At 60.0% G+C, this 57,671-nt stretch carries 46 protein-coding genes; 19 read left to right on the top strand and 27 right to left on the bottom strand.

Translation table 11 applies throughout. The annotated features are described in order from the left end of the window. Positions 1-210: 210 nt before the first annotated feature. The 8 genes from fhuB to hrpB form a co-directional block, all read right to left on the bottom strand. Positions 211-2,187, bottom strand: coding sequence for a Fe(3+)-hydroxamate ABC transporter permease FhuB (gene fhuB / locus ASF13_RS11320; protein ID WP_156365582.1), 1,977 nt, complete (start codon positions 2,185-2,187; stop codon positions 211-213). After that, positions 2,187-3,071 carry a Fe(3+)-hydroxamate ABC transporter substrate-binding protein FhuD gene (fhuD, locus tag ASF13_RS11315; RefSeq protein ID WP_255354439.1) on the bottom strand — a complete coding sequence of 295 codons (885 nt, stop codon included), beginning with the start codon at positions 3,069-3,071 and terminating at the stop codon, positions 2,187-2,189. The genes fhuB and fhuD overlap by 1 nt, the downstream gene beginning before the upstream one ends. Before the next feature lie 11 nt (positions 3,072-3,082). After that, on the bottom strand, positions 3,083-3,877 hold the full coding sequence (gene fhuC, locus ASF13_RS11310; RefSeq protein ID WP_056236253.1) for a Fe3+-hydroxamate ABC transporter ATP-binding protein FhuC: 795 nt from the start codon (positions 3,875-3,877) through the stop codon (positions 3,083-3,085). Between the two features lie 51 nt (positions 3,878-3,928). After that, positions 3,929-6,151 carry a ferrichrome porin FhuA gene (gene fhuA, locus ASF13_RS11305; RefSeq protein WP_056236251.1) on the bottom strand — a complete coding sequence of 741 codons (2,223 nt, stop codon included), beginning with the start codon at positions 6,149-6,151 and terminating at the stop codon, positions 3,929-3,931. A 186-nt stretch (positions 6,152-6,337) separates the two neighbouring features. Continuing rightward, positions 6,338-8,575 (bottom strand): ferrichrome porin FhuA, encoded by a 2,238-nt coding sequence (fhuA, locus tag ASF13_RS11300; RefSeq protein WP_200929783.1) that lies wholly within the window; start codon positions 8,573-8,575, stop codon positions 6,338-6,340. A 146-nt stretch (positions 8,576-8,721) separates the two neighbouring features. After that, positions 8,722-9,483: a phosphatase PAP2 family protein gene (locus tag ASF13_RS11295; protein WP_072166362.1), complete on the bottom strand. Its 762-nt coding sequence runs from the start codon at positions 9,481-9,483 to the stop codon at positions 8,722-8,724. 238 nt (positions 9,484-9,721) lie between these two features. Beyond that, the gene (gene mrcB, locus ASF13_RS11290) at positions 9,722-12,268 is read right to left on the bottom strand and encodes a bifunctional glycosyl transferase/transpeptidase (protein ID WP_056236248.1); all 2,547 of its coding nucleotides are present in this window, start codon (positions 12,266-12,268) and stop codon (positions 9,722-9,724) included. Between the two features lie 94 nt (positions 12,269-12,362). Beyond that, complete coding sequence (gene hrpB / locus ASF13_RS11285) at positions 12,363-14,804, bottom strand: ATP-dependent helicase HrpB (protein ID WP_056236246.1); 2,442 nt, start codon at positions 14,802-14,804, stop codon at positions 12,363-12,365. 76 nt (positions 14,805-14,880) lie between these two features. Here hrpB and thpR point away from each other — a divergent pair, with 76 nt between their 5' ends. The 9 genes from thpR (at position 14,881) to panD (ending at position 21,993) form a co-directional block, all read left to right on the top strand. After that, entirely contained in the window at positions 14,881-15,408 is a 528-nt protein-coding gene (gene thpR, locus ASF13_RS11280; protein ID WP_056236243.1) for an RNA 2',3'-cyclic phosphodiesterase, read from the top strand. Between the two features lie 9 nt (positions 15,409-15,417). Continuing rightward, the gene (sfsA, locus tag ASF13_RS11275; RefSeq protein WP_056236240.1) at positions 15,418-16,122 is read left to right on the top strand and encodes a DNA/RNA nuclease SfsA; all 705 of its coding nucleotides are present in this window, start codon (positions 15,418-15,420) and stop codon (positions 16,120-16,122) included. A gap of 217 nt (positions 16,123-16,339) precedes the next feature. Then, a complete protein-coding gene (gene dksA, locus ASF13_RS11270) occupies positions 16,340-16,795 on the top strand; it encodes an RNA polymerase-binding protein DksA (RefSeq protein ID WP_056236238.1) in 456 nt (151 codons plus the stop codon). A 68-nt stretch (positions 16,796-16,863) separates the two neighbouring features. After that, positions 16,864-17,772 (top strand): tRNA glutamyl-Q(34) synthetase GluQRS, encoded by a 909-nt coding sequence (gluQRS, locus tag ASF13_RS11265; RefSeq protein ID WP_056236235.1) that lies wholly within the window; start codon positions 16,864-16,866, stop codon positions 17,770-17,772. Between the two features lie 58 nt (positions 17,773-17,830). After that, positions 17,831-19,246, top strand: coding sequence for a polynucleotide adenylyltransferase PcnB (gene pcnB / locus ASF13_RS11260; protein WP_212411898.1), 1,416 nt, complete (start codon positions 17,831-17,833; stop codon positions 19,244-19,246). Beyond that, entirely contained in the window at positions 19,243-19,722 is a 480-nt protein-coding gene (gene folK, locus ASF13_RS11255) for a 2-amino-4-hydroxy-6-hydroxymethyldihydropteridine diphosphokinase (RefSeq protein ID WP_056236229.1), read from the top strand. Before pcnB ends, folK begins: the two co-directional genes overlap by 4 nt. 120 nt (positions 19,723-19,842) lie before the next feature. Continuing rightward, positions 19,843-20,637: a 3-methyl-2-oxobutanoate hydroxymethyltransferase gene (gene panB / locus ASF13_RS11250; RefSeq protein WP_056236226.1), complete on the top strand. Its 795-nt coding sequence runs from the start codon at positions 19,843-19,845 to the stop codon at positions 20,635-20,637. A gap of 14 nt (positions 20,638-20,651) precedes the next feature. Further along, entirely contained in the window at positions 20,652-21,506 is an 855-nt protein-coding gene (gene panC / locus ASF13_RS11245; protein WP_056236219.1) for a pantoate--beta-alanine ligase, read from the top strand. A gap of 106 nt (positions 21,507-21,612) precedes the next feature. Beyond that, the gene (gene panD, locus ASF13_RS11240) at positions 21,613-21,993 is read left to right on the top strand and encodes an aspartate 1-decarboxylase (RefSeq protein ID WP_056236215.1); all 381 of its coding nucleotides are present in this window, start codon (positions 21,613-21,615) and stop codon (positions 21,991-21,993) included. A 570-nt stretch (positions 21,994-22,563) separates the two neighbouring features. Here the strand turns inward: panD and ASF13_RS11235 are convergent. Together ASF13_RS11235 and ASF13_RS11230 are read right to left on the bottom strand one after the other, a co-directional pair. Beyond that, positions 22,564-23,334 carry an ABC transporter permease gene (locus tag ASF13_RS11235; protein WP_056236212.1) on the bottom strand — a complete coding sequence of 257 codons (771 nt, stop codon included), beginning with the start codon at positions 23,332-23,334 and terminating at the stop codon, positions 22,564-22,566. After that, positions 23,331-24,257 (bottom strand): ABC transporter ATP-binding protein, encoded by a 927-nt coding sequence (locus tag ASF13_RS11230; RefSeq protein WP_056236208.1) that lies wholly within the window; start codon positions 24,255-24,257, stop codon positions 23,331-23,333. The genes ASF13_RS11235 and ASF13_RS11230 overlap by 4 nt, the downstream gene beginning before the upstream one ends. A gap of 107 nt (positions 24,258-24,364) precedes the next feature. Between ASF13_RS11230 and can the strand changes: the two genes are divergently transcribed. Next, entirely contained in the window at positions 24,365-25,027 is a 663-nt protein-coding gene (gene can, locus ASF13_RS11225; RefSeq protein ID WP_056236206.1) for a carbonate dehydratase, read from the top strand. 95 nt (positions 25,028-25,122) lie between these two features. Here the strand turns inward: can and hpt are convergent, their stop codons facing one another. Then, positions 25,123-25,659 (bottom strand): hypoxanthine phosphoribosyltransferase, encoded by a 537-nt coding sequence (hpt, locus tag ASF13_RS11220; protein WP_056236204.1) that lies wholly within the window; start codon positions 25,657-25,659, stop codon positions 25,123-25,125. 249 nt (positions 25,660-25,908) lie between these two features. Between hpt and ASF13_RS11215 the strand changes: the two genes are divergently transcribed. Continuing rightward, positions 25,909-27,192, top strand: coding sequence for a cystathionine gamma-synthase family protein (locus tag ASF13_RS11215; protein WP_056236201.1), 1,284 nt, complete (start codon positions 25,909-25,911; stop codon positions 27,190-27,192). A 147-nt stretch (positions 27,193-27,339) separates the two neighbouring features. Here ASF13_RS11215 and cueO read toward each other — a convergent pair whose 3' ends face one another. Further along, a complete protein-coding gene (cueO, locus tag ASF13_RS11210; RefSeq protein WP_056236199.1) occupies positions 27,340-28,950 on the bottom strand; it encodes a multicopper oxidase CueO in 1,611 nt (536 codons plus the stop codon). Positions 28,951-29,130: 180 nt separating this feature from the next. Here cueO and ASF13_RS11205 point away from each other — a divergent pair, with 180 nt between their 5' ends. The 4 genes from ASF13_RS11205 to ASF13_RS11190 all read left to right on the top strand — a co-directional run bounded on the left by ASF13_RS11205 (position 29,131) and on the right by ASF13_RS11190 (position 31,881). After that, positions 29,131-29,478, top strand: a complete 348-nt coding sequence (locus tag ASF13_RS11205; protein ID WP_056236195.1) for a YacC family pilotin-like protein — start codon at positions 29,131-29,133, stop codon at positions 29,476-29,478. 101 nt (positions 29,479-29,579) lie between these two features. Next, positions 29,580-30,449, top strand: a complete 870-nt coding sequence (speE, locus tag ASF13_RS11200) for a polyamine aminopropyltransferase (RefSeq protein ID WP_056236193.1) — start codon at positions 29,580-29,582, stop codon at positions 30,447-30,449. Further along, positions 30,450-31,259 (top strand): adenosylmethionine decarboxylase, encoded by an 810-nt coding sequence (gene speD, locus ASF13_RS11195; RefSeq protein ID WP_056236190.1) that lies wholly within the window; start codon positions 30,450-30,452, stop codon positions 31,257-31,259. Between the two features lie 175 nt (positions 31,260-31,434). Beyond that, the gene (locus tag ASF13_RS11190; RefSeq protein WP_146005527.1) at positions 31,435-31,881 is read left to right on the top strand and encodes a hypothetical protein; all 447 of its coding nucleotides are present in this window, start codon (positions 31,435-31,437) and stop codon (positions 31,879-31,881) included. A 279-nt stretch (positions 31,882-32,160) separates the two neighbouring features. Here ASF13_RS11190 and yacL read toward each other — a convergent pair whose 3' ends face one another. From yacL to ASF13_RS11170, 4 genes are all read right to left on the bottom strand, one after another. Next, positions 32,161-32,523, bottom strand: coding sequence for a protein YacL (yacL, locus tag ASF13_RS11185; RefSeq protein WP_056236184.1), 363 nt, complete (start codon positions 32,521-32,523; stop codon positions 32,161-32,163). A gap of 181 nt (positions 32,524-32,704) precedes the next feature. Continuing rightward, complete coding sequence (locus ASF13_RS11180) at positions 32,705-34,624, bottom strand: serine protease (protein WP_162237191.1); 1,920 nt, start codon at positions 34,622-34,624, stop codon at positions 32,705-32,707. A gap of 611 nt (positions 34,625-35,235) precedes the next feature. Next, positions 35,236-37,833 carry a bifunctional aconitate hydratase 2/2-methylisocitrate dehydratase gene (gene acnB, locus ASF13_RS11175; RefSeq protein ID WP_072166361.1) on the bottom strand — a complete coding sequence of 866 codons (2,598 nt, stop codon included), beginning with the start codon at positions 37,831-37,833 and terminating at the stop codon, positions 35,236-35,238. A gap of 303 nt (positions 37,834-38,136) precedes the next feature. Further along, positions 38,137-38,499: a YbaN family protein gene (locus tag ASF13_RS11170; protein WP_056236176.1), complete on the bottom strand. Its 363-nt coding sequence runs from the start codon at positions 38,497-38,499 to the stop codon at positions 38,137-38,139. Between the two features lie 256 nt (positions 38,500-38,755). Between ASF13_RS11170 and ASF13_RS11165 the strand changes: the two genes are divergently transcribed. Then, entirely contained in the window at positions 38,756-39,535 is a 780-nt protein-coding gene (locus tag ASF13_RS11165) for an enoyl-CoA hydratase/isomerase family protein (RefSeq protein WP_056236172.1), read from the top strand. Here the strand turns inward: ASF13_RS11165 and ASF13_RS11160 are convergent. From ASF13_RS11160 to ASF13_RS11150, 3 genes are read right to left on the bottom strand one after another with little or no spacing between them, the layout of a single operon-like run. Further along, positions 39,532-40,746, bottom strand: a complete 1,215-nt coding sequence (locus tag ASF13_RS11160) for a thiolase family protein (protein WP_056236169.1) — start codon at positions 40,744-40,746, stop codon at positions 39,532-39,534. The genes ASF13_RS11165 and ASF13_RS11160 overlap by 4 nt on opposite strands. Then, positions 40,703-42,259 (bottom strand): class I adenylate-forming enzyme family protein, encoded by a 1,557-nt coding sequence (locus ASF13_RS11155; protein ID WP_056236165.1) that lies wholly within the window; start codon positions 42,257-42,259, stop codon positions 40,703-40,705. The genes ASF13_RS11160 and ASF13_RS11155 overlap by 44 nt, the downstream gene beginning before the upstream one ends. Next, positions 42,259-42,696, bottom strand: a complete 438-nt coding sequence (locus tag ASF13_RS11150) for a thioesterase family protein (protein ID WP_056236163.1) — start codon at positions 42,694-42,696, stop codon at positions 42,259-42,261. Before ASF13_RS11150 ends, ASF13_RS11155 begins: the two co-directional genes overlap by 1 nt. 102 nt (positions 42,697-42,798) lie before the next feature. On the opposite strand from ASF13_RS11150, the gene ASF13_RS11145 reads away from it, so the two are divergent. Beyond that, positions 42,799-43,785: a zinc-dependent alcohol dehydrogenase family protein gene (locus ASF13_RS11145; protein WP_056236161.1), complete on the top strand. Its 987-nt coding sequence runs from the start codon at positions 42,799-42,801 to the stop codon at positions 43,783-43,785. 228 nt (positions 43,786-44,013) lie between these two features. On the opposite strand, the gene ASF13_RS11140 is transcribed toward ASF13_RS11145, so the two are convergent. The 4 genes from ASF13_RS11140 to ASF13_RS11125 are packed head-to-tail and all read right to left on the bottom strand — an operon-like array spanning position 44,014 to position 46,579. After that, the gene (locus ASF13_RS11140; protein WP_056236157.1) at positions 44,014-44,553 is read right to left on the bottom strand and encodes a biotin transporter BioY; all 540 of its coding nucleotides are present in this window, start codon (positions 44,551-44,553) and stop codon (positions 44,014-44,016) included. Beyond that, positions 44,550-45,197 (bottom strand): energy-coupling factor transporter transmembrane protein EcfT, encoded by a 648-nt coding sequence (locus tag ASF13_RS11135; RefSeq protein ID WP_056236156.1) that lies wholly within the window; start codon positions 45,195-45,197, stop codon positions 44,550-44,552. Before ASF13_RS11135 ends, ASF13_RS11140 begins: the two co-directional genes overlap by 4 nt. After that, the gene (locus ASF13_RS11130) at positions 45,194-45,868 is read right to left on the bottom strand and encodes an energy-coupling factor ABC transporter ATP-binding protein (protein ID WP_056236153.1); all 675 of its coding nucleotides are present in this window, start codon (positions 45,866-45,868) and stop codon (positions 45,194-45,196) included. The genes ASF13_RS11135 and ASF13_RS11130 overlap by 4 nt, the downstream gene beginning before the upstream one ends. A gap of 9 nt (positions 45,869-45,877) precedes the next feature. After that, the gene (locus ASF13_RS11125; RefSeq protein ID WP_056236150.1) at positions 45,878-46,579 is read right to left on the bottom strand and encodes an SDR family oxidoreductase; all 702 of its coding nucleotides are present in this window, start codon (positions 46,577-46,579) and stop codon (positions 45,878-45,880) included. A 481-nt stretch (positions 46,580-47,060) separates the two neighbouring features. On the opposite strand from ASF13_RS11125, the gene ASF13_RS11120 reads away from it, so the two are divergent. After that, a complete protein-coding gene (locus tag ASF13_RS11120; protein ID WP_056236148.1) occupies positions 47,061-48,551 on the top strand; it encodes a UbiD family decarboxylase in 1,491 nt (496 codons plus the stop codon). Between the two features lie 71 nt (positions 48,552-48,622). On the opposite strand, the gene lpdA is transcribed toward ASF13_RS11120, so the two are convergent. The 4 genes from lpdA to pdhR form a co-directional block, all read right to left on the bottom strand. Then, positions 48,623-50,047: a dihydrolipoyl dehydrogenase gene (gene lpdA, locus ASF13_RS11115; RefSeq protein ID WP_056236394.1), complete on the bottom strand. Its 1,425-nt coding sequence runs from the start codon at positions 50,045-50,047 to the stop codon at positions 48,623-48,625. Positions 50,048-50,215: 168 nt separating this feature from the next. Beyond that, positions 50,216-51,817: a pyruvate dehydrogenase complex dihydrolipoyllysine-residue acetyltransferase gene (gene aceF, locus ASF13_RS11110; RefSeq protein ID WP_056236145.1), complete on the bottom strand. Its 1,602-nt coding sequence runs from the start codon at positions 51,815-51,817 to the stop codon at positions 50,216-50,218. Positions 51,818-51,830: 13 nt separating this feature from the next. Beyond that, positions 51,831-54,494 carry a pyruvate dehydrogenase (acetyl-transferring), homodimeric type gene (gene aceE, locus ASF13_RS11105; protein WP_056236142.1) on the bottom strand — a complete coding sequence of 888 codons (2,664 nt, stop codon included), beginning with the start codon at positions 54,492-54,494 and terminating at the stop codon, positions 51,831-51,833. A 140-nt stretch (positions 54,495-54,634) separates the two neighbouring features. After that, positions 54,635-55,399 carry a pyruvate dehydrogenase complex transcriptional repressor PdhR gene (gene pdhR, locus ASF13_RS11100; RefSeq protein WP_056236138.1) on the bottom strand — a complete coding sequence of 255 codons (765 nt, stop codon included), beginning with the start codon at positions 55,397-55,399 and terminating at the stop codon, positions 54,635-54,637. A 502-nt stretch (positions 55,400-55,901) separates the two neighbouring features. Between pdhR and aroP the strand changes: the two genes are divergently transcribed. Further along, positions 55,902-57,257 carry an aromatic amino acid transporter AroP gene (gene aroP, locus ASF13_RS11095; RefSeq protein WP_056236136.1) on the top strand — a complete coding sequence of 452 codons (1,356 nt, stop codon included), beginning with the start codon at positions 55,902-55,904 and terminating at the stop codon, positions 57,255-57,257. The last annotated feature ends 414 nt before the right edge of the window (positions 57,258-57,671 follow it).

Raw genomic sequence — 57,671 nt, 5'->3', positions numbered from 1 at the left:
ATAACGATAAGCGACGGGAGCCGGGCGCGGTGTTCTTCCTGCAGGCGACTCAGAACGTGAAGCGATGGGAGCCTGTACACGGAGCAAAGCATCACGGGCCACGGATGGCCCGTGCTGAGCTGTCATGGATGACGCTTTTTGCGTCTTTGCGGAATGTACAGGCTCCCTGAGCCGGCCCCCCAAGCCAACAGGCGACCTGCAGATGACACCTCAGCTTCTTCGCAGCAGATAAACAAAGTACGGCGCACCGATAAAGGTCGCCAGCAGACCGGCCGGGATCTGATCCGGGAAGGCCAGCATCCGTCCGCACCAGTCCGCCGCCAGCATCAACCCGCCGCCCAACAGCCCCGCCATCACCTGCTGCGGCAGCGTCCTGCGGAAGCCAAGCATGCGCGCAATATGCGGTGCCATCAGGCCGACAAAGCTCAGCGGGCCGATGGTCAGCGTCGCGGCGGCGGTCAGCGTCGCCGCCAGCAGCAGCAGCGCCAGCCGCGTGGGCGTCAGCGCCATGCCCACCGCCCGCGAGGTGGCCCCGCCCAGCGGCAGAATGGTCAGCCAGCGGCGGCACAGCGGCACCAGCGCCAGCAGTACCAGCGCAATAACCAGCGTACGTCTGGCCTGCAGGGCATCCACGTTGTAGGTCGAACCGGACATCCAGCTCAGCAGGCTGCCCATACGCGGATCGCCGCTGGCCAGCAGCAGCATAGTCACCGTGGCAAAAGCGGTACTCAGCCCCACCCCGGCCAGCAGCATCCGCTCCGGCGAAAACCCGCCCCGCCCGGCCGCAAACATAATAATCAGCAGCGTTAACAGCGCACCGAGGCTGGCCGCAGGCAGCAGCCAGCCGTAAGCGTCACCGGGCACGATAAACAGCATAATCACCACGCCGAACGCCGCACCGGAGCTGATGCCCAGCACTTCCGGGCTGGCCATCGGGTTGCCGGTCAGGCGCTGCATCACGCAGCCCGCCACCCCGAGCATCATCCCGGTAGCCAGCGCGGCCACGGTGCGCGGCATGCGCCACGGCTGCAGCTGCTGCCACAGTTCGCCGCTGGCCCACACCCAGCCCCCGGCGTTGCGCCCAAAGCTCAGCGCCACCGCAATCATCAGCAGCAGCACGCCGCCGCCGAGCAGCGCCCACAGCCAGATGCGCTGGCGTTCTGCCGGCACCACGTCACCGGCGTTCAGGGCCGGCGGCACCGGGCCGGTGCGCAGGCGCGGCAGCAGCCACAGCAGCAGCGGCGCGCCAATCACCGCCGTCACCGTGCCGGTGGAGATCTCACCGAGCAGGCTGGCCAGCCACAGCACGCCCTGGTCGGCCAGCCACAGCAGCAGCGCGCCGAGCAGCGGTGCCACCAGCAGACGGCTGCCGAGGCGGCGCACGCCAATCATCTTCGCCAGCAGCGGTGCAAACAGGCCGATAAAGCCGATAATCCCGGCGGCGTTAACCAGCGAGGCGCTGAGCAGGATCGCCAGCGTCAGCACGCCGATCCTGGCAAGCGAGATCGCCAGCCCGAGGTTTTTCGCCACGCCGTCATCCAGCCCCATCAGCGTCATCGGCCGCAGCAACAGCAGCACCAGCAGCGCGCCCGCCAGCAGGCGCGGCCAGATAAACTCAACGTTGCTCCAGTCCATCTGGTTCAGCGAACCGGTGCTCCACAGGAACATATTCTGCAGCTGGTCATGGTTGAAGATGGCGAAGATCTGGTTGGCGGCACCGCAGTACAGCGACACCACCAGCCCGGCAAGGATCAGCGTCACCGGCGACATGCGTTTACCCCACGCCACGCCAAACACCACCATCCCCACCACCACCGCGCCGATCAGCGCCGCCAGCTGCTGGGTCAGCAGGCCGCCCGGCAGGCTCCACAGCGTGACGATGGTGATGCCCAGCTGTGCGCCGCTGGCCACCCCCAGCGTGGCCGGTTCGGCCAGCGGGTTACGCAGCACCTGCTGGAACAGCAGGCCGACCAGGCCCAGCCCGGCCCCGACCAGCAGCGACAGCGACAGCCGCGGCAGCAGGCTGTAGTGAAACACCATCTGCGCAATGCTGCCGCTGTCCGGCGCGGCCAGCGCGGTCAGCCACTGCGCGGCGGGCAGCTGATGACCGAGGTTGACCCACGTCAGCGTCAGCGCCATCAGCAACAGCGCCACCGGTAGCAGCACCGCTAAACGACTCCGTTCGATCATGCTGCCTCCAGCGCGTGTTCAAGGCTGTACACCAGCTGCATGGCCGACAGCGTCGCGCCGTAGAACCAGACGCGCGGCATCGTTTTGAACCGCCCTTCGCGGACAAACGCGAACGACTGCCACAGCGGCGTGGCAAACACCTGCTGCTCGATGGTGGTATTGCCGTGGCCGTAGCAGATCACGTCAACGTCGCGGAACGCCGCCAGCCGTTCAATGCCAATCACCGCGCTGCCCCAGAAGGAGCTCTCGCCCTGCCAGGCGTTCTGCAGCCCCAGCTCGTCCAGCACCTCCTGGAACAGGCCGTTGGCGGTAAACACGATAGCGTGACGGGTATCGAGGATCGACATCAGCAGCAATGGCCGGCGCGCGCGCGCGTGCAGCCGCACCTTCGCGGCCGCCAGCAGCGCCGCCAGCTCGCTGAGATGAGCCTGCGCCTGCGCCTCGCGGCCGATGCGTTGCGCCAGCGTCACCAGCGAGCGGCGGGCGTTGCTGAGCGGTTTGCCCTTTCCGTCGTTAAAGCTGAAGCCCATCCACGGCGCGATGCGCTGGAAACCGGTCGGTGCCGGGCCGTAGCCTTCCGAATAGATAATCAGCGAAGGTTTCATTTGGGTGATCAGTTCAAGGTTGGGTTCGGTACGCAGGCCCACGTCCACCACGTCCGGCGGCAGTTTGGGTTCACCGACCCAGTCCCGGTAACCGTGCAGCTCGGCGGCACCGATCGGCATCACGCCCAGCGCAAGCAACAGCTCCAGCGGCAGCCACTCAATGGCAATCACGCGGTGAGCATCCACCTGAGGTTCCGCCGCAAGTGCAAATTTCATCAGCAGCGGCGAACAGGCCAGTGCCGCCAGCAGGCGGCGTCGGGTTAATTGCGGGTTCACAGCACTCATCCTCAGTAGACAAAACTCACCGGGGCACCGCCCTGCGGGTGCGGTAAAATCCCCATCGGAATGCCGTAAATTTTCTCCAGCACGTCGCCGTGCATAATGGCTTCCGGCGCGCCCTGGGCAATCATCTCACCGCCGCGCAGCGCTACCAGATGATCGCAGTAGCGTGCCGCCATATTGATATCGTGCAGCACCGCAATTACCGTCAGGCCGCGCTGGTGGCTGAGCCGCTGGATCAGCGCCAGCACGTCCACCTGGTGGGCGATATCCAGCGCCGAGGTCGGCTCATCCAGCAGCAGGCAGCGGCTGTTCTGCGCCACCAGCATCGCGATCCAGGCGCGCTGCCGCTCGCCGCCGGAGAGGCTGTCCACCAGCCGCTGGGCAAAGGGTTTCAGGCCCACCAGCGCAATCGCCTCGTCCACCCGCTCGCGGTCTTCCACGCCGTAACGCCCCAGCGCGCCGTGCCACGGGTAGCGGCCGATCGCCACCAGCTCGCGTACCGTCATCCCCTCGGCGGCCGGCAGCTGCTGCGGCAGATAGGCCACCTGGCGGGCAAACGCCTTGCTCTGCCAGCCGTCAACCGGCTGGTCATTGAGCAGCACCCGCCCTGCGCTGGCCGCATGGTGGCGACCGAGCATTTTCAGCAGGGTGGATTTGCCCGAGCCGTTATGACCGATCAGGCCACACACCTTGCCCGCCGGAAAGGTCAGCGACAGCGGATGCAGCAGCGTTCTGCCAGGGACGGTAAAAGAGACGTTATCAAGCGTGAAGGTACTGTCTGTAGCAGGCTGAGATGACATAGCGTTCTTCTGATTTGGCGGGCGCGGCCTGATGCCGCGCCCGGTTAACGATTAAAAACGGAAGGTGGCGGTACCGGTGATGCTGCGCTCCGCGCCCCAGTAGCAGGCATAGTCCTGGTAGCAGCTGGCAACGTATTCGCGGTCAAGCAGATTGCTGACGTTAACACCGACAGACGAGCCTGGCAGGCCAAAGCGAGCCAGATCGTATTTCACCGTTGCATCTACCGTGGTGTACGGTGCAACGGTGAACTCACGGTTGTACTGGCTACCCGTGGTGTAACGACCAACACTTTCCCCAACATACCGGGCACCTGCACCCACGGTGAGGCCACTGAGTGCCGTTTCAGTGAAGGTATAGTCAGCCCACAACGAAGCCATCTGACGCGGTACCTGCACCGGATGTTGCCCCTGCAGGTTGGTATCATCGGTATATTTCGCATCGGTATAGGTGTAAGACGCCATCAGATTGATGTTCAGATTAACCGCTGCTTTGGCTTCCAGCTCCACGCCGCGCGAGCGAATCTCACCGGTCTGAATACTGGCGAAAATATTGTTCGGATCGGTAGTCAGGTTCTTACTTTTGGTCAGTTCATACACCGCCGCCGTCAGCACAACCGGGCGGTCTTTAGGCACAAACTTAATCCCACCCTCATACTGTTTCGCGCGTGAAGGTGCAAACGCCTTGCCGTCACCGGATTTACCCGCCGTCGGGATAAAGGATTCGCTGTAGCTGAAGTAAGGTGCGATACCGTTATCAAAGACGTAGTTAATACCACCGCGCCAGGTGAATGCCTGATCGTTACGTTTATCCAGCGGATCAACCCCGCTGGCGGCGATGCGATTATAGACTGAGGTCATCGCGTAGTCGTAACGGCCGCCCAGCGTCAGCACCCAGCGGTTCCACTCCAGCTGATCCTGCGCGTACAAACCGGTCTGCTGCTGTTTATTCACCGCATTATTGGGGTAGTTGGTGGTGTAGCTTTCATTGCCATACTGCGGGTTCAGCAGATCCAGCGGCGCGGCCAGGCCGTAACCGAATTTAGCGTTTACATCATTGCGGTTACGCTGGAAATCCACACCGAGCAGCAACGTATGGTCAACATCGCCAGTGGCGAATTTTGCCTGTGCCTGCGTATCCACTGCAAAATTGGTCATCTCTTCCTGAGACAGCGCAATCGAGCGGTTAAGTGTTGTGGTGCCCGCTATCAGCCCTACACCATAGATACTACGGTAATCAGTGTTGACCTTCGCCAGGCGCAGGTTCTGATGGAACGACCAGGTCTCATCAAACTTATGATCGAGGCTGTAGCCGACCATCTGCTGCTTGCGGGCGATACCGTTATAGTTGGCTTCACCATCATCAAAGTTAGTTGGCAACTTATGCTGACTGCCTGCTGCGTCTGTCAGCGGAACGACCGTTCCTTCACGCGGCAGCCAGCCGTAATAGCCGGTTTCCGGTTCGTTCTGGAAGTAGCTCAGGAAGGTGAAGTGAGTATCGGCATTGGGCTGCCAGCTGAACGATGGTGCGATGGTGTAGCGCTTCTCTTTACTTTTGACCTGCTGCGTATCGGCACTGCGCGCCAGCCCGGTCAGGCGATAAGAAAATTCGTTGCTGTCATCCAGCGCACCGCCAAAGTCAAATCCGGTGGAGTAGAGATTGTGCGTGCCCATCTGGAACTGCACTTCACGCAGCGTTTCGGTGGTCGGACGCTTGCTGACCATCGCCACCACGCCGCCCGGGCTGCTTTTGCCGTACAGCACAGAGGCCGGGCCACGCAGAAGCTCCACACGCTCGAGGAAGTAAGGATCTATGGCGAATTCTGAATAGTAGTCGGATGACAAACGTAAGCCGTCAAGATACTGATTCGTATTCGTCTCACTAAAGCCACGGATCGCCAGCGCGTCAATCACGTTGGATGAACCGCGGTTGCCGACCATCACGCCTGGCGTATAGCCCAGCGCCTCTTTCACCGACTGCGGCTGGCGCAGTTCGATCTCCTGGCGGGTGACGATCGACACCGACTGCGGGGTCTTTTCAATCGCGGTATCGGTTTTGGTACCGGTGGCGCTCTGTCTGGCAGCGATGGTCGCGGCCGGGCCCCATGCGCTTTCCTGCGCTTCGCCGTTCGCCTGTGCGCTAACGGTCAGAGTCTGTTCTTCTGCCGCCACGCTGCTGCCGATTCCGCTCAGGGAAAGGGCAACAAAGACCGCCAGCTGACGCTTGCGGGTGTTAACGGTTCGGGTACTGGAAAGTTTGCTGCGCATAGTCGCCATCTGATGTTCTCTGACAAGGATAAAGTCAACCGGGTGAATGTAAAACGAAACGATAATAATTATTATAACGATTGGATAATATGCGAAAGGGGTTCATTTCTGCAAGAAAAAACCCCTTACCAACACGGCGCTAAGCCTTGTCAGATAAGGGGTTCCCGGGGGTCTGGCGCTAACTAAATGATTCGATTAGAACTGGAAGGTGGCAGTAGCAATAATACGGCGATCGTTACCCCAGAAGCACATGTTGTCTGAGCCGCAGCTGGCAACATAGTGGCGGTCAAACAGGTTCTGCACGTTCAGCGCCAGCGATGAACCGGGCAGGTTAAACCGCGCAAGATCGTAGCTCATCAGAGCATCCACCACCGTGAAGCCGGTGGTTTTAAAATCGTTGCGGCTGTTGCCCCAGGCGCTGCCGACGTAACGCACCCCGCTGCCCAGCTTCAGGCCGCTCAGTGCCGTTTCATGGAATGTGTAATCCAGCCACGCTGATGCCATATTTTTGGGCACCTGCGTCGGCCGCTTATCGGCATTGCTGCCGAGGTCGCGGGAATAGCGCATATCCGTATAGGTATAGGCAGCCGTGGCATTGATACTGGCACTGAGCGCGCCCTTCGCTTCCAGCTCAACGCCGCGTGAGCGCAGTTTGCCGGTCTGGATTTGGTACCTGAAATGGTTCGGATCTGACATCAGATTGTGGCTGCGCGTCAGCTGAAACAGCGCCGCGGTCACCGACACCGGTCGATCGGACGGCAGATATTTCACCCCGACCTCATACTGCCTGCCGCGCGTGGGCACAAAGGCACGCTTGTCGAAATCGGTACCGCTGGTCGGCTCAAAGGATTCACTGTAGCCAAAATAAGGCGTGATGCCGTTATCAAACAGATAGTTTAACCCGCCGCGCCAGGTAAACTGCGCATCGTTTTTGCGGGTGGTTTTTCTGGCGTCCTTGTCATAAGAGGAGGTCATCGCCCAGTCGTAACGCCCGCCCAGCGTTAACAGCCACCGTTTCCACTGCGCCTGATCCTGAGTGTAGAGGCCGGTCTGCTGCTGCTTTATCAGCTGATTCTGCCAGCCGTAAAGCGCGGCGGTGACCTTGTCATTACCGTAATGCGGATCCAGCATATCAATCGGCTCTGCCCCACCGTACCACCCGCTCATATCATCGCGCATATGCACATAGTCAACGCCAAACAGCAGGCGGTGACCCACCGGGCCGGATGACAGGCTGCCTTCCAGCTGGGTGTCCACATCCATATTCGACAGCCGTTCGTCATCCTTCGCCGAAGCACGCATCAGCGTCTGCGGAGCCTGGTACCCGTTGCCGTTAATGCCAAAGTAATGGGAGTCCAGGTGCATATAGCGCAGGTTCTGCCGTACCTGCCAGTTATCGTTCAGATCGTGGCTGAAGCGGTAGCCGACCAGATTCTGGCTGCGTTTCAGGCGGGTACTCTTTTCCCCGTCCATAAAATCGGTCGGCAGCTTGTGCTGTTTGCCGTCCCTGCCGGTAAAGGGCACCACCGTACCCTGACGCGGCAGCCAGCCCCAGAAACCGACGTCGGGATCGTGCTGGAAGCTGGTCAGCAGCGTCAGCGAGGTATGTTCATCCGGCTGCCAGCGGAACGATGGCGCGATGCTATAGCGCTTCTCTTTCGGCCCCTGCGCCTGGGTGTCGCCGCTTCGCGCCACGCCGGTCAGCCGCCAGCTGTAGCGGGCATCGTCATTCAGCACATCGCCGAAATCAAAGCCGGTCTGCCACAGGTTGCGCGTTCCCGCCTTAAACTGGATTTCACGCAGGCGCTTCCCCGTCGGCTGCTTGCTGAACAGTGACACCACCCCGCCCGGGTTGCTTCTGCCGTACAGCACCGATGAGGGGCCGCGCAGCACTTCAATGCGCTCCAGCAGATAAGGGTCAACGGAGGGCTGCGCATAGTTGTTGCCCTGCAGCCGCAGGCCATCCATATACTCGTCAAGGTTCCACTCGCCGAATCCGCGCACCTTAAGATTGTCGTAAAAGGCGGAAGGCCCGGTGGAATCCACCATCACCCCCGCCGTATAGCCCAGCGCCTCCTTCACCGACTGAGGCTGGCGGGTATCCAGCTCCTGGCGGGTCACCACCGACAGCGACTGGGGGATTTTTTTGATCTCAGTTGCGGTTTTACTGCCGGACACGCTGCGCTTCGCGGCGATGGTGGCCGCTGAACCCCAGGCATCCTCTTTTACCGGCTCAGGTGCGGTAACGGTCATCGTGGCATCGTCTGCCCGTACAGCACCGCCCGCCAGCAGCAGTGACAGCGGGATCAGCCCCTGCAGCAGAGCCTGCAGACAACGCGGCAGCGATCGCGTTCGGGGCGGACAGCATGATACGGCGGCGGGATGAGGGGGGGCTGTTCGGTAATCTACGGGTGCTTCTCTGGTCATCGACATAGCAGTTTGTCCCTTAATAAATGCCCTTCTGTTTCGGGTTAGCAAAGTAGCAATGTGATTGCAGCGGCAAGGGGATCAAAAGAGCGCTGGCGCGGAATTCAGCACAGCGGGTACAGGGGAGCAGGCGCTCCCCTGTTAAGGATTTGTTACTGTGTGGCCGTCGGTTTCAGTTCAGCACTCGCCTGCTTCAGCGCCTGCTGAAAGGCCGGTAGGGTTTGCAGACGGGCAAATTCCACCGCGCCCACGTAACGGCCGGCGTTAACGTCACTCTGCCAGTGCGCACCGCAGATCACCCGGCTCTGGCCATAATCCCAGGCGCGCTTTGCCAGCTCCTGGGCACGATCGGGGCGAACCTGTGCCAGCACCAGCGCGGTCAGCGTACCAAAGGTGGTGTGCCCGGAGGGATAGGAGCCGTTTTTACGCAGCCCTTCTTCATCGCTCACCGGCTGACAGGTGTGATGACCAAACACCACAAAGGGCCGAACGCGCATATAGTGCTCCTTGGCCGCGGCCGGGGCATCCACCGCGCCCGCGACCAGCAGATCGCCCAGCAGCGTCCAGGTCGCCGGGGTCTTTTTCTGGTCAATCGGCGTGCCCAGCACCTGCGAGAAGATCTGCGCGACGTTAGCAATGTGCAGATCGGCATCGGAGGTGGCCTGTTGCCAGCGCGGCGAACCTTTCATGGCATAGCCCTTCAGGTAGGCAGCCTCATCCTCTTTATAATCCGCGCTTCCTTTATCCGGCGGTGACGGCAGATAGTACTCGCTGTTCACCGATCCTTCCGGGGCATGCAACGGCACGTCGGGCGGCTGCCCCAACAGTTCGGTCATTTGATCGGCCTGAGCGGCCAGCGGGGAAAGCAGAATACTGCTCAGTAATAACGCACTCATCCTGTACTGAAGTTTCATAAAAAGATCCATGTGTGATTGTTTGCGTGCCCATCCTTACCCAGATGACGTGGATAAAATGCGAGCCGGATCAATTTACAGGATCTTTCAGGAAAGAACTCCAGTAAAAAAGCATTTGAAATCAAAGACAGTTAAAGGCCTTAATAACAAAAAGCTCTAATAAACCCCTGTTAAAACCATAAAAAAAGCCTGCGCAAGGCAGGCTTTCGGGTACCGCAGATAACAGGGTCGCACCGGATTACTGGCCGAACATATCCTTAATCCAGCCCGCTACGCCGTCGCTGTCTTTCTGTTCATTTGGCTGCTGATTCTGCTGCGGCTGGCCCTGCTGCGTCTGCTGCTGCGTCTGCTGCTGATTTTGCTGCTGCAGCATCTGCTGCTGCTGAACCTGCTGCTGCTGCTGGCACAGCGCCTGGGCATCCGTGGTCCACACCGGCAGCCTGCGCCAGCTGCTGCTGGCGCTGTCGCAGACGAAGCTGCCGGCCGAGTCAACGCTCATCGGCGCGATATCCTCCGGCGGCGTCAGCTGCAGCGGCAGCGGCGCCTGGTTCTCCAGATAGCGACGGTAGAGCTGCATCGCACCGCTGGCCCCGTACAGCTTGGTCGGCTGGTTGTTATCACGGCCGATCCAGGTGATCGCCACCTCTTTACCGTCAATACCGGCGAACCAGCTGTCAATCAGGTCATTGGTGGTACCGGTCTTACCGGCAAGCGTGGCTTTCGGGAATTTTGCCCCCAGCGCCCGCGCGGTACCGTGATCGGCCACCTGCTGCAGCGTGTACAGCGTCAGGTAGGCGGCCTGCGCCGGCACCGCACGTTCCGCCTGCGGGAAGCTCTGGAACAGCACGCTACCATCTTCGGCAATCACCGAACGCACCGCCGACAGCGGCGCACGGCTGCCGCCGCTGGCGATGGTCTGGAACGCCTGCGCCACTTCAATCGGCGTCAGGTTCAGCGCACCGAGCAGCATCGCCGGTACCGGCTTCAGCTGATCGGCAGGCACGCCGAGTTTGGTCCAGGTGTCCACCACCTGCGGCAGCCCCAGCGTCATACCGAGGTTTACGGTCGGCACGTTCATTGAGTTGGTCAGCGCATCCACCAGCATCACCTGGCCGCTAAAGCGGCGGTCATCGTTCTGCGGTTTCCACACCTGGCCATTCGGCTGCTTCAGGGCGATCGGGTTATCGGCAATCCAGCTGTTCAGGCGATAGGCATCAGGCTGGCTGAGCGCGGTCAGATAGGTGGCCGGTTTCGCCAGCGAGCCGATTGAACGGCGCGCCTGCAGCGCACGGTTGTAGCCGGCAAACTGCGGATCGGCCCCGCCGACCATTGCCCGCACCTCGCCGCTAAAGCGATCGACCACCACCATCGCGGTTTCCAGATCGTTCAGGCCGCGCTGCTTACGCAGGGCTGGGATCCCCTCTTCCACCGCTTTTTCCGCCGCATCCTGCGACACGGAATCCAGCGTGGTGAAGATTTTCACCCCGGAGAGATCTTTCACCTTATCGCCCAGCTTCGCCTGCAGTTCGTTACGCACCATCTGCATAAAGGCCGGCTGCGGCGTGATCACGCCGCCTTTCGGCTGCACGCCCAGCGGACGCGCGCTGAGCATGTCGTACAGCTCCTGGTCGATCACCTTCTGCTGCTGCAGCAGGCGCAGCACCAGGTTACGGCGTTCCAGCGCCAGTTTCGGATTACGCCACGGGTTATACAGCGACGCACCTTTCACCATGCCGACCAGCAGCGCCTGCTGATCGAGGCTCAGCTCATCCACCGGGCGGCCAAAGTAGTAGAGGCTGGCCAGCGGGAAGCCACGGATCTGATCGTTACCGGCCTGGCCGAGATACACCTCGTTCAGGTAGAGCTCCAGAATACGGTCTTTGCTGTAGCGCGCGTCCATAATCAGCGCCATATAGGCTTCATTGGCCTTACGCCACAGCGAACGCTCGTTGGTCAGGAACAGGTTCTTCACCAGCTGCTGAGTCAGCGTACTGCCGCCCTGCACCGCACGACCGGCGGTGATATTGGCAAGGAATGCACGGCCAATCGAGTAGAAGCTGATACCGTCATGCTGGTAGAAGTGGCGATCTTCGGTGGCCACTAGGGTATCGACCAGCAGGTCCGGGAAACCGGCACGCGGCACAAACAGGCGCTGCTCGCCGTTCGGCGACTGCAGCATGGTGATCAGCCGCGGGTCAAGGCGGAAGAAGCCGAAGCTGCGGCCGCTGTCGAGGTTCTTGATATCGCTGAGCTGGTCACCGCTGAAGGTCAGCCGCGCGCGGATCTGCCCCTCTTTGCTGTCGGGGAAATCAAACGGGCGGCGGATCATCTCAATGCTGTTGCCCTGCACGGTGAACTCCCCGGGCCGGGTCATGCGCGTCACTTCGCGATACTGCGTGCCTTCCAGCAGCGCAATCATCTCTTTCTTGTTGTACGACATGCCCGGCTCAAGGCTGACCATGCGGCCATACACCGTCGCCGGCAGCTGCCAGACTTTGCCGTCAATACGGCTGCGGATCTGCGAATCCAGGTAAACGCCGTAGATCGCCATCAGCACCGCAAAAATCACCAGCAGCTTGACTAACAGCCAGAACCAGCCGCGCCGTTTGCGCGGCGTCGATCCCTTGCCTTTTCCTTTGCGTGGCACCGGTGTTACCTCCTCTTCCTGTTCATCATCCCGATCGTAGTCATCCTCATCCTCCCTGCGGCGGCCCCGTCCCGCCGTACTTCGCGGGGGTTTTGGCTGCTTTCCTTTACGTCCGATAGGTTCGCGATCGTCAGACATGCGTTTTCTTTCTCCGGAAACGGGCGTCGGCCAGGCCGACTACTCTGTTCTTACTCAGACCATTGCGGAAGGGGAACCTTCTGAAATGGAGGGATTAATTCGGTGTACTAAATTTTTTGACCCGCCGGGTCGGCTGCGCGTTTGCCGGGTCGTCAGGCCACAGATGTTTCGGGTAGCGACCTTTCATCTCTTTCTGCACCTCACGCCAGGCACCGGCCCAGAACGCCGCCAGATCGCGGGTGATCTGCAGCGGGCGTTGCGCGGGGGAGAGCAGTTCCAGCACCAGCGGCACGCGACCGGCGGCAACGGTGGGGTTTTGCGCCTCGCCGTACATCTCCTGCAGGCGCACCGCCAGCACCGGCGGCTTATCTTCATGATAGCCGATGGGCAGGCGGCTTCCGGTGGGCACAGTGTAATGAGTTGGCAGAGCACTATCCAGCTGCTGACGTTGTGACCATGTGAGCAATTGTAAGAGCGCGGCGTAAATATCCACCTGCTTCAGCGCCCTGCCATCGCCGACCCCACTCATGGCCGGCAGCAGCCACTGTTCCAGCGTCGCCAGCAGCGCCGCGTCATCCACCGCCGGCCAGTCGTGCTCCGGCAGCCAGCGTGCGGCGCAGATCAGCCGCAGGCGCAGCTGCTGCGCCTGTACGCTCCAGTTCAGCACCGCCAGCCCCTTCTGCCGTACCCAGCGCAGCATGGCGGCGTGCAGATCGGGCGCGTCCGGTTTCGCCAGCGGCTGTGATTTTAGCACCAGCTGGCCAATTTGCTCGCGGCGCCAGGCGCGCAGCGTCGCCTTCTCGTCGTCCCACTCCACTTCCGTCTGCTTTTGCACCAGCGCGGGCAGCTCGCGCAGCAGCGGCTCCAGCGAAATCGGCAGCGCCTGCAGGATGCGCGCTTCGCTCTGGCTGCCGCTCTGCAGCAGCTGTGGCGCGATCAGCCATTCATAATGGGTCAGCGCGTCATCATGGCCCAGCGACGCCCCGCTGCCGTTAGCCAGCTGATAGCGACCATCGTCGCCGCGCCGTCGGGCAATGCGGTCCGGGAAGGCTGCCGCCAGCAGCCGCGGCAGCCGCGCCGGGTCGGCCTGCCCCCCGCTGACGCCCAGCCGCTGCTGCAGCTGGCGCGCGCGGCGCTGCCACTGCGGCAGGCGGCGAGAGAAGCTGTCACGCAGATCGCTGCTGCCGCGCTGTGGCTCCTCAAGGATTGCCACCAGCTGACAGGCGCTGGCCACCGCATCCGGCTCGCCGTCCGCGGCCAGCAGCAGCGCCGCCAGCCGGGGTTCGCTGCCCAGCACCGCCATGCGGCGGCCTTTCGCCGTCAACGGGCCCGCGGCCTCACAGGCTCCGAGCTGCAGTAACAGCTGACGCGCCGCGTGAATGCCGGCCTGCGGTGGCGTATCCAGCCAGCGCAGCTGCCCCACGTCGTGGCACCCCCACTGCAGCACGTCGAGCCACAGCGGCGCCAGATCGCTGTTGAGGATCTCCGGTTCAGAATACGCCGCCGCGCGCTCCGCCTGTTCGGCGGGCAGCAGGTGCAGGCAGATCCCCGGCTCCAGACGCCCGGCACGGCCGGCGCGCTGGATCATTGAGGCCTGGCTGACGCGCTGGGTCAGCAGGCGGCTGATGCCGCTGCGCGGATCGAACTGCGCGCTGCGCTCCAGCGCGCTGTCCACCACCAGGCGGATCCCTTCGATGGTCAGGCTGGTCTCGGCAATATTGGTCGCCAGCACCACCTTGCGCCGACCGGCGGCGGCGGGCAGGATCGCCCGACGCTGTTCGGCCAGCGACAGCGCGCCGTACAGCGGGCAGAGGTCGACGTCTGCGGCCACCGTCTCCGCCAGCTCGCGCTGCACCCGCTGGATCTCCGCTACGCCGGGCAGGAACAGCAGCAGCGAGCCGTGCTCCTCGCGCAGCAACTGGCTGACCTGGCGGGCCACCGCCTGTTCAAAGCGCAGGTTTGCCGCCAGCGGCTGATAGCGACGTTCGACCGGAAACGAGCGCCCTTCGGAGACAATCAGCGGTGCCTGCGGTAAATACTCGCGCAGGCGGCTGTTATCCAGCGTGGCCGACATAATCAGCACGCTCAGGTCGTCACGCAGCCCCTGCTGCACGTCCAGCAGCAGCGCCAGCGCCAGATCCGCCTGCAGGCTGCGCTCGTGAAACTCATCGAGGATCACCAGCGACACGCCTTCCAGCATTGGATCCTGCTGCAGCATGCGGGTGAGGATCCCTTCGGTCACCACCTCCAGGCGGGTCTGCTGGCCGCTGCAGCTTTCACCGCGCATGCGGTAGCCCACGGTGCCGCCCGGCTGCTCACCCAGCTGTTCGGCCAGCCGCTGCGCCACGTTACGCGCCGCCAGCCGCCGCGGCTCCAGCAGCAAAATTTTGCCTGCAAAATCGGCCTGCTTAAGGATCTGCAGCGGCAGCCAGGTGGATTTACCCGCGCCGGTCGGGGCGGCCAGCAGCACCTGCGGGGAGGTCTGCAGCGCCGTTAACAATTCAGGCAACACGGCACTGACGGGTAATAAACTCACGATCTGCTCCAGAACGTCATGGTCTTAATCTGCCCGCCATTGTAGCATTCCCGGCACAGATTTACCGGAGGGCGCGATGCGTGAACAAAAACGGTTGTTTTTCGGCCTTGAACTGCCGCAGCAGTGCCGGCAGGAGCTGATCGCCTGGCGGGCCGCTACCTTCCCGGCGGAAGCCGGCCAGCCGATGGCCGCCGACAGCCTGCACCTGACGCTGGCGTTTTTAGGCGAGGTGAGCGAGGAGAAAACCCGCGCGCTGATGCAGCAGGCCGGGCGTATCGCGCAGCCGGGTTTTACTCTGACGCTGGATGATGCCGGCCACTGGCCGCGCTCCGGCGTTGTCTGGCTGGGGCCGCGCCAGGCACCGCGTGGACTGCTGCAGCTGGCAGCGCTGCTGCGTTCCCAGGCGGCGCGCAGCGGCTGTTATCAAACGCCGCTGCCCTTTCATCCGCATGTCACATTACTCAGGCAGGCTCTGCAGCCGGTGTCACTGCCGCCGCGGAATTTTTGCTGGTCATTTCCGGTTGAGCGCTTCGTGCTGTTTCAGTCGCAATTTTCCCGCGGCCGAACCCGCTATCAGGCGCTGGCAGAGTGGGCACTACGATAAGGATTTCCTATGGAATTTTACCCGGCACTGCGGCCCGCGCGGCTGGTCCAGCGCTATAAACGCTTCCTGGCCGATGTGGTAACCCCACAGGGCGAGGCGTTAACGATTCACTGCGCCAATACCGGCGCGATGACCGGCTGCGCCACCCCGGGGGATACGGTGTGGTATTCGACGTCAGACAGCCTGACGCGCAAATACCCGCACAGCTGGGAGCTGACCGAAACCGCTCAGGGGCACTGGATCTGCGTCAACACCCTGCGCGCCAATACCCTGGTGCGTGAAGCGCTGGAAGCGGAACGCATCCCCGAGCTGGCCGGTTACCCGCTCCGGCAGCCGGAAGTAAAATATGGCAGCGAAAACAGCCGTATTGACTTCAGGTTACAGGCAGAGGGTCGCCGGGACTGCTATATTGAAGTGAAATCCGTGACGCTGTTACAGCAGGGTAAAGGGTATTTTCCGGACGCGGTGACCACCAGGGGCCAGAAGCATCTGCGCGAGCTGACTCAGATTGCGCAATCCGGCCAGCGGGCGGTTCTGTTTTTTGCGGTTCTGCACTCGGGGATTGAGGACGTAGCCCCCGCACGTCATATTGACGCGCGTTACGCAGAACTACTGGCTCAGGCACGGCAGAGCGGGGTGGAAGTCCTGTGCTATAAGGCGCGGTTATCACCCGAGGGGATCGCCCTTGATAATGCGATTAAGGCAGAGTTGTAAAAGCGCTCACAGTTTGCTGTGATACGCCCGATTACGCTTTTCCTCACAGGCTTGTCAAGATGCGATCAGGAATAATTGCCAACCCGAATCGCTTCTGTTATTTATAGCGGCCTGTTTTTTCCCCGCAAGGGGAGCGATATCCCCGAAGTTTCTCGCCCGGGCCGTTCAGGCCGGCAGAAAAGTGACGGGTATGTGCGTGTTATCCAGGAGAAACAACATGCAAGAAGGGCAAAACCGTAAAACCTCGTCTCTGAGTATTCTCGCCATCGCTGGAGTAGAGCCTTACCAGGTGAAAGCGGGCGAAGAGTATATGAACGAAGCCCAGCTGGAGCACTTCAGGAAGATCCTTGAAGCCTGGCGTAACCAGCTTCGGGATGAAGTGGACCGCACTGTTTCGCATATGCAGGACGAAGCGGCCAACTTCCCCGATCCGGCTGACCGCGCCACGCAGGAAGAGGAGTTCAGCCTTGAACTGCGTAACCGCGACCGTGAGCGTAAGCTGATCAAAAAGATCGAGAAGACGCTGAAGAAAGTGCTGGATGACGATTTTGGCTACTGCGAGTCCTGTGGCGTTGAAATCGGTATCCGTCGCCTTGAAGCACGTCCGACCGCCGATCTGTGCATCGACTGCAAAACGCTGGCAGAAATCCGCGAAAAGCAGATGGCCGGCTAAGGTAGATGGAAGGCGCAATGAAGCCGGGAATGCTGTCTCCCGCTTCATTGCCCTGCTCCCCCCGTATTATGTCATCACGCTATATCGGGCGTTTTGCCCCCTCACCCTCCGGCGATCTGCATTTTGGCTCTCTGATAGCCGCCCTTGGCAGTTATCTGCAGGCGCGTGCGCAACAGGGAACCTGGCGGGTGCGAATTGAAGATATCGATCCGCCGCGTGAAGTGCCGGGTGCCGCCAGCCGCATTCTTCAGCAGCTTGAGCATTACGGCCTGCACTGGGACGGAGAGGTGCTGTGGCAGTCGCAGCGCCATGAGGCTTACCGCGCGGTGCTGGCGCAGCTGCACCAGCAGGGGCAGAGCTATTTCTGCACCTGCACCCGCAGCCGTATTCAGCAGGCCGGTGGGCTATACGACGGCCACTGCCGCACGCGTCAGCACGGCCCGCAAAACGCCGCCGTGCGTCTGCACGTCAGCCAGCCGGTGGGCCAGTTCAGCGACCGTCTGCGCGGCACGGTGCAGGCCGATGCGCGGCTGGCGGCTGAGGACTTTATCATCCACCGTCGCGATGGCCTGTTTGCCTATAATCTGGCGGTGGTGGTTGATGACCACTTCCAGGGCATTACCGAAGTGGTGCGCGGCGCGGATCTGATTGAGCCGACGGTGCGCCAGATAACGCTTTATCAGCAGCTGGGCTGGCCCGTGCCTGCACATCTGCACCTGCCGCTGGTGCTCAATCACGACGGTAACAAGCTGTCGAAGCAGAACCACGCCCCGCCGCTGCCGCCCGGTGACCCGCGCCCGGCGCTGGTACAGGCGCTGGCGTTTCTCGGCCAGCCGCTGGCTGCCGGCTGGCAGGATTTGAAGCTACAGGGGCTGTTACAGCAGGCGATCGCTGACTGGAATCCCTTACAGATTCCCGTAAAGGATGCGCCACTACAGGATAAGGCGACTTCATCATTCTCAAATGGATTACTCTGAGCTATGATTAGCCGCTGTTTTTACCGACCAGATTTATTTGTCACTATCGAGGTGTCCCATTTTTACCCGAGTTGCTAATTTTTGCCGAAAGGTTCTCAGTCGCGATAGCGTGTTGCCGGTAGCCGAGGTAGAGGAAGTGCGTCAGATGACCGTTATCCCTCGCGATCGCCATACTATCTCGCGCAAGGACATCAGCGAAAACGCCCTCAAGGTGCTGTACCGCCTGAACAAAGCCGGTTTTGAGGCCTATCTGGTCGGCGGCGGCGTGCGCGATCTGCTGCTGGGTAAGAAACCGAAAGATTTCGATGTGACCACCAACGCCACCCCGGAGCAGATGCGTAAGCTGTTCCGCAACTGCCGGCTGGTCGGCCGCCGTTTCCGCCTGGCCCACGTCATGTTCGGCCCGGAAATCATTGAGGTCGCGACCTTCCGTGGCCATCACGAAGCCGAAGCACAGCCAGAAGATGACCGCAACAGCTCGCAGCGCGGCCAGAACGGCATGCTGCTGCGCGACAATATTTTCGGTTCGATCGAAGATGACGCCCAGCGCCGCGATCTGACCATCAACAGCCTGTACTACAGCGTCGCCGACTTTAGCGTGCGCGACTACGTTGGCGGGCTGAACGACCTGCAGCAGGGCATTATCCGCATGATCGGCGATCCGGAGACGCGCTACCGCGAAGATCCGGTACGCATGCTGCGCGTGGTACGCTTTGCCGCCAAACTGGATATGCGCGTGGCGGCGGAAACCGCTGAGCCGATTCCGCGCCTGGCGACGCTGCTGCGTGATATCCCTGCGGCACGTCTGTTTGAAGAAGCGCTGAAGCTGCTGCAGGCCGGCCACGGCTACCAGACCTATCTGCGCCTGCGCGAGTATCAGCTGTTCCAGCCGCTGTTCCCGATGATCACCCGTAACTTCACCGAACAGGGTGACAGTAATATGGAGCGGATGATCCTGCAGGTGCTGAAAAATACCGATACCCGCATCAGTAACCAGATGCGTGTCAATCCGGCGTTCCTGTTTGCCGCCATGTTCTGGTATCCGCAGCTGGAAGCGGCGCAGAAAATTGCCCAGGAGAGCGGGCTGGCTTATTACGACGCCTTTGCGCTGGCGATGAACGACGTGCTGGATGAAGCCTGCCGTTCTCTGGCGATCCCGAAACGCATTACCACCCTGGTGCGCGATATCTGGCAGCTACAGCTGCGCCTGTCGCGCCGCCACGGCAAGCGCGCGTGGAAGCTGATGGAGCATCCTAAGTTCCGCGCCGCCTATGACCTGCTGGCGCTGCGCGCCGAAGTGGAGAACAATTCAGAGCTGCACCGCCTGACCACCTGGTGGGGCGAGTTCCAGGTCTCCGCGCCGCCGCAGCAGAAAACCATGCTCAACACCCTCGGTGACGATCCGGATCCGCGCCGCCGTACCCGCCGCCCGCGCAAGCGCGCGCCGCGCCGTGACTACAGCAGCAACGAATGACCCGCGTTTATCTGGCGCTGGGCAGCAACCTGGCCGACCCGCTGCATCAGGTGCAGTCCGCGCTGGACGCGCTGGCGGCCATTCCCGCCACCACGCGGGTTGCCACCTCGTCGCTGTACCGCACCCCGCCTTACGGCCCGCCGAACCAGCCTGACTATCTCAACGCCGCTGTGGCGCTGGAGACGACGTTAAGCCCGGAAGCGCTGCTCGATCATACCCAGCGTATTGAGCTGGAGCAGGGGCGGGTGCGTAAGGATCACCGCTGGGGCCCGCGCACGCTGGATCTCGATATTATGCTGTTCGGCTCGCTGACCCTGGCCAGCGAGCGGCTGACCGTGCCGCATTACGACATGCACAACCGCGCCTTTATGCTGCTGCCGTTGCTGGAGATCGCACCGGACCTGCGCCTGCCCGATGGCACCGCGCTGGCCGCTTTACTGGCAACACTCGACAGCAGCAGCATCCGCCGCTGGTAATTGGCCAGACGGCTGCCTCCGCGATGGATGCCGCTTTGCACGCCCTGCCCCTTCCATTAAGATACGCCCATCGTTTTCCAGTGACCGGATGCAGCACAACCCCGGTATTTTGAGGACACCATGAAACCAACAACCGTCGCCACGCTTCGCCAGTGGAAGCAGCAGGGGCGCAAATTTGCCTCACTCACCGCCTATGACTTCAGTTTCGCCCGCCTGTTTGCCGACGAAGGCATTCCGGTACTGCTGGTGGGAGACTCGCTGGGCATGGTGGTGCAGGGGCACGACTCCACGCTGCCGGTCTCCGTCAGCGACATCGCCTACCACACCGCCGCGGTGCGCCGTGGCGCACCGGCCGCGCTGCTGCTCGCCGACCTGCCGTTTATGAGCTATGCCACTCCTCAGCAGACTTTTGACAGCGCCGCCGTACTGATGCGCGCCGGGGCTAATATGGTCAAGCTGGAGGGCGGTAAATGGCTGGCGGAAACGGTGCAACAGCTGACCGAGCGCGCGGTCCCGGTCTGTGGTCACCTTGGCCTGACGCCGCAGTCGGTAAACGTATTCGGCGGCTACAAGGTGCAGGGGCGCGAGCAGGCCGACGCCGACCGCCTGCTGGAAGACGCGCTGGCGCTGGAAGCGGCCGGCATGCAGCTGCTGGTGCTGGAGTGCGTGCCGGTGGCGCTGGCGCAGCGCGTGACCGAGGCGCTGGCAATTCCGGTGATCGGCATCGGTGCCGGTAACACCACCGACGGCCAGATCCTGGTGATGCATGACGCCTTCGGCGTCACCGGCGGCCATATTCCGAAATTTTCGAAAAACTTCCTCGCCGAAGCCGGGGAGATCCGTGCCGCCGTTCGTCAGTATGCGGCAGAAGTGGAGGCCGGGACCTACCCGGCGGCCCAACACAGTTTCCAGTAACAAGGGAGAATACCGTGCTGATTATTGAAACTCTGCCGCTGCTGCGTCGCGAAATCCGTCGCTGGCGGCAGGACGGGCAGCGCATTGCGCTGGTGCCGACCATGGGCAACCTGCACGACGGCCATATGACGCTGGTCGATGAAGCCCGCGCCCGCGCGGATATCGTCGTGGCCTCGATTTTCGTCAATCCGATGCAGTTCGAACGTGCCGACGACCTGGCCCGCTACCCGCGCACGCTGCAGCAGGACTGCGAAAAGCTCAACCAGCGCGGCGCAGACCTGGTGTTTGCCCCGGCCCCCGCCGATATCTACCCGCAGGGGCTGGGCGAGCAGACCTTTGTCGAGGTGCCCGGACTTTCCACGCTGCTGGAGGGTGCCAGCCGTCCGGGGCACTTCCGCGGCGTCTCCACCATCGTCAGCAAGCTGTTTAATCTGGTGCAGCCGGACGTGGCCTGCTTCGGCGAGAAGGATTACCAGCAGCTGGCGCTGATCCGCAAAATGGTAGCGGATATGGGCTTTGACATTGAGATTGTTGGCGTGCCGACCGTGCGCGCGAAAGATGGCCTGGCGCTCAGCTCGCGCAACGGCTACCTGACCGCAGAGGAGCGCAAGATCGCTCCCCTGCTGAGCCAGGTGATGAATCAGGTGGCAGAACAGCTGGCCAGCGGCGAACGCCACGTGGACGAGCTGATTTCCGGGGCAGAAACCCGCCTTGCTGAGCAGGGCCTGCAGGCCGACGGCCTGGCGATTGTCGATGCCGACACGCTGCTGCCACTGACCGTCGACAGCCGCCGGGGGGTGATCCTGATGGCCGCCTGGCTCGGCAAGGCGCGGCTGATCGACAACCAGCAGGTTGATCTGACGCAGTAAATCATTTGCGCGGCTCCGGCACACCGTGAGCCGTTTTTTAGCACGCTCCGCGCCAGGCCAGACCGCAGGTCTGCCTGCTGACCGGAGGAATAACCAGGGTGAGTTTATGGTACGCACTATGCTGCAGGGCAAGCTGCACCGGGTGAAGGTGACCCAGGCAGATCTGAATTACGAAGGTTCCTGCGCCATCGATCAGGATTTTCTCGACGCTTCCGGCATTCTGCAATACGAAGCCATCGACATTTATAACGTTAACAACGGCCAGCGTTTTTCCACCTACGCAATCGCGGCGGAACGCGGATCGAAGATTATCTCGGTCAACGGCGCGGCGGCACGCTGTGCCTGCGCCGGCGACCTGCTGATTATCTGTTCATACGTGCAGATGAGCGACGCCGAGGCGCGCGAGTGGCAGCCGAAAGTGGCCTACTTTGAGGGTGACAACCAGATGAAACGGCTGGCGAAAGCCGTGCCGGTGCAGGTTGCCTGACCGGTGAAAGCATGAGCATTGCTGCCCCTGCGCAAAGGCTTTTTGTGGTTAGACGGAGCCTGGTTCAGGTCGCCTGCTAGCACGGTGTCTTGCTCAGGGAGCCTGTACACTCCGCAAAGACGCAAAAAACGTCATCCCTGACAGCTCAGCACGGGACATCCTTGTCCCGTGATGCTCTGCTCCGTGTACAGGCTCCCATCGCTTTGCGTTCTGCGTTGCCTGTGGGAGAAAACCGTTAACTCCGTGCCCGACTTCCATCCCTGCGTTTGCATTGTTTGCAGGTGACATCATCTGTGGGTTCGGCGATCGATGGACTGTGGCAGCAATATCAGAACGTTCGGGCAATCGGGTATATCCGGGTTAGCGGACCGTCGACGGCCAGGGATGGCCGGCGCCGAGCCTCCATGGACGGACTCGTGGCGTGTCCGCGTTCCGGATATACCCGATACGCCGGGCACCGGAACCCGCAGCGACTTCTGCTTTGTGCGGGCCATCCATGGCCCGTGATGCTCTGCTCCGTGTACAGGCTGCCATCGCTTTAATGGCGGAGCCGTCTGGCGAGAGTCCTTGTCAGGTGCGCAGTCCGCGCCCGCGCTGAATCAGCGTCCACACCAGCGCGTAAAACACCAGGATAAACGCCACCAGCACGCCTAAGGTGAACACCAGCGGCACGTCGTTGATGCCGAGGAAGCCGTAGCGGAAGCCGCTGATCATATAGACGATCGGGTTCAGCTTCGACACCATCTGCCAGAACGGTGGCAACAGGGTCAGCGAGTAGAATACCCCGCCGAGGTAGGTCAGCGGCGTCAGCACAAAGGTCGGGATCAGGCTGATATCGTCAAAGGTACGGGCAAACACCGCATTCAGCAGCCCGGCCAGCGAGAACAGCACCGCCGTCAGCACCAGCGTCACCGCCACCATCAGCCAGGAATGCACGTGGAACGGCACGAAGAACAGTGAAATCGCGGTCACCAGCACGCCCACGCAGATGCCACGCGCCACGCCACCGCCGACGTATCCGGCAATAATCACGTGCGTCGGCACCGGTGCCACCAGCAGCTCTTCAATATTGCGCTGGAACTTGGCGCTGAAAAATGATGACGCCACGTTGGCATAGGCGTTGGTGATCACCGCCATCATAATCAGCCCCGGCACGATAAACTGCATATAGCTGAAGCCGTGCATCTCACCGATGCGCGAACCGATCAGGTTGCCGAAGATGATGAAATAGAGCGTCATGGTGATCACCGGCGGCACCAGGGTCTGGATCCAGATGCGCGCAAAACGGTTAACCTCTTTCGCCCAGATACTCTTCAGGGCCACCCAGTAAAGATGTGTCATGCTTTTTCTCCTCTGCGCCCGTTCACCAGGTCGACAAACAGCTCCTCCAGACGGTTGGCCTTATTACGCATACTCAGTACCTGCACGCCCTGGCTGGAGAGCTGGCTGAACACGCTGTTCAGCCCCTGCTCACGCAGCACCTCAACTTCCAGCGTCGAGGTATCCACCAGTCGGTACTGGAACCCCTGCAGCTGCGGCAGCGGGCTTTTCGGCGCGAGATCGAGGATAAAGGTTTCCGACTTCAGCTTGGACAGCAGCCCCTTCATCGAGGTGTTTTCCACCAGCTCACCGCGCTGGATAATGCCGATATTGCGGCACAGCATCTCCGCCTCTTCCAGATAGTGGGTGGTGAGGATAATGGTGGTACCACGGGCGTTGAGATCCTGCAGGAAGGTCCACATCGAGCGGCGCAGCTCGATATCCACCCCGGCGGTAGGCTCGTCGAGGATCAGCAGCTTCGGCTCGTGCATCAGCGCGCGGGCGATCATCAGACGGCGTTTCATACCGCCGGAGAGCATCCGCGCCCGATCGTTACGCTTCTCCCACAGGTCGAGCTGTTTTAAATATTTTTCCGCGCGCTGCAGCGCCTCGGCCTTCACCACGCCGTACAGGCCGGCCTGGCTGACCACGATCTGCAGCACGGTTTCAAACTGGTTGAAGTTAAACTCCTGCGGCACCAGCCCGAGCTGGCGCTTGGCGTTGACCACGTCCTGCTGCAGGTCGTAGCCAAACACCCGCACCTTACCGCTGGTTTTGTTGACCAGCGAGCTGATAATGCCGATGGTGGTGGATTTGCCGGCCCCGTTCGGCCCGAGCAGCGCATAGAAGTCGCCGGCTTCAACCGCCAGGTCGATGCCCTTTAGTGCCTGAACGCCGCCCGCATAGGTTTTGGTCAGCTTTTCAAGTTCCAGTGCATAAGTCATAGGTAAAAAAGCACCCTGTTTTGTTGAGGTATCTCGTTTGTGATGTTCAAGCCGGTAGCCTTGCCCTATATTACCGCCACGCAATTACGCCACTGGCCGAGCCCATTATGAAAGATATTGAAACCCTTATCAGCAATAACCGTGAATGGTCAAAGCTGATGAAAGAGGAAGATCCCGGTTTTTTTGAACACCTTGCTCAGTCACAAAAGCCCCGTTTTCTGTGGATCGGCTGCTCTGACAGCCGGGTACCGGCCGAACGGCTGACCGGGCTGGAACCGGGCGAACTGTTTGTGCACCGTAACGTCGCCAACCAGGTGATCCACACCGATTTAAACTGCCTGTCGGTGGTACAGTACGCGGTGGATGTGCTGGAAGTGGAGCACGTGATTATCTGCGGTCACTACGGATGCGGCGGCGTACAGGCGGCGGTAGAGAACCCGGAGCTGGGCTTAATCAACAACTGGCTGCTGCACATCCGCGATCTGTGGTACAAGCATAGTTCGTTTCTCGGCCACCTGGCACCGGAAAAACGCTTTGATAAACTTTGCGAAATCAACGTTGTTGAACAGGTTTATAACCTCGGCCACTCCACCATCATGCAGTCAGCGTGGAAGCGCGGACAAAAAGTCTCGCTGCACGGCTGGGTCTACGGGATTCAGGATGGCTATCTGCGCGATCTGGAAGTCACCGCCACCAGCCGCGCCATTCTGGAGCAGCGCTACCGCCACTGCATCGCTAACCTGCTGAACGGCCCCGACCTGAACCCGTAAGTTCAGGGGGCGCATTTTATAACAGGCCGGAAAATCCGGCCTTGGTCGATTGTGCGGTGGCCTGCAGATTGTGCGGTGGCAGGCCGCAGGCGGGGTTACTCGTCCAGCATCACCACATGGCCGACGTACGGCAGGTGGCGGTAGCGCTGGGCGTAGTCAATACCGTAACCGACCACAAACTTGTCGGCGATGCTGAAACCAACGTACTCCACCGGCACCTCAACCTCGCGGCGTTCCGGCTTATCCAGCAGGGTACAGATCGCCAGCGACTTCGGCCCGCGCAGGCTGAAGATCTCACGCACCTTGCTCAGGGTATTGCCTGAATCAATGATGTCTTCCACGATCAGCACGTCTTTGCCGCGAATATCTTCGTCGAGATCTTTCAGGATCTTCACGTCGCGGGTGCTGGTGGTGCCATTACCGTAGCTGGAGGCGGTCATAAAATCGACCTCGTGCGGCACGTCAATGGCGCGGCACAGGTCGGCCATAAACATAAAGGAGCCGCGCAGCAGCCCCACCAGCACCATTTCGCTGCCGCTGTCGCGGTAGTGGTCGCTGATCTGTTTACCCAGTTCGGCAATGCGGGATTTGATCTCGGCTTCGGAGATCATCACTTCAACGGTATGTTTCATAGCTCTTCAACGGTGGTTTCAGGAAAGCAGCGCAGTTTATCACACTTCCCCGCCCCTTACCTGCCGTTGCGCAACCGCCGTTTCCGCGACCGCGCAACAGACATTCAGACTGCTATACGTAAAGATAGCCATATATAATATCGCATAAAAGATTAAGCATAGAACCTTTATGTATTTATCCTCTCCTTCCCACGCAGGTATGCTTATGTGCAATGTTAATAACGCCCCCTGCCGCAGGCTGGAGAACACATGACGTCCTCACATTCCAAAAAAACCCATATCGGCAGCCGTGAGCTGCAGCCTGAAACCCAGATGCTGAACTACGGCTACGACCCGTCGCTGTCTGAAGGGGCGGTAAAACCCCCGGTGTTTCTGACCTCCACTTTCGTGTTCAACAGCGCGGAAGAGGGTCGCGACTTCTTTGACTACGTTTCCGGCCGCCGCGAACCACCGCCGGGCGGCGGCAACGGACTGGTCTACTCACGCTTTAATCACCCCAACAGTGAAATCGTTGAAGACCGGCTGGCGGTGTATGAACGCAGCGAGAGCGCGGCGCTGTTCTCCTCCGGCATGTCGGCGATCTCTACCACGCTGCTGGCGTTTGTCCGCCCGGGTGACGTGGTGCTGCACTCGCAGCCGCTGTACGGCGGCACTGAGACGCTGCTGAGCAAAACCTTCCATAACCTGGGCGTGACCAGCGTGGGCTTCAGCGACGGCGTCGATGAAGCGGTGGTGCAGGCGGCAGCGGACGCGGCGCTGCTGCAGGGGCGCGTCTCGGTGATCCTGATTGAATCCCCGGCCAACCCGACCAACAGCCTGGTGGATATTGCGCTGATCCGCCGGGTGGCGGATCGCATTGAACAGCAGCAGCAGTACCGCCCGGTGATCGCCTGCGATAACACCCTGCTCGGCCCGGTGTTCTCGCGGCCGATTGAGCACGGTGCCGACCTGTCGCTCTACTCGCTGACCAAATACGTCGGCGGCCACTCGGACCTGATCGCCGGTGCGGCGATCGGCAGCAAAGCGCTGATCCGTCAGGTGAAGGCGCTGCGTAGCGCGATCGGCACCCAGCTCGATCCGCACTCCAGCTGGATGATTGGCCGCTCGCTGGAGACGCTGGCGCTGCGCATGGAGCGGGCCAACGACAATGCGGCCGCGGTAGCCGCCTTCCTGCAGAGCCACCCGAAGGTGGAGCACCTGCACTATCTGCCGTTCCTTGATGCCGGGTCGGCGGCCGGAAAAGTGTACCGCGCTCAGTGCAGCGGCGCCGGTTCCACCTTCTCCTTTGATATTGTCGGCGGCGAGGATGCCGCCTTCCGTTTCCTCAATCAGCTGCAGCTGTTTAAGCTGGCGGTCAGCCTCGGTGGCACCGAATCGCTGGCCAGCCACCCGGCCAGCACCACCCACTCCGGCGTGCCGCTGGCCGTGCGCGAACGTATCGGCATTCAGGCCGCCACGGTCCGGCTGTCGATTGGCATTGAGAATAAAGACGATCTGATCGAGGACCTGCGGCTGGCGCTGGACGCGTCATAACTGTCGCGGGCCTGCGGCCTGCAAGTGGGCGTGCATCCGCCTGCGGCCACAGACCGGTGAGGCAGCGGTCACAGGTCAGGCGTGCTGCCCCTTCATCATCCGGGCCAGCAGCGTCGCCTGTGAAGGCGGAGGCATCCACGCTGCGTACTACGCCACGGTAAAACCGAGCATCATGCCGGTATCTTCATGCTCCAGCAGATGGCAGTGCGCCATGTAAGCATGCTGTGCATCGGCCAGGTGATTAAAGCGCACCAGCACCTCGCTGCGTGCGCCCTCCACCCGCACCGTGTCCTTCCAGCCGCTGCGGTGGGCGGCCACCGGCTTGCCGTTTTCGCTCAGAATTCGGAACTGGGCGCCGTGGATATGGAACGGATGCAGCATCATGTCGCCTTCGCCCGAAATCGTCCACTTCTCCAGCTCGCCGCGCTTCACCGCAAACGCCGGTTTCGCCATATCAAAGGCCACGCCGTTGATCTGATTACCCTGATGGAAATCGTAGACACCCGGCTGCCCGGTTGTCATCCCGCCGTGGTCCATGCCGCTCATCCCGCCGGATGTCGTCGCAGCCTGCGCAACGGGCGCTGCCGCCGAAGCATGGCCGCCGTGGCCGTCCATCGCCATGCCGGCCATCGCTGCATGACCATACTTCTGCATCAGCGCGGTCATCCCCAGCCGATCCAGTTCCGGGTCCATCATCAGCTGCAGCCAGCGGCTGGTCAGCCCCTGCGCTGACGGCACGGCGGGCAGGTTGGCCAGCTTATCCGGCAGCGTGCCGCTGGCGATGATGCGCAGCGGGGTGATGGCCAGCAGCGGCAGCGGCTGGTCAAACGGCTTAAGCGTCATGCCCATCTGGCGCACCGGCAGGGTCTGCAGATTAAAGGGTTTACCGTCAGCGGTATCCACCAGCACCTCGTAACGCTCGCCCGGCAGCATCGGCAGCTCGCTGACTTTCACCGGCTCCGCCAGCAGGCCACCGTCGCTGGCGATAACGTACATCGGCCGCTGGTCATCGATACTCAGGTTCAGCGAGCGGGCGTTGCAGCCGTTCAGCAGCCTCAGTCGCAGCCAGCCGCGCGGCACGCCGTGCTGCGGGTAGATCGCACCATTGGTCAGCATGGTGTCACCAAACCAGCCGACCGCCGCGCTCATAACGTCCAGCTGATAGTCAATGCGGCCGTCGGCGCTCAGGCGCTTATCCTGCAGCACCAGCGGAATGTCATCGACGCCCCACTGCTTTGGCAACAGCAGCGCGTCACTTTCCGCATCGTTAAGCAGCACCAGGCCGGCCAGCCCCTGCGCCACCTGATACCCGGTACGGCCATGCTGGTGCGGGTGAAACCAGCAGGTGGCCGCAGGCTGATCGGGGGTAAAACTGACTTGCCGGCTCTGGCCGGGTTCAATCCGCGCCTGCGGCCCGCCGTCCACCTCACCCGGCAGTTCCAGCCCGTGCCAGTGGACGGTGGTCGCCTCCGGCAGCCGGTTATGCAGGGTAATGTTGACCGTTTTACCGCGATCCAGCCGCAGCGCCGGGCCGAGCAGGTCACCGTTGTAACCCCAGGTCGGCACCGATTGACCGCGCCACTGCGTGCTGCCGGCCTGCGCAACCAGGCTGATGTCGCCGCGGGCATCGGCGCCGAGCAGCGCCGGGATCGGCAACAGCGGGCGGGACTCAGCCGCCAGCAGCGAACGGCTCCACAGCGGCAGCGCGCTGGCCGCACCCAGCGCGGCACTTAACTTGATAAACTCTCGACGTTGCATCATTCATTCCTGTACCGGATGTTCATAGCTGAAATCAGCATAAACCCTGCCCCAGCGGTAAGGTCAAGCGCAGAAAGCCGGGATGGCAGCGCGTCTCCAGGATATTTCTACCGCAAAAGGGGCTGGCACCCGGCCAGAACTGTGCTAACGTCTGGTTATTGCACACGTTAGAGACTAACCATGAAGAAAAGCATCAAGGCTCTGTTGTTGCTGGGGCTGTTTGGCTTCTCCTCTACCAGCTTCGCCCTGAGCGAATCGGAAGCAGAAGATTTGGCCGATTTAACCGCCGTGTTTGTTTACCTGAAAAATGACTGTGGCTACCAGGATTTACCCGACGGGCAGATCCGCCGTGCGCTGGTGTTCTTTGCACAGCAAAATCGTTGGGATTTAACCAATTACGACAGCTTCAATATGAAAGCACTGGGTGAAGAGAGCTACCGCGACCTCAGCGGCATTGCGGTCGCCAACGACAAAAAATGCAAATCGCTGGCGCGCGACTCCCTGAGCCTGCTGGCCTACGTCAAGTAACTCCCTCTCCTGCCTGCCGAATCCTGACCGTGCAACCACGGTCATAAATCGCTATGCTGTTTCGCCTGATTTCCACGCTGCGATGAGGAGCAACCCCCACCATGGCCGATCAAGAGAGATGGCATGAAACTCTGCACGCCGGTTTTGGGCAGTATTTCACCGTTGATCAGGTGTTGTACCGCGAAAAAACCGAACATCAGGATCTGGTGATCTTCGAGAACGCCGAACTGGGCCGCGTGATGGCGCTGGACGGCGTGGTGCAAACCACCGAGCGCGACGAATTTATTTACCACGAAATGATGACCCACGTGCCGCTGCTGGCGCACGGCGCGGCGAAGCGCGTGCTGATTATCGGTGGCGGCGACGGCGCGATGCTGCGCGAAGTCAGCCGCCACCGCAACGTTGAGCAGATAACCATGGTCGAGATCGACGCCGGCGTGGTCAGTTTCTGCCGCCAGTATCTGCCCAACCACAGCGCCGGTGCCTATGACGATCCGCGCTTTACGCTGGTGATTGACGATGGTGTGAATTTTGTCCGCCAGAGCGCGGAAAAATTCGACGTGATCATCTCCGACTGCACCGATCCGATCGGGCCCGGCGAGAGCCTGTTTACCTCCGACTTTTACGCCGGCTGCCACCGCTGTCTCAATGAAAACGGCATCTTCGTGGCACAGAACGGCGTCTGCTTCCTGCAGCAGGATGAAGCGGTCGGCAGCCACCGCAAGCTGAGCCACTATTTCAAAGACGTCAGCTTCTATCAGGCCGCGGTGCCAACCTACTACGGCGGCATCATGACCTTTGCCTGGGCCAGCGACAATCCGGCGCTACGCCAGTTGGATCCCGCCACCCTGGCCGCCCGCTATGCAGCCTCAGGGCTGGGCTGCCGCTACTACAACCCGGCGATCCACAGCGGCAGCTTTGCCCTGCCCCAGTATCTGCTGGACGCACTCACCGACCGGGAGGGGGAATAATTGCAAAAGCTGAAACTGCACGGCTTTAATAACCTGACCAAGAGCCTGAGCTTTTGTATCTACGACATTTGCTACGCCAGCAGCGACGCAGAGCGCGATGGTTATATCGCCTATATCGACGAACAGTACAACGCCAACCGCCTGACGGAGATCCTCACCGAGACCTGCTCAATTATCGGTGCTAACGTGCTGAATATCGCCCGCCAGGACTATGAGCCACAGGGGGCCAGCGTCACCATTCTGGTCAGCGAAGAGCCTGTCGATCCTAAGAGCATCGATAACTCTGAACACCCCGGCCCGCTGCCCAGTTCGGTGGTGGCGCACCTGGATAAGAGCCATATCTGCGTGCACACCTACCCGGAGAGCCACCCGGAGGGCGGGCTTTGTACCTTCCGCGCCGATATTGAAGTGTCCACCTGCGGAGTGATCTCGCCGCTCAAGGCGCTGAACTACCTGATCCACCAGCTGGAGTCAGATATCGTCACCATCGACTATCGCGTGCGCGGCTTCACCCGCGATGTGAACGGCCTGAAGCACTTTATCGATCACGAAATTAATTCGATTCAGAATTTTATGTCAGACGATATGCTGTCGATGTATGACATGGTGGATGTTAATGTTTATCAGGAAAATATTTTCCACACCAAGATGCTGCTGAAGGAGTTTGACCTGAAGCACTATCTGTTTAACACCCGGCCGGAAGATCTCAGCCCGCAGGAACATAAACGCATTACCGATCTGCTGTGGAAAGAGATGCGTGAAATCCATTACGGCCGCAATATCCCGGCGGTGGGATTAAAAATAACGTAACGACAACAGTTTATTTACCTTCAGGCGATCCTCGGGTCGCCTTTTTATTTCCCTCAAATAAAAAAACACTCTCTTTTCAGTTTTGCGTAGCGTTACGCAATTAATCGTTCGCGCAGAGATTGCCTGGCTGTCAGCCCCGGCGCATGCTTATCGGACCAGCATAAGGATGCGTGCAATGAATACGTTTAAAACACTCTGTTTTGATAATACGTTACACATTGGTCAATTTTCCGCAGGAAAAAAAATGTATGAAATCTACTTTTTTGAAATTAGTGATATCAGTAACACCAGCATTGTATTACCGGAAGACATTACGCCAAAAAGTCATTTTATCTGTGAGGTGGCTTTTGATACGCTCGACAACCAGCGTAACGGTACCCACTTCTCCAGAGAAAATGTCGGATTTAAAGCCATCACCGTTTTTCGTCAGGTAACCGACTTAATATTTCATCATTTTGAAGAACATCATCCCGGGATATACTGTTTTTCGGCTACAGACAAAAAGCTGGAGATTATTTACCAGAGACTTTTGAGTATACTGGTCAGGAAACATTCGGGTTTCTCGGTACAACGCGCATTGGGAGATAGAGATTATGTTATCAGAACGCCAGTCAGCCTCTGAACCGCTGTTAGCCTCAGAGGAACATTACGCCCGTTCACGCACCCGCATGATTGCATGGATGACGCGTGCCAGGGAAGCCGTGGAACAGGCGAGAAAAGACGGCACGCTGAAAGAGACCGTGACGGCGGACGGCACGCGTTTCCTGTCGCTAACGATGCCAACTGAGCGGCGCTAACCGCAGCAAGCAGGCTGAGCAGAGTGGTGCAGCCTGACAGGTCTTATGCGACGCCCTTGCCGCCCGCGACTCCGCTGCTGCCTGGATCCTGCTGGCGACCAGCCTCAGCGCCCCTGCAAAAACCGGCGGTAAGCCGCGATCACAGCGAGAAAATCCTCCACGCCGCAGAACGACAGGCTCTCTTCATCGTAGTAGCTCATGCCCTCTTCCATCTCATCGCCTTCAATGCTCAGCTGATTTGCGCGGATCATCACCTCTTCTTCATCGAGCAGCAGCGTATATTCGCGGCCGACGTGCTGCCACTGGCGAATGCTGCCTTTCACTTCCGCCACGGCGGCTTCCACCTCGTCAAGCAGCGTCAGGTTTTCATTCGCCTCATCGTTGAACCAGTGGCCGATGGCTTCATGGCCCATCGACATGCGCACCTTCACCCCCCCGGTGATATCGCGTAAAAATTCATATTCCATCGTATGTTCCTCGGGATTGTTGCTGCATTCTGGCACTTCAGCAAAAGATTAATGCGCTATGGCGCGCAATATTACCGTAATGGACAGGAAAAACAGCTTAAAACCACGCGAGGGGAGCGGATTGCAGAAAATACGGGGGAGATGACCACGCCGCCCGACGGGCGGCGTGGTGATGCAGAGGTTAGTGGATCAGAGTCCAGGCCTGCTGCCAGGCGCTACCGATACCCGGCTCAAAATGATTGCTGGCGGAGGTCCACTGCGAGCAGTAGCCGCTGTAAGGCCAGGGCTTGCACTGATAGACTTTGCCCGTGGCAGGCTGCAACACCGTGGTGCCGGCCTGATACCCCTTTAATCCGGCTGGGAAGATGTGATCGTAATCCTCCGGCTCTGGTTCCGGCTCTGGTTCCGGCTCTGGTTTTTCCCACTCTTTTGGCGGCACAGTGAGATCAACCTCAACCAGCAGCGGCTGGGTAAACGCATCACGGCTGGCGATGACCGGAACCATCCCCTGGTAGTGGCCCCCTGGTAAATCTGCATTATCCTCCGCGACATAGGAAAGCTGCAGGCTGGCAGGCGCAGCGCCCACACCGCAGCCGGTCATGCTGTTCATCGGGCGCAGGGCCGGGCTGCAGCGGGTTTTGCGCTGACCGCGCAGCTTCACCACCTGCAGCTGGCCTGCTTCATTTTTTACCTGCACAGTCAGCGGTGAATAGCCGGTGCCACCACTCAGCAGGGTCATCGGTCCCTGTCCGGACCTGACCGCCAGGAATCCAATGTTGGTGGTATGCTTCACCGGTTCACTCAGCGCAGGCTGGCTTTCGGTCAGGCGCATTTTCATCACCTGCGCATCCGGCGAGAACGGTGAGCTGAACGGGTCGTAATACTCCGAGCTGAACGGCAGGATCAGGTTTTTAACGTTCCTGCCGTCAGCCTGGCGATTCAGTGAAAAGGCCATCCAGCCGGTCAGGAGTCCGTCATCCATTCCCGGATTGTCCCGTGAGCTGGCCGACAGGTTCAGCTTTCCGGACAGCGTGCCGTCGGGTCCCGCCAGTGGATGCAGACGCACCGTGATATCGCTCACCTTACCTGCAGCCGATCGCCCTTTGGCAGTAAACAGATAGTCGTTACCGTCGCGCTTCATCCGGCTGGCATCCAGCGCCGCAATATCAACCGCATCAGTAACGCCGCTGTCCACCGTCGCCGGCAGGCCGGGAGCAAAGCTGACCGGGACCACCTTAACCTTACCTTTACCCTGGCTGGCCGAAACCGGGAGATTAGCGGCGGGCAGAAGATGCTTAATACCGTTATACACGACGCGGCTGTTAACCCCGGTATTGTGGTTGCTGCTGCCACCATAATGCAGGGCCAGCACACCGTTGCTGCGCTGTGAGAGAACCGGGGAACCGGATGAACCACCGTAGGTATCGCAGTTGTACTTCACTTTGTCAGCGCTGGCGCTGATGACGCCACACGCCTGACCATTATCTGCTAATGAGCTGATCTGGCGTGGCCTGCCGCCAGGATGCTGCGGAACGTAGAGCGGATGCCCGCTCAGCTGTCCTGGCTCGCTTTCCGTATCCAGCCACAGCGCACCAAAGAACGGTACGATGCCGGCTTCCTGCCAGGCCAGTTCATCCGCCTGGTACAGCGACCAGTCATGATTACCCGGTGCCGGTGCGCCGGGGCCCTGGCCTGATGCCACCACACGCTGGCTTTTAATGGTCAGGAAATTGTCCACGTCGGCATTCTCACTGTCACAGTCGGACGAACGATAGTGATAAATCAGCGAGTGTTTCTTTTCGCCAATATCGCCGGCTACGTGATGGTTGGTCATTACCCAGGGCCCGCCCGCAATGTTCCAGCCGGAGGCACCATTGGCCTTAACCACCGCCCGGCTGTGACCATAGATCTCCTCATTCAGTTTATAACAGGCCGCCTGCTTTATCTGGCTGCTGCCAATGATGACACGCGCTTTTGCCATATCCTGAGCGCGGTAGCCAAGGATCTGCACACCATCCTCTGCTGCCGGTTTACCGTCGGGGTAAACCACCCGCACAGTGACCTTACCGCCGAGAAGCGTGTCGCTTTCGAAACCCGTCACGCCCTGCTCAGAATAAAAATCCGCATCGTTATAAATATAACTCTGGCGATTATCTTCTGAAAATACCTGAAGCCAGGATCCGGGTGATAATTTAATTTCACCAAATACTACCGTCAGCGACCGGGTATTTTTTTCTGCCGTAATATCTGCCAGTGCAGAATGATTTTCCGCCATGCGATCAAGCAGACTGATCGGTGCCGGCAGCGGCGTCAGGGGCACTTCACTGCGAGAGTCATACTGCAACTGTGGCGCAGTCGGCGCACCGGCCAGCGTAGACAGGGGCACTGAGCCCATCAGACAGGGTATCAGTACTGACAATATCTGGCGGCGGAATGTTCTTTTTCCATTTTGTTGAGGCGTAAACATGACATCATTTCCTGTGGCATTAACAGCGACCTTTTCAGCCCGGAATTCTGCAACGGTGGCCTCAGCCAGGCAATTCAATAACGGCTTAACAGGCAGTATTAATGAATAATTAAGGAGATAAATGACAGGAAATGAGAAAAAACAAGACGGAAATTAAACAAGATGCGAGTTTAATTAAAAATAAGACATTAACTTGCACCAAAAAAAAGAGCCGATAGTCGGCTCTTTTTTATTACGCTGATTAATCAGACCGCGGTCTGGAAAATCACGCCGTCAGCTTTGTCGGTGTACTGGCTCAGCCGATCAAAGTTCAGATAACGGTAGGTATCCGCCGCGGTTTTATCCACCTGAACCATAAACTGCTGATACTCATCCGGCGTTGGCAGTTTGCCCAGCAGGGATGCCACCGCCGCCAGCTCTGCCGAGGCGAGGAACACGTTCGCGCCGGTACCCAGACGGTTCGGGAAGTTACGCGTGGAGGTGGAGACCACCGTCGCGCCATCCTTAACACGTGCCTGGTTACCCATACACAGTGAACAGCCCGGGATCTCAATGCGCGCGCCGCTCTTACCGAACACGCTGTAGTAGCCCTCTTCGGTCAGCTGCGCCGCATCCATCTTGGTTGGCGGAGCCACCCACAGGCGGGTTGGCAGCTGGCCTTTGTGCGCATCCAGCAGTTTACCGGCGGCACGGAAGTGGCCGATGTTGGTCATGCACGAACCAATAAACACTTCGTCGATCTTCTCACCCTGCACGTCAGACAGCAGACGGGCGTCGTCCGGGTCGTTTGGTGCGCAGAGGATCGGCTCTTTGATCTCTGCCAGGTCGATTTCGATCACCGCGGCGTATTCGGCATCGGCGTCGCCTTCCAGCAGTTCAGGATTGGCCAGCCACTTCTCCATACCCTGAATACGGCGCTCCAGCGTACGGCGATCGCCGTAGCCTTCGGAGATCATCCACTTCAGCAGCACGATATTGGAGCTGAGATACTCGATAATCGGCTCTTTATCCAGCTTGATGGTACAACCGGCGGCAGAACGTTCGGCGGAGGCGTCGGTCAGTTCAAACGCCTGCTCCACTTTCAGCTGCGGCAGACCTTCAATTTCCAGCACGCGGCCGGAGAAGATGTTTTTCTTACCTTTCTTCTCCACGGTCAGTAGGCCGGCTTTGATTGCGTACAGCGGAATGGCGTGCACCAGGTCACGCAGGGTGATACCCGGCTGCATTTCGCCTTTAAAGCGCACCAGCACCGACTCCGGCATATCCAGCGGCATCACGCCGGTAGCGGCGGCAAAGGCCACCAGGCCGGAGCCTGCCGGGAAGGAGATTCCGATCGGGAAGCGGGTGTGCGAGTCACCGCCGGTACCGACGGTATCCGGCAGCAGCATACGGTTCAGCCAGCTGTGGATCACCCCGTCACCCGGACGCAGCGACACGCCACCGCGGTTCATAATGAAGTCCGGCAGCGTATGGTGAGTGGTCACGTCCACCGGTTTCGGATAGGCCGCAGTGTGGCAGAAGGACTGCATCACCAGGTCAGCCGAGAAGCCGAGGCAGGCGAGGTCTTTCAGCTCATCACGGGTCATCGGGCCGGTGGTGTCCTGCGAGCCTACCGAGGTCATTTTCGGTTCGCAGTAGGCGCCAGGACGGATGCCTTCCACGCCACAGGCGCGGCCCACCATCTTCTGCGCCAGCGAGTAGCCGCGGCTGCTTTCCGCCACGTCTTTCGCCTGCTCGAACACGTCGCTGTGCGGCAGGCCCAGCGCTTCACGCGCCTTGGTGGTCAGACCACGGCCGATAATCAGCGGGATACGGCCACCGGCGCGCACTTCATCCAGCAGCACGTTGGTTTTCAGTTCGAAGGTTGCCAGCACTTCATCGGTGTCGTGGTTACGCACTTCGCCTTTATACGGGTAGATGTCGATCACATCGCCCATATTCAGCCTGTCGACGTCGACTTCGATCGGCAGCGCACCGGCATCTTCCATGGTGTTAAAGAAGATTGGCGCGATTTTACCGCCGAGGCAGACGCCGCCGCCTTTCTTGTTCGGCACGTAAGGGATGTCATCGCCCATAAACCACAACACCGAGTTGGTGGCGGATTTACGTGATGAACCGGTACCGACCACGTCACCGACGTAGGTTAGCGGGAAACCTTTCTGCTGCAGCGCTTCGATCTGTTTGATCGGGCCAACGTTGCCGGCATCGTCGGGTTCGATGCCGTCACGGGCGTTTTTCAGCATTGCCAGCGCGTGCAGTGGAATATCCGGGCGTGACCAGGCATCCGGCGCCGGAGAGAGGTCGTCGGTATTGGTTTCGCCGGTCACTTTAAACACGGTGACGGTGATTTTTTCAGCCAGTTTAGGGCGTTTCAGGAACCACTCGGCGTCTGCCCACGACTGGATAATTTTTTTCGCGTGTGGGTTACCGGCTTTGGCTTTCTCTTCCACATCGTAGAAGTTGTCGAACATCAGCAGGGTGTGGGACAGCGCTTCGGCGGCAATCGCGGCCAGCTTGTCATCATCCAGCGCGTCAATCAGCGCATGGATGTTGTATCCGCCCTGCATGGTGCCCAGCAGCTCAACGGCTTTTTCAGGAGTAACCAGAGGAGAAGTCGCTTCGCCTTTTGCGACGGCGGCAAGGAAACCGGCTTTGACGTACGCCGCTTCATCTACGCCCGGCGGCACTCGATTGATTAACAGATCGGACAGGAATTCTTCTTCACCCGCTGGAGGGGCTTTTAGCAGTTCAACCAGCGCGGCCATTTGGGAAGCATCTAACGGTTTAGGAACGATCCCCTGGGCAGCACGCTCGGCAACGTGCTTACGGTATTCTTCTAGCACGACGTTCTCCTCGCTCTCATTGTATTTAGCATCCCGGGCCACCTGCATCACCGCAGTGTGAGACGTTCCATGTGTAGGGTAAGGTGCCCGGTTGTGCGTGGGGCAGCATAGCAGGATTCCGCTCGCTTGTTAATCTGTTTACAAAAAAGCAACATTACCGCAGAATCCCTTATATCTAAAGGGTTATGGGCGGTTACAACCCTACATTACGCTATTTTATGCGTATTACTGGTTAAAAATAGTTATCTGCCGCCGCCTTCTATCAGAAAACGTTATAAAAACAGGTTACAAAATAGCGGCTGCTCAGGCTTCCGGCCGTCGCCACAGCCACAGCAGCACCAGGCACATACAGCCCACCGAGATCGCCACGCTGGGCAGATGCGGCACGGTCAGCGCCATAATCACGGCGGTTACCGTCATTGAGGCGGTGGCCAGCCACTTGGCTTTTCGCGGCAGAATACCGCGCTGCCAGTGGGTCAGCAGCGGGCCAAACCAGCGGTGGCGTAAGATCCACGCATGCAGGCGCGGCGAGCTGCGCGCCGCCGCCCAGGTGGCCAGCAGGACGAATTCGGTGCAGGGCAGGCCGGGCAGGATAAACCCGGCAACCGCTAGCGCCAGGCTGACCACCGCCAGCAGCTGATACATAATGCGCTTCAGTCCCTTCATCCGTGACTCTTCCTGCCCGCTAAGAAATACGACTTATTCTCATTTCATTAACATCAAAGTGCAACTGAATCCGCCTAACAGAATGCGCACGCTGAACAGAGCAGGAAGCCCGGCGTGCCGGCGGTTCTCTGTTTCATCATTCTCTTCCCGCCGGTTGTCGATGAAACCGTTATACTCACCCCGGATTAAATCAACAATTGATGTATTTAATGCAGGGGCGAGCCAGCGACCGTGTCCCCTACCCACAGGAGCTGCGATGCCTTTACCTTCCCCCGCCAGCCGGATGCTGCTGGCCGACTTCCCGCAACAGCATGTTCTGCGCCTGACCCTGCACCGCCCCGACGCGCGCCACGCTTATAACGCGCAGATGGTCAATGAGCTGGCGCAGTGGCTGGCGTGGTCAGAGCAGGAGAGCGCGATCCGCACGGTGATCCTCACCGGCAGCGGCACGGTATTCTGCAGCGGCGCCGACCTGCAGGAGGCGTTTACCGGGGGCGGTAAAGGGCTGCGCAATAGCGCGGGCGGCTGGAGTCCGCTGCAGCACCTGCCGCGGCGTAAGATCTGGATTGCGGCGCTGAACGGCCACGCTTACGGCGGCGGGCTGGAGCTGGCGCTGAGCTGTGACTTTATTCTCGCCGCAGAGGAGGCAAAGATTGCGCTGCCGGAGGTGCAGCACGGGCTGCTGCCGCTGGGTGGGGCAATAGAGCAGCTGGCAAAGCGGCTGCCCGTCGCGCTGGCCCGCCAGCTGCTGCTGGCCGCTGAGCCGCTGAGCGCCGCACGGGCGCTGGCCGCCGGGCTGTTTAGCCAGGTGGTGCCGCCGGAACAGCTGCCAGAGGCGGCGCTGGCGCTGGCCGCGCGCCTGAACCGCAACGCGCCGCTGGCGGTGCAGGCCTGCAATGCGCTGCTGCAGGCGGCGATTGACGGACTGCCGGATCGCAGCGACGCCGAGCTGCGGCAGCTGCAGGCCAGCGAGGATTATCAGGAGAGTTTGCTGGCGCGGTCGGAGCACCGTCAGCCGAACTGGCAGGGGCGCTAACTGCCCTGAAGCCGGATCGCCTGAAACAGCGCACTCAGTCCCAGCCCGCCGGCAATGCCGAGCATCGCCAGCCCCTGCTCATCGTAACGCTGTGTGCTGACCAGCTGGCTGAACAGCCGGGTGACCATCATCGCGCCGGAGGCGCCGTAAGGGTGGCCGAGCGCGATCGCCCCACCCTGCAGGTTAACCCGCTGCTCGTCGATGCCCAGCGCATCCAGCGAGCCGAGCACCTGGGCGGCAAAGGCTTCGTTAAACTCAATCGCCGCCACGTCATCGAGACGTAACGCGGGCTGGCGTGCCAGCAGCTTCTGGGTGGCGGGCACCGGGCCAAGGCCCAGCAGGTTCGGGTCGACGCCCGCGCTGCAGGCATCGGCAAACAGCAGCCCGTCGCTGAACCCGCACTCCCGTGCCCGGCGGCGGCTCATCACCAGCAGCAGCGCCGCGCCGTCGTTCAGCGGGCAGCAGTTACCGGCGGTCACCGTGCCGTTTTCCGTAAACACCGGCGGCAGGGCGGCCAGCCGCTCCAGCGAAGTGGCCGGACGCGGGCACTCATCCACCGCGACCGGCTTACCGTTAACCGCCAGCGGCACGATCTCGCCTGCAAAAGCCCCCTGCTGCTGCGCCGCCACGGCCCGCTGATGGCTGCGCAGCGCAAAGGCATCCTGACGCTCGCGGCTGATGCCGCACTGGCGGGCGACGTTTTCGGCGGCGATGCCCATCTCCGGGTCGCCGACCTCATCCGGCGAGAAGCGGGCGCGGGCGTAAAAGCGCGGCAGCTGCTTCAGGCTGGCCGGTTTCTCCACCCGCCACGGCGCGGTGCTGACGCTTTCAACGCCGCCCGCCAGGTAGCACTCGCCGGCACCGGCCTGCACCAGACGGCAGGCGTTAATTACCGCCTCCAGCCCCGAGCCGCACTGGCGGTCGACCGTGACCGCCGGCACCGCCAGCGGCAGTCCGGCGGCCAGCGCCGCCAGCCGGGCGATATTGCCGCCCCCGCCGGTGGCGTTACCGATAATCACCTCATCGATGGCGCTATAGCCGTCAGGCAGCGCCGCCCGTAACCGGGTAAACAGCGGAGCCAGCAGCGCCTCCATCGGCAGCCCGGCCAGCGCGCCGTATGCCCGCCCCACCGGGGTGCGGCAGGCGGCAACGATCACCGGCTGCTGGTCATCCGCGGGCTGGAATTTCAGTGAGTTCAGGGTGGCGGTCACGGTGTGCGATCCTCTCAGCCAGGTCGGCGCGTTTAATTTTGCCGCTGGCGGTCAGTGGCCAGCTTTCCGTACGGAAATAGTGGCGGGGAAGTTTATATTTTGCCAGCCGCTGGCGGCACTGCTGCGGCAGTGTTTGCAGGCAGGTCTCTGATCCTTCAACGATCGCCACCGCCTTCTGCCCGGCATCGCCGTCGGCAACCGCGATCACCACCGCCTCGATCACGCCGGGCAATGATTTGATCAGCGATTCGATTTCAGCCAGGTAGATATTATTGCCGCCGCTGAGGATCATATTGCCCCGCCGGCCGATCACGTGCAGCCGCTGCTGCGCGTCCAGCCAGCCGATATCGGCCACCGTCGCGCCCCAGGGCCGCCGTACAAACGCCTGGCCGTCGTCGCCCCACAGATAGCCATTGATGATCTGCTCACTCTGCAGCCAGATGGTGCCCGGCTGGCCCGGCGGCAGCAACCCGCCGTTATCGTCACGGATGGAGAGCGTGGTGCCGGGGAAGGCCAGACCGACGGTGGCCAGCGAGGCGCTGATGTTGTCGTCATCCAGCGTATTGAAGGCGATAAACCCCAGCTCGGACGCGCCGTAATACTCCTGCATCGTCGCCAGCGGGAACAGCGCGCGCGCCTGCCGGTAATGGTTCAGCTCCAGCTTGGCCCCGGCGCTGAGCAGCTGTTTCAGCGTGGGCAGGCTGACATTGCTGGCTCCGCTGGCTGCTCGGGCCAGACCGTTAATCATCGTCGGCACCACCACCAGCCGCGCAATGTTCAGCTGCGCCATCAGGTCCAGCGCGGCGGCAGGCTGCCAGCGGCCCATGCTGTAGAAGGTGCCGCCGGCGTAAAGGGTTTCATTCAGGCAGTAGAGGCCGATGCCGTGCGCCAGCGGGCCGGGAAACAGCGTGGAGGGGGCAGCATCCAGGCCGAAAATGGCTTCGCCGTTTTCAAAACTGCTGCGCCACGAGCGACGCGAGCGGCTGAACGCCTTCGGCAGGCTGGTGGTGCCGGAGGTGAAGTTGATCAGGAATGGCGTGGCGTCCTGCATCCCGGCGGTGAAGGCTTTGAAGAGCCGGGGCGTTGCGGCGATCGGGGGGACGTCATCCGATGCAGGCGCTGACGACGGCTGCCAGTCATCGACCGCCAGCCAGCGGATCGCCAGCCGATCGGCCAGTGCGATCAGCGGGCGGTCATGCGATTTCAGCAGCAGCAGATCCGGCGCCAGCCGCGTGAGGATATCCTGCAGCTGCGCCTGTGGCAGCTGCGGATCGAGAATTGCCGCCACGCCCGGCTGCGCGGTGGCCGCCAGCCAGCACACCGGAAAGCCGATATCATTGCCGGTGGCGATCGCCACAATGCCGCTGGCGGCTGGCTGGCTGTGAATATACTGGTAAAGCGCCAGCGAACGCAGCGACAGCTGCCGCCAGCTAAGCCGCTGGCCGTCGATGTCCACCGCGATGGCATCAGGGCGGGTTTGCGCATGTTGCTGTACCCGGTCATGAACCGGCATCAGCCCTGCGCCTCGCTGAAGGCGAAGTGGCGGGTCAGCGCCTCGCGCGCGGGCAGCGGGATCGGGCAGGGTCTATTATCGCTTAACCCCACGCACACCCACACCAGCTTACCCTGTGCACAGGGCTGCGGGCTGTTTTCGCCGTAAAGATCGATAGCGAAAATCAGGCTGCTGTTGCCGAGCTTCTCAATCTTCACCTGCGGCGTTACCACATCATCCACCGACAGCGGCTGCAGAAAGGTCGCCTCGCATTTCTTCACGTGATAGGCCACCCCCGCCGTCGCCGGACGGAACAGCGGCAGTATCGCCGCCCGCCGGAAGGCGTTAACCACCGCATCTTCGAAATAATCCAGATAGACCGAATTATGCACGTGACCGTTGAGGTCGATATCGCGCATTGATACCCGAAATGTTTCGCTATTATACTGCTGCTGCATACTGCTGTTTACCTGTAAAGCCTATCCCATTAGGCATACTGACTCATAAAACAGCCTAATGGGATAGGCTTTTAACCGGGTCGTCACGAAGAAAAAGATATCATGAAAGAGCAATTATTCACCAGGGCGATGGTACGCGAGTTCGGTGATATCCGCGATATTCTGCGGCTTGAATCGTGCCCGTTGCCCGAGTTACCTGCAGGTAAGGTGCGGGTAAAGATGGCCTTCGCTACCATCAATCCCTCCGACATTATCACCCTCTCCGGTGCCTATCGCTCACGCATCGCCCTGCCCTTCGTGCCAGGTTTTGAAGGCGTGGGCAGCGTGAGTGAAAGCCGCGACCCGCAGCTGCCGGTCGGCACCCGCGTGCTGCCGGTGGGCAGTATGGGCGCGTGGCAGAACGTCAAAGAGAGCGAGCCACAGTGGTGCTTTACCGTCCCGGACTTCGTCAGCGATCGCCAGGCGGCCACCAGCTACGTTAACCCGATGACCGCGCTGCTGATGCTGAAGGAAGAGCTCGACTTCGCGCCGGGCATGCGCATTATTATCAACGCGGCCAACTCGGCGATTGGCCGCACGTTAATCCGCATGGCCAGTCAGATGGGGCTGGCACCGATCGCCATCGTGCGCCGGGCGGAAAACACCGGCCTGTTCGCCGCCGACCGCACCGAACGGGTGCTGAACAGCAGCGACGGCGGCTACCCGCAGGCGCTGGCAGAGCTGAAAGCCAGCGGCGGCGTGGCGGCGATCCTCGACTGCATCGGCGGTGAGGAATCGCTGCAGCTGGCGGAGGTGCTGACGCCGGGCGGGCAGTTTATCCACTACGGCCTGCTCTCCGGCCGACCGATCCCGGCCACCTTCTGGCGCAGCCGCCCGGATATCCGCTTCAGCAACTTTCACCTGCGCATGTGGGTACATTCGCATGAGAAAGCGCGGGTGCAGCAGCGCATTGACGAGGTGATGGCAATGATCAGCGACGGCATTATCGCCACTGAGATCGCCGCCGAATTTCCGCTGGAACAGATCCAGCTGGCGGCAGCGGCGGTGCTCTCCGGTGAGCTGAAAGGGAAAATCCTGCTGAGGCTGTAAGCACCTTACTGCATTTTTGTCCCGGCGCGGCACTCTCGACCTGTCGCGCCGGGCTCGCCGGCCGCCTTGATGCGATAGCGGCCAGTGCACCCACAATCGGCATAACGGGTTCGCCAGATGCCAGGCTTAGTCCGGCCTCAGCTCTCCCCGGACGTTTTGATGCGATGGTGGCCAGCGCGCCAGCATCTGCATCTGCATCTGCATCTGCAGGTTAACGTGCTGCCCGGCTTAGCCCAGCGTCGGGTAAGCCCGGCGCACCGCGCGGGCAATCACCACCGCCAGCGCCACCTTCACCAGGTCACCGGGGATAAAACCAAGGCTGCCCAGCGCGGCCTGCTTCAGGCTGACGCCGGCCACCAGCGACACCCAGGGAATGCCACAGCCGTAAATCAGCACAATACCGCCCGCCACCATAAACAGCGCCTCTTTCACCGCATTCAGACGTAACAGGTTACGCTGATACAGCGCACCGATCGCCAGCGCCGCCAGCGGCCATGACAGGATAAAGCCGCCGCTCGGCCCGATAAAGATCCCCAGCCCGCCGCGACCACCGGCCAGCAGCGGCAGCCCCATCGCCACCAGCACCACAAACAGCAGCAGCGCCAGCGCGCCACGCTTTGCCCCGGCAATGGCACCGGCCAGCATGCAGCCCATGGTCTGCGCGGTGATCGGCACGCCAATCACCGGCAGGGTAAAGGCCGGAAACAGGCCGAGCGCGGCGGTCAGCGCGGCAAACAGCGCAATGTACACAATATCGCGGGTGGTCATTCAGATTCTCTCAAAGGTTTATCCGCCGCCTGCGGGCGGGAAGCGTGGGGATCGTATGCGCGGGCGTCCAGCGCGGCGGCGATATCGTCGGCCATTTTCAGCGTGCGCACCAGCACCGGGATCGCTACGGCGATAATGCTGCGCTCCAGCCCGCGCGCGCGCTGCGCCTCGCGGACTTCAGCGGTAATCGCCGCCAGTACCGGGATAAAGCGCAGCGCCAGCGACAGCGCCATGCTGACCTTCGCCGGGTTGATGCGTAGAAAACGCAGCCAGAACAGCCCCTTTTCCAGCGCATCCACCATCTCACTGACCCGGGTGGTCAGCGTGACCAGCGACGCGGCCAGCATCAGCGCCATCAGCCGCAGCGCCACCACGGTGGCGGACTGCCAGCTGACCAGCCACCACTGCACGGCAAACAGCAGCAGCAGGATCCACAGCAGCGGCTTCAGCTGCAACACCATCATCCGCAGCGGGATACCCGCCAGCGGATAGAACAGCCCAACCAGCAGCAGCGCGGCAGCAGCCAGCTCGAGGCGTGGAACGGCAAACAGCAGCGTCCCGGTCAGCGCCAGCGCAAGGATCTTAATGCCCGGCGGCAGGCGGTGAATCAGCGAGTCGCCCGGTACGTAATCACTTAAGGTCATGACATCATCCTGACATACTCCTTCAGCGCCACGGCGGGCACCTCGTCAATCACTACCCGCCCGTGGTCAAAGACCAGCACGCGGTCAAAATCCTGTAAAAATTCCAGATCGTGGGAAACCACAATTGCGGTCTGGTCCAGCGCGGCGATCGCTTCGGCAATGCGGCGCTTGTTACGCAGGTCCAGCAGCGTGGTCGGCTCATCGAAGACGATATAGTCCGGCTCCATCACCAGCACGCCGGAGATCGCCAGCAGCTGCTTCTGGCCGCCGCTCAGCAGGTGCGCCGGGTGCTGGCGCAGATCCTGCAGATCGTAGCGCGCCAGCGCGGCATCGGTTCGTTCACGGATAACGGCTTTCGGTAATCCCAGGTTCTTCATGCCGAAGGCCAGATCTTCCTCCACTACCGGGAAGACGATCTGGTTATCCGGATTCTGAAACACAAAGCCAACCTTGCGCCGCACCGCCTTGCCCTCTTTGCGGGTGTTCAGTCCGTCGACCACCACCTCGCCTTGCTGCGGCAGCAGCAGGCCATTCAGCAGGCGCGCGAAGGTGCTTTTGCCGCAGCCGTTACTGCCAACGATGCCGATGCGTTTTTCGGTGAGCCGCAGGGTGATCTCTTTCAGCACTTCGCGGGCACCGAAGGCGTGAGAAACTCCGTTCAGTTCAATCATCGCTTACTCTTAACGTGGTTGACGCGGGCGCGGCTGCCGCCCGATGGTCAGCTGCTCCACCACCGCTGCCGGTGACAGCGACATAACAAAATCAACCGCGCGGCAGATATCTTCCGTGCTCAGCATCTCTTCCGCCGTCAGCCCGGACCCTTCGGCCATATCGGTATTCACCACGTCCGGGCAAAGGGTGGTGACCTTAATCCCCTGTGCGCCAAGCTCGCGGGCAATGGAACGGCTGTAGCCGACCAGCGCATGTTTGCTGGCGGCATAGCTGGCGACGCTGCCAAACGGCTGCACGCCGCTGATCGAGGCAAGGTTAAAGATGCGCCCCTGCGCTGATTTCAGCAGCCACGGCGTGCACAGCTGGCACAGCAGGTGAATAGCGGTGACGTTGGTCGCCAGCAGCGCGCTGAAATCGTCCACCGGCGTCTGCGTGGAGCCGGGGCGGAAGATGCCGGCGGCGTTAACCAGCACGTCGATGCGGGCATGGTCGCTTAACGCCTGCCGCAGCAGCGGTTCAGCGGTGGCCGTGTTGCTGAGATCCACCGCCAGCGTGGTGATGCGGGCAGGATCCCGCGTGGCGGCAAAGGCCTCCAGCGCCGGGGCGTGGCGGGCAATCAGAATCAGCGTGTAGCCCAGATCATAAAAATGGCGGGCAAGATGGTGGCCGATCCCCCGGCTGGCACCGGTGATCAGGGCAACGTTGTTCAACACGGTCAACCTGTAACGGGAAAATGCGAGCAGCAACGATACGCTATTTTAGGTAAAAATAAAATGAACATCATGATTTACAACTGAACACAAAACAGGCGATTCATTCGGTGAATGTTGATATTGTGAAGAATAGCGGTCGTCGCCTGATATGTAAGACCGGTATCGAATGAGCACGATAAAATAATTATCGCGTCCTGATTAAATGACTCGAAATAAATTGCTCTGCCAGAGCGTATTGTTTGCTCCTCTCTATATCTTATTTCAGTCACATCCGCCGTAAACAGCGGGGCATATCGATGATGTATTTTTCCATTTTAAAATATATTAAAAAAAAACCGCACTCAATGACACCCACCCTCCCCTCTTCACCTGTATTTTTTAATGAATCAGGTAAATAACCTACCGCGCGCAGCACGCTAAAACATCAGCGAATGCGAATTAAATAACTTCATTACACGCCATAAAAAGGACATCTACATTGAGAAGACATATCAAAAGTTTTCGGGAATACCTGGAAATTCTTAACAAACAGGGCGACCTGCAGAAATACAGCAGCCCGGTCGATCCGCATCTGGAGATCGGTGCCATCTCACGCTACGTAATTGAACAGCGCCAGCCGATGACGGTCATGGAAAACATTAAAGGTTATCCCGATTTTTCAATGACCACCGGCGTATTATCCTGCAGTTCATTTTTCACACATCCTTACTCAAGAATAGCCACCGCTTTAGGATTCGATCCCTTTATTCATCCTTTAGAGATGATTAAACAGGTGGAAGGATTCTCCCCTGAAAAGCGGATTAAGCCGGTTCAGGTAGACTCCCCTGCATTTATGCAGAACGTCATTAAAGGGAATAACGTCGATCTGTTTAAGGTTCCCTGCCCGTTTCTGCATGATGGTGATGGCGGGGATTACCTGAATACTATTGGCACCATGGTGGTTCGCACCCCGGACGGTCGCTGGACCAACTGGCATATCTGTCGCGTTATGCGCGTGGACAAAAATCATCTGACGGTGTGGACGCGCCCGCATCAGCACTTCGCCATGATCCATGAAGAGTGGAAAAAGCTGAATAAAAAAATGCCGTTTGCCATTGCGCTGGCACCGGAACCGGCGGTGACGGCGATATCAGGCATCCGCGTACCGGCTGAAGTGGATGAAGCCGACGTACTGGGCGGCTGGTTTGGCGAAGGTATTGAGATTGCTGCCACCCCGAGCGGTAAGCTGGACGTTCCGGCCACCTGTGAGATGGTGATAGAAGGTGAAATGTCGATCGACACACTGCATGAAGAGGGACCTTTTGGCGAATACCACGGTTACCTGCTGGCGGATAAGTGCCATGAGCTGGTTGGTGAAGTGTTAACCATCGCCCACGTGAATCAGCCCATACTCGGCACCATCCCTGCCGGGAAGCCGATTGACGACGACCACGTCATTATCGGCATTGGCGGCTCAAGTACCTTCACATTAGCGCTGAAAGAAGCCGGATTGCCGGTACTGGACGCCTGGATGGCACCGGAAACCGCGCTGCACCTGTTGGTGGTGCGGGTGGCGCCTGAATGGCAGCAACAGTACGCCAGCGTGCATGCGTTCATCGACAAGCTGGAGGCGGCGATCCTGGGCTCGCCGATGAGTTACGTGATCGCCCATGCGCTGATTATCGACAGTGATATTGACTCCACCCATCCCGGCGACGTGCTGTGGGCCTGGGCCTCCCGCGTGCATCCGCAGAACGGCACGCGGATGACCAAACAGCGCTACATTACCGATATGCCGCCGGTATTTACCCCCGAAGAGCGTAAAATGCACCAGGCACGGCTGGCGATTCATGTCGGCCTGTTAGGTTCCAACCCGAACGCGGTAAACGATCCGATTGTGCCTTCCGGCTTCAGGACCTCCTACCCGGAGGCACTGCAGAACAAAGTGACTGAGGCATTCTCCGCCTCGGCCTCCGGCAGAAAAGCATAACCCCCGTTGCGCGAGTGCAGTGCAAAAAAAAACGGCCCTGCAAAGGGCCGTTTTCTGTTACGTGAGGCGAATTACTTCTTCTTCGCTTTCGCGTTTGGCAGGTCGGTGATGCTGCCTTCGAAGATCTCTGCCGCCAGGCCCACGGACTCGTGCAGAGTCGGGTGCGCGTGGATGGTCAGCGCGATATCTTCTGCATCGCAGCCCATCTCGATCGCCAGGCCAATCTCACCCAGCAGCTCGCCGCCGTTGGTGCCGACAATCGCACCACCAATCACGCGGTGAGTCTCTTTGTCGAAGATCAGTTTGGTCATACCTTCAGCGCAGTCAGAGGCGATAGCACGGCCGGATGCCGCCCACGGGAAGGTGGCGGTTTCGTAGCTGATGCCTTTCTCTTTCGCTTCTTTCTCGGTCAGACCGACCCAGGCAACTTCCGGCTCGGTGTAGGCGATCGATGGGATCACTTTCGGGTCGAAGTAGTGTTTCTTACCGGAGATCACTTCTGCCGCCACGTGGCCTTCATGCACGCCTTTGTGCGCCAGCATTGGCTGACCGACGATATCGCCGATGGCGAAGATGTGCGGCACGTTGGTACGCATCTGCTTGTCGACGCGGATAAAGCCACGATCGTCGACTTCCACGCCCGCTTTACCGGCGTCCAGACCTTTACCGTTCGGTACGCGGCCGATCGCCACCAGCACCGCGTCGTAACGCTGTGGTTCAGCCGGGGCTTTCTTGCCTTCCATGGTCACGTAGATACCGTCTTCTTTGGCTTCAACGGCGGTGACTTTGGTTTCGAGCATCAGGTTGAACTGCTTCTCGATACGTTTGGTGAAGACTTTCACCACGTCTTTATCGGCAGCCGGGATCACCTGGTCAAACATCTCAACCACGTCGATCTGCGAGCCCAGCGCGTGGTACACGGTACCCATTTCCAGACCGATAATACCGCCGCCCATCACCAGCAGGCGCTCAGGGACAGATTTCAGCTCCAGCGCATCGGTAGAGTCCCAGACGCGTGGGTCTTCATGAGGAATAAACGGCAGCTGAATCGGACGGGAACCCGCCGCGATGATCGCGTTGTCGAAGGTGATGGTGGTTGGGCCATTTTCGCCTTCCACTACCAGGGTGTTAGCGCCGGTGAATTTACCCAGGCCGTTAACTACTTTAACTTTACGGCCTTTGGCCATACCCGCCAGGCCGCCGGTCAGCTGGTTGATCACTTTCTCTTTCCAGCCGCGGATTTTGTCCACGTCGGTCTGAGGTTTACCGAACACTACGCCGTGGGCTTCCAGCGCTTTCGCTTCTTCAATCACCTTCGCCACGTGCAGCAGGGCTTTAGAAGGGATACAGCCAACGTTCAGACAGACACCACCGAGGGTGCTGTAGCGCTCAACGATTACGGTCTCCAGACCTAAATCCGCTGCACGGAAGGCTGCAGAGTAGCCTGCAGGACCTGCCCCAAGTACCACGACCTGAGTTTTAATTTCTGTACTCATCATGACCTCTTATATTGATGTACCGGCGGGTCAGACTGCTTGTGTCTCGACGTCCTTCTTCCACCGGGACGTATGCACCGCAAGAGTTTACAGAATTGTTAATAAACTGCAAACCGCGTTGCTACGAATCTCTAAAGCAAGGCCGGCAATTGCCGGCCTTGTTATCTTTTACATCACCAGACGGCGAATATCGGCCAGTGCCTGGTTGATGATGGTGATGAAGCGCGCACCATCAGCACCGTCGATCACCCGGTGGTCGAAGGAGAGCGACATCGGCATCATCAGACGCGGAACGAACTCTTTACCGTTCCACACCGGCTCCATCGCCGACTTGGAGACGCCGAGGATCGCCACTTCCGGCGCGTTAACGATCGGCGCGAAGTGAGTCGTCCCGATGCCACCGAGGCTGGAGATGGTGAAGCAGCCGCCCTGCATCTCGCCGGCGGTCAGCTTGCCGTCGCGCGCTTTTTTGGAGATGGCCATCAGCTCACGGGACAGTTCGGTAATGCCCTTGTTGTTGACGTCCTTGAACACCGGAACCACCAGACCGTTTGGCGTATCCACCGCCACACCGATGTTGATGTATTTCTTCAGCGTCAGCTTCTGGCCGTCTTCAGACAGTGAGCTGTTGAAGCGTGGCATCTGCTCAAGCGCAGCGGCAACGGCTTTCATGATGAACACCACCGGGGTGAACTTCACGTCCAGCTTGCGCTTCTCGGCTTCGGCGTTCTGCTGCTTGCGGAACGCTTCCAGATCGGTGATATCGGTTTTGTCGAAGTGAGTCACGTGTGGGATCATCACCCAGTTGCGGCTCAGGTTAGCACCCGAGATTTTCTGGATGCGGCCCATCTCGACTTCTTCGATCTCACCGAACTTGCTGAAGTCCACTTTCGGCCATGGCAGCATGCCAGGCAGACCGCCGCCGGCAGCTGGCGCTTCAGCGCGTTTCACCGCGTCTTTCACGTAGGTCTGCACGTCTTCTTTCAGAATACGGCCTTTACGACCGGTGCCTTTGACCTTCGCCAGGTTAACACCGAATTCGCGCGCCAGACGGCGGATCACCGGGGTGGCATGCACGTAGGCATCGTTTTCAGCGAAGTCAGATTTAGCGTCCGCTTTAGCAGGTGCTGCAGCCGGGGCCGCTTTCTCTTCCTGCTTAGCCGGAGCCGCCGCTGCCGGAGCAGCCGCCGCCGGTGCCGCAGCAGCAGGCGCAGCGCCGGCCACTTCAAACACCATCACCAGGGAACCGGTGCTGACTTTGTCGCCCGCGTTGACTTTGATCTCTTTCACGGTACCCGCGAACGGAGCCGGTACTTCCATTGAGGCTTTGTCGCCTTCAACGGTCAGAATCGACTGCTCGGCCTCAACGGTATCGCCCACTTTGACCATAATCTCGGTAACTTCAACTTCGTCGCCGCCGATGTCCGGTACGTGAACTTCTTTCGGGCCAGAGGCCGCAGCCGCAGGGGCCGCAGCCGGGGCAGCCGGAGCCGCCTCTTCTTTCTTCTCAGCGGCCGGAGCCGGTGCCGCAGCACCGCCCTCCGCTTCGAAGATCATGATCAGTTTGCCGGTTTCGACACGGTCGCCGGTGGCGACTTTGATCTCTTTAACCACACCGGCCTGCGGTGAAGGCACTTCCATGGAAGCCTTATCGCCTTCAACCACCAGCAGCGACTGCTCAACTTCTACTTTGTCGCCAACCTTGACCAGGATCTCGGTGACTTCAACTTCGTCCGCGCCGATATCCGGTACGTTAATTTCAATAGACATAACTCTTTACCTCTTACGCCAGACGCGGGTTAACTTTATCAGCATCGATATTGAACTTAGCGATCGCTTCCGCTACCACTTTCTTATCGATTTCGCCGCGTTTAGCCAGTTCACCCAGGGCAGCAACCACCACGTAGGATGCATCCACTTCGAAGTGGTGACGCAGGTTTTCACGGCTGTCTGAACGACCGAAGCCGTCAGTACCCAGCACACGGTAGTCGCTGGCAGGCACGTAGCTGCGAACCTGTTCTGCAAACAGTTTCATATAGTCGGTAGACGCCACCGCCGGTGCATCGTTCATCACCTGAGCGATGTACGGTACGCGTGGTTCGTCGGTTGGGTGCAGCATGTTCCAGCGCTCACAGTCCTGACCGTCGCGGGCCAGTTCGGTGAAGGAGGTCACGCTGTACACGTCAGAACCGACGCCGTAGTCTTTCGCCAGGATCTCTGCCGCATCACGCACGTGGCGCAGGATAGAACCTGAACCCAGCAGCTGCACTTTGCCTTTGCTACCTTCGATGCTGTCCAGCTTGTAGATACCCTTACGGATACCCTCTTCCGCGCCCTGCGGCATGGCTGGCATGTGGTAGTTTTCGTTCAGCGTGGTGATGTAGTAGTACACATTCTCCTGCGCTTCACCGTACATACGTACCAGGCCGTCGTGCATAATCACGGCCACTTCATAGGCGTAAGCCGGGTCGTAAGAGATACAGTTCGGGATAGTCAGCGACTGAATGTGGCTGTGACCATCTTCGTGCTGCAGACCTTCACCGTTCAGGGTGGTACGACCGGAGGTGCCGCCTACCAGGAAGCCGCGTGCCTGCTGGTCACCTGCTGCCCAGCACAGATCGCCGATACGCTGGAAACCGAACATGGAGTAGTAGATGTAGAACGGGATCATCGGCAGGTTGTTGGTGCTGTAAGACGTTGCCGCCGCCAGCCAGGATGCGCCTGCGCCCAGTTCGTTGATGCCTTCCTGCAGGATCTGACCTTTCTCGTCTTCTTTGTAGTAAGCAACCTGCTCACGGTCCTGCGGGGTGTACTGCTGGCCGTTCGGGCTGTAGATACCGATCTGACGGAACAGGCCTTCCATACCGAAGGTACGCGCTTCATCGGCGATGATTGGCACCAGGCGATCTTTGATCGACGGGTTCTTCAGCATCACGTTCAGGGCACGCACGAAGGCGATGGTGGTGGAGATCTCTTTGTTCTGCTCATCCAGCAGCTGACGGAAATCTTCCAGCGCAGGCATCTCCAGCTTCTCGCTGAAGGTGGCTTCGCGGGTTGGCACATAGCCACCCAGCTTCTGACGCTGTGCGTGCAGGTAAGTATGCTCTTCAGAGCCTTCTGCGAAGGTCACGTACGGCAGTTTTTCGATGTCAGCATCGGCAACCGGCACGTTGAAGCGGTCACGGATATGGCGCACGCCATCCATGTTCATCTTCTTCACCTGGTGGGCAATGTTTTTGCCTTCCGCGGTGTCGCCCATACCATAACCTTTGATGGTATGTGCCAGAATCAGTACCGGCTTGCCTTTGGTGTCCTGAGCTTTTTTCAGCGCCGCGTAGACTTTCTTCGGATCGTGGCCACCGCGGTTCAGAGAGAAGATCTCGTCGTCAGACCAGTCTTTCACCAGCGCGGCGGTTTCCGGGTATTTGCCGAAGAAGTGCTCGCGCACGTAGGCACCGTTTTTCGATTTGAAGGTCTGGTAGTCACCGTCAACGGTTTCGTTCATCAGCTGGATCAGCTTACCGCTGGTGTCGTTACGCAGCAGCTCGTCCCAACGACCGCCCCAGATCACTTTGATCACTTCCCAGCCGGCGCCGTTAAAGATGCCTTCCAGTTCGTTGATGATCTTACCGTTACCGGTGACCGGGCCGTCCAGGCGCTGCAGGTTGCAGTTGATGATGAACACCAGGTTGTCCAGCTTCTCGCGGGTGGCGATAGTGATCGCACCTTTGGATTCCGGCTCATCCATCTCACCGTCGCCGAGGAAGGCGTAAACGGTCTGCTGAGAGGTGTCTTTCAGGCCACGGTGTTCCAGGTACTTCAGGAACTTCGCCTGGTAAATTGCACCCAACGGCCCCAGGCCCATAGATACGGTCGGGAACTGCCAGAAGTCAGGCATCAGTTTCGGGTGCGGGTAAGAGGACAGGCCTTTACCGTGAACTTCCTGACGGAAGTTGTTCATCTGCTCTTCGGTCAGACGCCCTTCGAGGAACGCACGGGCATACACGCCCGGAGAGATGTGGCCCTGGAAGTACACCAGGTCGCCGCCGTCTTTTTCAGTACGCGCGCGGAAGAAGTGGTTAAAGCACACTTCATATACGGTAGCAGAAGACTGGAAGGAGGACATATGGCCACCCAGCTCCAGATCTTTCTTGGACGCACGCAGAACGGTCATGATCGCGTTCCAGCGGATGGCGGAACGAATACGACGCTCTAAAGAGCTGTTGCCCGGGTACTCCGGCTCGTCTTCAACGGCGATTGAGTTGATGTAGTTGCTGGCACCTGCGCCTGCAGCCACTTTAACGCCGCCTTTACGTGCTTCGCTCAGAACCTGATCGATCAGATACTGTGCGCGCTCAACACCTTCTTCACGGATGACCGATTCGATCGCCTGTAGCCAGTCGCGAGTTTCGATCGGATCCACGTCATTATTTAAACGTTCTGACATGGGGGTATTCCTTATCTGTGTCTACTTCGTTGAATTGTCTGGAGCCTGTCTCGCTGTGCTCTTGCCACCAGAACACAGTGAGACAGGCCCGTCGTTTTACGTGCTGCGCGATATCCGGGGCCTGGGCCCTCCGTCCACGCTTAGTCCTTACGTTGCTGTAAACGTCGCAAGGAGCGCTCTCTACGACTCTGCTCCCGACTTCTGTCCAGCAATACTTCCTCGATAAACGCCAGGTGACGGTGTGAAGCTTCACGGGCCTGCTCCGGCTCGCGTGCCACAATCGCCTGAAAAATACTGGCGCGGTGTTCACTCACCTTCGCCAGCATCTCCCGGCGTAAGTAGAGCATCTCGAAGTTCTGTCTGACGTTCTGTTCCAGCATCGGCCCCATACTGCGGAGCAAATGCAGCAGCACCACATTATGCGCTGCTTCTGTGACAGCAATCTGATACTGCATAACGGCACCGGCTTCGGCGTCAAGATCGCCGCTGTCCTGCGCGGTTTGGATCTGCAGGTGGCAGTCGCGGATGCGGGCAATATCATCGTCAGTGCCGCGCAGGGCGGCGTAATAGGCGGCAATCCCTTCCAGCGCATGACGCGTTTCTAACAGGTCAAACTGGGATTCCGGGTGTTCGGCAAGGAGTTCAATCAGCGGGTCGCTCATGCTGGCCCACAGGTTTTTCTGCACGAAGGTGCCACCGCCCTGACGGCGCAGCAGCAGACCTTTGGCTTCCAGGCGCTGGATAGCCTCGCGTAAAGAAGGGCGGGAAACGTCAAACTGCACCGCCAGCTCGCGCTCGGGCAGCAGTTTCTCTCCGGGACGCAGCGTCCCCTCCATAATCAGGGATTCAAGCTGCTGCTCGATAGCATCAGAGAGCTTTGGTTGGCGAATTTTGCTGTATGCCATTATCCCTTCTTCACCGATTTGCAGAGTAAATTGGTCATACCAATTCAAAAAAGACGCCCGTAAAGTAACAAAGTATTCACCTGATGTCCATATGGCAACCTGGCGAAACCAGACCGGGGTCTCGTTCCTGACAGGGGTTGTTAAACCCCGCCGGGCAGCGGGTTGAATGTACTGTTAATGTTAAAAAATCAAACTTTTTTGAAACATGGCAGCAGTTTAGTCGACGCTCCCTCCGCCTGAGGCCTCCGTAGAAAATGGCTTAATGCACTTCTTCTGCGACATAAAATTTTCATTACCTTACACAGCACGTTCGATGCATTTTCAACCACCCCGGTCAGCAGACAGCATAAAGAAAGTGCATTACGCCGCGCGCGGCACTATTCTCTGCGCGACGCAAGATTCGCAGACGTTTTCGTTACGGGATAAGCGTAAACATTTCAGTACGTTATTACCTTGCACCACTCTGGTAGCTAAAAATAAAAACCGCATCACGAGGAAGAGTATGGAACAACAGCAGGGCGACACGCTGCATCGCGGCTTAAAGAACCGCCACATTCAGCTGATCGCATTGGGCGGCGCCGTCGGCACCGGCCTGTTTCTGGGCAGCGCATCGGTGATCAAATCGGCCGGCCCCGCGGTCATTCTGGGTTACGCCATTGCCGGCTTTATCGCCTTTCTGATCATGCGCCAGATGGGCGAGATGATTGTGGAAGAGCCGGTGGCGGGCAGCTTCAGCCACTTTGCCCACAAATACTGGGGCCCGTTCGCCGGTTTTGCGTCCGGCTGGAATAACTGGGCGCTGTACGTGCTGGTGGCGATGGCCGAGCTGACCGCCGTGGGGAAATACATCCAGTTCTGGTACCCGGAGATCCCGACGTGGGCGTCTGCGGCGGTGTTCTTTGTGCTGATCAACGCCATCAACCTGACCAACGTGAAGATGTTTGGTGAGGTGGAGTTCTGGTTTGCCATTATTAAGGTGGTGGCGGTCGTCGCGATGATCGCCTTCGGCGGCTGGCTGCTGTTCAGCGGCAACGGCGGCCCGCAGGCCAGTGTAAGCAACCTGTGGAGCCACGGTGGCTTTATGCCCAACGGCTGGCACGGGCTGGTGATGATGATCGCCATCATTATGTTTTCGTTCGGCGGGCTGGAGATGATCGGCCTCACCGCGGCGGAAGCCGAGAACCCGCAGCAGAGCATCCCGAAAGCGATTAACCAGGTGCTGTGGCGCATCCTGATCTTCTACATTGGCTCGCTGACCGTGCTGCTGTCGCTGATGCCGTGGATGCGCATCAGCGAAGATACCAGCCCGTTTGTGCTGATCTTCCACGAGCTGGGCGACGGCCTGGTGGCCAACGCGCTGAACGTGGTGATCCTCACCGCCGCGCTGTCGGTCTATAACAGCTGCGTCTACAGCAACAGCCGGATGCTGTTTGGCCTGGCGCAGCAGGGCAACGCACCAAAAGCGCTGATGAAGGTCGACCGTCGCGGCGTGCCGGTAAACGCCATTCTGATCTCAGCGGCGGCCGCCGCGATCGGCGTGCTGATCAACTACCTGATGCCGGGCGAAGCCTTTAACCTGCTGATGTCGCTGGTCGTCTCGACGCTTATCATCAACTGGGCGATGATCAGCCTGGCGCACCTGCGCTTTCGCAAGCGCGCTAACCAGCAGGGGCTGCAGCCGCGCTTTAAGGCGCTGTTCTACCCGTTTGGCAACTGGCTGTGCCTGGCCTTTATGGCCGGCGTGCTGGTGATTATGGCGATGACGCCGGGCATGGCGATCTCGGTATGGCTGATTCCGGTGTGGATTGGCGTGCTGGCGGCAGGCTTTGCCGTTAAAGGTCGCGGCGTTCAGAGCTAATTCAGCCAAAGTCGCAGGCCGTTGCGGGGAGAGGCTGCCCCGGAACGGCCCTGCGATGCCAGTGACCACTGCCGGTCTTCGCTGACCCCGGCATTATCCTCACGGTGTTCACTGTGTTCACTGTGTTCACTGCCTCCACTGTCTCCACTGTCTCCACTGTCTTCACCTTATCCTGCTGCGCAATTTCCCGAACCACCGTCTTACGGCGCCCTCATCGCTTTTCTCCTTATCTTTATCCTTCCCTTTCGGTCCTCTTTATCTTCAGACCTTTGCCATCCCGCTGACGGCGGGGTCAGCTGCCGCTGTTCCTGAACCACGTTCATCTTGCCCGCCAGCCATAAGAGAATGTTATTCGTCATTTAATACAATTTGTGACAAAACAAAGGCGGTAAAAAGTGGGATGGCGCGCTGATT

This window comes from Erwinia sp. Leaf53, assembly GCF_001422605.1.
Lineage (GTDB): Bacteria > Pseudomonadota > Gammaproteobacteria > Enterobacterales > Enterobacteriaceae > Erwinia.
Note: the sequence above shows the minus strand (reverse complement) of the source record. Positions and strands in the feature narration are given on the sequence as shown.

Excerpts from the sequence above, each read along its gene's own strand:
- fhuC (WP_056236253.1), bottom strand. The coding sequence starts at position 3,877 with ATGTCATCTCAGCCTGCTACAGACAGTACCTTCACGCTTGATAACGTC.
- fhuA (WP_056236251.1), bottom strand. The coding sequence starts at position 6,151 with ATGGCGACTATGCGCAGCAAACTTTCCAGTACCCGAACCGTTAACACC.
- fhuA (WP_200929783.1), bottom strand. The coding sequence starts at position 8,575 with ATGTCGATGACCAGAGAAGCACCCGTAGATTACCGAACAGCCCCCCCT.
- ASF13_RS11295 (WP_072166362.1), bottom strand. The coding sequence starts at position 9,483 with ATGAAACTTCAGTACAGGATGAGTGCGTTATTACTGAGCAGTATTCTG.
- mrcB (WP_056236248.1), bottom strand. The coding sequence starts at position 12,268 with ATGTCTGACGATCGCGAACCTATCGGACGTAAAGGAAAGCAGCCAAAA.
- thpR (WP_056236243.1), top strand. The coding sequence starts at position 14,881 with ATGCGTGAACAAAAACGGTTGTTTTTCGGCCTTGAACTGCCGCAGCAG.
- sfsA (WP_056236240.1), top strand. The coding sequence starts at position 15,418 with ATGGAATTTTACCCGGCACTGCGGCCCGCGCGGCTGGTCCAGCGCTAT.
- dksA (WP_056236238.1), top strand. The coding sequence starts at position 16,340 with ATGCAAGAAGGGCAAAACCGTAAAACCTCGTCTCTGAGTATTCTCGCC.
- gluQRS (WP_056236235.1), top strand. The coding sequence starts at position 16,864 with ATGTCATCACGCTATATCGGGCGTTTTGCCCCCTCACCCTCCGGCGAT.
- folK (WP_056236229.1), top strand. The coding sequence starts at position 19,243 with ATGACCCGCGTTTATCTGGCGCTGGGCAGCAACCTGGCCGACCCGCTG.
- panB (WP_056236226.1), top strand. The coding sequence starts at position 19,843 with ATGAAACCAACAACCGTCGCCACGCTTCGCCAGTGGAAGCAGCAGGGG.
- panD (WP_056236215.1), top strand. The coding sequence starts at position 21,613 with ATGGTACGCACTATGCTGCAGGGCAAGCTGCACCGGGTGAAGGTGACC.
- ASF13_RS11235 (WP_056236212.1), bottom strand. The coding sequence starts at position 23,334 with ATGACACATCTTTACTGGGTGGCCCTGAAGAGTATCTGGGCGAAAGAG.
- ASF13_RS11230 (WP_056236208.1), bottom strand. The coding sequence starts at position 24,257 with ATGACTTATGCACTGGAACTTGAAAAGCTGACCAAAACCTATGCGGGC.
- can (WP_056236206.1), top strand. The coding sequence starts at position 24,365 with ATGAAAGATATTGAAACCCTTATCAGCAATAACCGTGAATGGTCAAAG.
- hpt (WP_056236204.1), bottom strand. The coding sequence starts at position 25,659 with ATGAAACATACCGTTGAAGTGATGATCTCCGAAGCCGAGATCAAATCC.
- ASF13_RS11215 (WP_056236201.1), top strand. The coding sequence starts at position 25,909 with ATGACGTCCTCACATTCCAAAAAAACCCATATCGGCAGCCGTGAGCTG.
- cueO (WP_056236199.1), bottom strand. The coding sequence starts at position 28,950 with ATGCAACGTCGAGAGTTTATCAAGTTAAGTGCCGCGCTGGGTGCGGCC.
- ASF13_RS11205 (WP_056236195.1), top strand. The coding sequence starts at position 29,131 with ATGAAGAAAAGCATCAAGGCTCTGTTGTTGCTGGGGCTGTTTGGCTTC.
- speE (WP_056236193.1), top strand. The coding sequence starts at position 29,580 with ATGGCCGATCAAGAGAGATGGCATGAAACTCTGCACGCCGGTTTTGGG.
- ASF13_RS11190 (WP_146005527.1), top strand. The coding sequence starts at position 31,435 with ATGAATACGTTTAAAACACTCTGTTTTGATAATACGTTACACATTGGT.
- yacL (WP_056236184.1), bottom strand. The coding sequence starts at position 32,523 with ATGGAATATGAATTTTTACGCGATATCACCGGGGGGGTGAAGGTGCGC.
- ASF13_RS11170 (WP_056236176.1), bottom strand. The coding sequence starts at position 38,499 with ATGAAGGGACTGAAGCGCATTATGTATCAGCTGCTGGCGGTGGTCAGC.
- ASF13_RS11165 (WP_056236172.1), top strand. The coding sequence starts at position 38,756 with ATGCCTTTACCTTCCCCCGCCAGCCGGATGCTGCTGGCCGACTTCCCG.
- ASF13_RS11155 (WP_056236165.1), bottom strand. The coding sequence starts at position 42,259 with ATGCCGGTTCATGACCGGGTACAGCAACATGCGCAAACCCGCCCTGAT.
- ASF13_RS11150 (WP_056236163.1), bottom strand. The coding sequence starts at position 42,696 with ATGCAGCAGCAGTATAATAGCGAAACATTTCGGGTATCAATGCGCGAT.
- ASF13_RS11145 (WP_056236161.1), top strand. The coding sequence starts at position 42,799 with ATGAAAGAGCAATTATTCACCAGGGCGATGGTACGCGAGTTCGGTGAT.
- ASF13_RS11140 (WP_056236157.1), bottom strand. The coding sequence starts at position 44,553 with ATGACCACCCGCGATATTGTGTACATTGCGCTGTTTGCCGCGCTGACC.
- ASF13_RS11135 (WP_056236156.1), bottom strand. The coding sequence starts at position 45,197 with ATGACCTTAAGTGATTACGTACCGGGCGACTCGCTGATTCACCGCCTG.
- ASF13_RS11130 (WP_056236153.1), bottom strand. The coding sequence starts at position 45,868 with ATGATTGAACTGAACGGAGTTTCTCACGCCTTCGGTGCCCGCGAAGTG.
- lpdA (WP_056236394.1), bottom strand. The coding sequence starts at position 50,047 with ATGAGTACAGAAATTAAAACTCAGGTCGTGGTACTTGGGGCAGGTCCT.
- aceF (WP_056236145.1), bottom strand. The coding sequence starts at position 51,817 with ATGTCTATTGAAATTAACGTACCGGATATCGGCGCGGACGAAGTTGAA.
- aceE (WP_056236142.1), bottom strand. The coding sequence starts at position 54,494 with ATGTCAGAACGTTTAAATAATGACGTGGATCCGATCGAAACTCGCGAC.
- pdhR (WP_056236138.1), bottom strand. The coding sequence starts at position 55,399 with ATGGCATACAGCAAAATTCGCCAACCAAAGCTCTCTGATGCTATCGAG.
- aroP (WP_056236136.1), top strand. The coding sequence starts at position 55,902 with ATGGAACAACAGCAGGGCGACACGCTGCATCGCGGCTTAAAGAACCGC.